Source organism: Georgenia thermotolerans, from assembly GCF_009193185.1.
Classification (GTDB): Bacteria; Actinomycetota; Actinomycetes; order Actinomycetales; family Actinomycetaceae; genus Georgenia; species Georgenia thermotolerans.
In genome coordinates this window covers 55,070-105,549 of the sequence record NZ_VUKF01000012.1, presented here as the reverse complement: position 1 = coordinate 105,549, position 50,480 = coordinate 55,070, and the positions used below count along the sequence as shown (strand labels likewise).

Annotated in this window: 46 protein-coding genes and 1 pseudogene (1 of these 47 cut by a window edge); 12 read left to right on the top strand and 35 right to left on the bottom strand. The window is 74.5% G+C overall.

Annotated features, from left to right (window positions below; genetic code table 11):
* Positions 1 to 112: 112 nt before the first annotated feature.
* The 7 genes and pseudogenes from GD970_RS07730 to GD970_RS07700 form a co-directional block, all read right to left on the bottom strand.
* Positions 113 to 943: pseudogene (locus tag GD970_RS07730) on the bottom strand (IS481 family transposase); the annotation flags it as partial.
* Between the two features lie 64 nt (positions 944 to 1,007).
* A complete protein-coding gene (locus GD970_RS22150; RefSeq protein WP_152202313.1) occupies positions 1,008 to 1,199 on the bottom strand; it encodes a hypothetical protein in 192 nt (63 codons plus the stop codon).
* A 316-nt stretch (positions 1,200 to 1,515) separates the two neighbouring features.
* On the bottom strand, positions 1,516 to 1,989 hold the full coding sequence (rraA, locus tag GD970_RS07720) for a ribonuclease E activity regulator RraA (RefSeq protein ID WP_152202312.1): 474 nt from the start codon (positions 1,987 to 1,989) through the stop codon (positions 1,516 to 1,518).
* The gene (locus GD970_RS07715) at positions 1,986 to 2,387 is read right to left on the bottom strand and encodes a universal stress protein (RefSeq protein WP_152202311.1); all 402 of its coding nucleotides are present in this window, start codon (positions 2,385 to 2,387) and stop codon (positions 1,986 to 1,988) included. The genes rraA and GD970_RS07715 overlap by 4 nt, the downstream gene beginning before the upstream one ends.
* On the bottom strand, positions 2,384 to 3,994 hold the full coding sequence (locus GD970_RS07710) for a tripartite tricarboxylate transporter permease (RefSeq protein WP_152202310.1): 1,611 nt from the start codon (positions 3,992 to 3,994) through the stop codon (positions 2,384 to 2,386). The genes GD970_RS07715 and GD970_RS07710 overlap by 4 nt, the downstream gene beginning before the upstream one ends.
* Positions 3,995 to 4,504 carry a tripartite tricarboxylate transporter TctB family protein gene (locus tag GD970_RS07705; protein WP_152202309.1) on the bottom strand — a complete coding sequence of 170 codons (510 nt, stop codon included), beginning with the start codon at positions 4,502 to 4,504 and terminating at the stop codon, positions 3,995 to 3,997. It lies immediately after the preceding gene.
* Positions 4,501 to 5,523, bottom strand: a complete 1,023-nt coding sequence (locus tag GD970_RS07700) for a Bug family tripartite tricarboxylate transporter substrate binding protein (protein ID WP_152202308.1) — start codon at positions 5,521 to 5,523, stop codon at positions 4,501 to 4,503. The genes GD970_RS07705 and GD970_RS07700 overlap by 4 nt, the downstream gene beginning before the upstream one ends.
* Before the next feature lie 140 nt (positions 5,524 to 5,663).
* On the opposite strand from GD970_RS07700, the gene GD970_RS07695 reads away from it, so the two are divergent.
* Positions 5,664 to 7,295, top strand: a complete 1,632-nt coding sequence (locus GD970_RS07695; protein ID WP_319593453.1) for a sensor histidine kinase — start codon at positions 5,664 to 5,666, stop codon at positions 7,293 to 7,295.
* A complete protein-coding gene (locus GD970_RS07690) occupies positions 7,292 to 7,954 on the top strand; it encodes a response regulator (RefSeq protein ID WP_152202307.1) in 663 nt (220 codons plus the stop codon). The genes GD970_RS07695 and GD970_RS07690 overlap by 4 nt, the downstream gene beginning before the upstream one ends.
* Positions 7,955 to 7,998: 44 nt before the next feature.
* Here GD970_RS07690 and GD970_RS07685 read toward each other — a convergent pair whose 3' ends face one another.
* On the bottom strand, positions 7,999 to 9,024 hold the full coding sequence (locus tag GD970_RS07685; RefSeq protein WP_152202306.1) for an FAD-dependent monooxygenase: 1,026 nt from the start codon (positions 9,022 to 9,024) through the stop codon (positions 7,999 to 8,001).
* 54 nt (positions 9,025 to 9,078) lie between these two features.
* On the opposite strand from GD970_RS07685, the gene GD970_RS07680 reads away from it, so the two are divergent.
* A complete protein-coding gene (locus tag GD970_RS07680; protein ID WP_152202305.1) occupies positions 9,079 to 9,618 on the top strand; it encodes a TetR/AcrR family transcriptional regulator in 540 nt (179 codons plus the stop codon).
* Between the two features lie 65 nt (positions 9,619 to 9,683).
* Here the strand turns inward: GD970_RS07680 and GD970_RS07675 are convergent, their stop codons facing one another.
* The 11 genes from GD970_RS07675 to GD970_RS07625 form a co-directional block, all read right to left on the bottom strand.
* Complete coding sequence (locus GD970_RS07675) at positions 9,684 to 10,964, bottom strand: 4-hydroxybenzoate 3-monooxygenase (protein WP_152202304.1); 1,281 nt, start codon at positions 10,962 to 10,964, stop codon at positions 9,684 to 9,686.
* Between the two features lie 123 nt (positions 10,965 to 11,087).
* Positions 11,088 to 11,783 (bottom strand): HD domain-containing protein, encoded by a 696-nt coding sequence (locus tag GD970_RS07670; protein WP_152202303.1) that lies wholly within the window; start codon positions 11,781 to 11,783, stop codon positions 11,088 to 11,090.
* Positions 11,780 to 13,297: an aldehyde dehydrogenase family protein gene (locus tag GD970_RS07665; RefSeq protein WP_152202302.1), complete on the bottom strand. Its 1,518-nt coding sequence runs from the start codon at positions 13,295 to 13,297 to the stop codon at positions 11,780 to 11,782. The genes GD970_RS07670 and GD970_RS07665 overlap by 4 nt, the downstream gene beginning before the upstream one ends.
* A complete protein-coding gene (locus tag GD970_RS07660) occupies positions 13,294 to 13,959 on the bottom strand; it encodes an HD domain-containing protein (RefSeq protein WP_152202301.1) in 666 nt (221 codons plus the stop codon). Before GD970_RS07660 ends, GD970_RS07665 begins: the two co-directional genes overlap by 4 nt.
* Positions 13,960 to 14,000: 41 nt before the next feature.
* On the bottom strand, positions 14,001 to 15,254 hold the full coding sequence (locus GD970_RS07655; RefSeq protein WP_152202300.1) for an NAD(P)/FAD-dependent oxidoreductase: 1,254 nt from the start codon (positions 15,252 to 15,254) through the stop codon (positions 14,001 to 14,003).
* Between the two features lies 1 nt (position 15,255).
* Positions 15,256 to 15,576 carry a 2Fe-2S iron-sulfur cluster-binding protein gene (locus GD970_RS07650; protein WP_152202299.1) on the bottom strand — a complete coding sequence of 107 codons (321 nt, stop codon included), beginning with the start codon at positions 15,574 to 15,576 and terminating at the stop codon, positions 15,256 to 15,258.
* An 11-nt stretch (positions 15,577 to 15,587) separates the two neighbouring features.
* Entirely contained in the window at positions 15,588 to 16,328 is a 741-nt protein-coding gene (locus GD970_RS07645; RefSeq protein WP_152202298.1) for an SDR family NAD(P)-dependent oxidoreductase, read from the bottom strand.
* Positions 16,325 to 18,223, bottom strand: coding sequence for a PEP-utilizing enzyme (locus GD970_RS07640; protein ID WP_152202297.1), 1,899 nt, complete (start codon positions 18,221 to 18,223; stop codon positions 16,325 to 16,327). Before GD970_RS07640 ends, GD970_RS07645 begins: the two co-directional genes overlap by 4 nt.
* A 220-nt stretch (positions 18,224 to 18,443) precedes the next feature.
* Positions 18,444 to 19,523 (bottom strand): PEP/pyruvate-binding domain-containing protein, encoded by a 1,080-nt coding sequence (locus tag GD970_RS07635; RefSeq protein WP_152202296.1) that lies wholly within the window; start codon positions 19,521 to 19,523, stop codon positions 18,444 to 18,446.
* A gap of 1 nt (position 19,524) precedes the next feature.
* On the bottom strand, positions 19,525 to 20,787 hold the full coding sequence (locus GD970_RS07630; RefSeq protein ID WP_193314902.1) for a cytochrome P450: 1,263 nt from the start codon (positions 20,785 to 20,787) through the stop codon (positions 19,525 to 19,527).
* Positions 20,788 to 20,861: 74 nt separating this feature from the next.
* Positions 20,862 to 21,785: an IclR family transcriptional regulator gene (locus tag GD970_RS07625; protein WP_152202294.1), complete on the bottom strand. Its 924-nt coding sequence runs from the start codon at positions 21,783 to 21,785 to the stop codon at positions 20,862 to 20,864.
* A 309-nt stretch (positions 21,786 to 22,094) separates the two neighbouring features.
* Here GD970_RS07625 and GD970_RS07620 point away from each other — a divergent pair, with 309 nt between their 5' ends.
* On the top strand, positions 22,095 to 23,402 hold the full coding sequence (locus GD970_RS07620; RefSeq protein WP_226925222.1) for a DUF2252 domain-containing protein: 1,308 nt from the start codon (positions 22,095 to 22,097) through the stop codon (positions 23,400 to 23,402).
* An 89-nt stretch (positions 23,403 to 23,491) separates the two neighbouring features.
* Here the strand turns inward: GD970_RS07620 and GD970_RS07615 are convergent, their stop codons facing one another.
* From GD970_RS07615 to GD970_RS07600, 4 genes are read right to left on the bottom strand one after another with little or no spacing between them, the layout of a single operon-like run.
* Positions 23,492 to 24,529 (bottom strand): phosphotriesterase family protein, encoded by a 1,038-nt coding sequence (locus tag GD970_RS07615; protein WP_152202292.1) that lies wholly within the window; start codon positions 24,527 to 24,529, stop codon positions 23,492 to 23,494.
* Positions 24,530 to 24,533: 4 nt separating this feature from the next.
* On the bottom strand, positions 24,534 to 25,583 hold the full coding sequence (locus GD970_RS07610; RefSeq protein WP_152202291.1) for a DMT family transporter: 1,050 nt from the start codon (positions 25,581 to 25,583) through the stop codon (positions 24,534 to 24,536).
* Positions 25,584 to 25,621: 38 nt separating this feature from the next.
* Positions 25,622 to 26,548, bottom strand: a complete 927-nt coding sequence (locus tag GD970_RS07605) for a ribokinase (protein WP_152202290.1) — start codon at positions 26,546 to 26,548, stop codon at positions 25,622 to 25,624.
* Between the two features lies 1 nt (position 26,549).
* Positions 26,550 to 27,320 (bottom strand): glutamine amidotransferase, encoded by a 771-nt coding sequence (locus GD970_RS07600; RefSeq protein WP_226925221.1) that lies wholly within the window; start codon positions 27,318 to 27,320, stop codon positions 26,550 to 26,552.
* A 149-nt stretch (positions 27,321 to 27,469) separates the two neighbouring features.
* On the opposite strand from GD970_RS07600, the gene GD970_RS07595 reads away from it, so the two are divergent.
* Entirely contained in the window at positions 27,470 to 28,474 is a 1,005-nt protein-coding gene (locus tag GD970_RS07595) for a LacI family DNA-binding transcriptional regulator (RefSeq protein WP_152202288.1), read from the top strand.
* On the opposite strand, the gene GD970_RS07590 is transcribed toward GD970_RS07595, so the two are convergent.
* The 4 genes from GD970_RS07590 to GD970_RS07575 all read right to left on the bottom strand — a co-directional run bounded on the left by GD970_RS07590 (position 28,471) and on the right by GD970_RS07575 (position 32,304).
* Entirely contained in the window at positions 28,471 to 29,463 is a 993-nt protein-coding gene (locus tag GD970_RS07590) for an LLM class flavin-dependent oxidoreductase (RefSeq protein WP_152202287.1), read from the bottom strand. The genes GD970_RS07595 and GD970_RS07590 overlap by 4 nt on opposite strands.
* 203 nt (positions 29,464 to 29,666) lie before the next feature.
* The gene (locus GD970_RS07585; RefSeq protein WP_152202286.1) at positions 29,667 to 30,845 is read right to left on the bottom strand and encodes a cytochrome P450; all 1,179 of its coding nucleotides are present in this window, start codon (positions 30,843 to 30,845) and stop codon (positions 29,667 to 29,669) included.
* Positions 30,846 to 30,955: 110 nt separating this feature from the next.
* Positions 30,956 to 32,116, bottom strand: coding sequence for an NAD(P)/FAD-dependent oxidoreductase (locus tag GD970_RS07580; protein WP_152202285.1), 1,161 nt, complete (start codon positions 32,114 to 32,116; stop codon positions 30,956 to 30,958).
* Entirely contained in the window at positions 32,116 to 32,304 is a 189-nt protein-coding gene (locus GD970_RS07575; protein ID WP_152202284.1) for a ferredoxin, read from the bottom strand. The genes GD970_RS07580 and GD970_RS07575 overlap by 1 nt, the downstream gene beginning before the upstream one ends.
* A 335-nt stretch (positions 32,305 to 32,639) precedes the next feature.
* Between GD970_RS07575 and GD970_RS07570 the strand changes: the two genes are divergently transcribed.
* The 4 genes from GD970_RS07570 to GD970_RS07555 all read left to right on the top strand — a co-directional run bounded on the left by GD970_RS07570 (position 32,640) and on the right by GD970_RS07555 (position 35,487).
* Positions 32,640 to 33,188: an HtaA domain-containing protein gene (locus GD970_RS07570; protein WP_152202283.1), complete on the top strand. Its 549-nt coding sequence runs from the start codon at positions 32,640 to 32,642 to the stop codon at positions 33,186 to 33,188.
* Entirely contained in the window at positions 33,181 to 34,104 is a 924-nt protein-coding gene (locus GD970_RS07565; RefSeq protein WP_152202282.1) for a LysR family transcriptional regulator, read from the top strand. The genes GD970_RS07570 and GD970_RS07565 overlap by 8 nt, the downstream gene beginning before the upstream one ends.
* 100 nt (positions 34,105 to 34,204) lie before the next feature.
* On the top strand, positions 34,205 to 34,975 hold the full coding sequence (locus GD970_RS07560) for an Fpg/Nei family DNA glycosylase (RefSeq protein ID WP_152202281.1): 771 nt from the start codon (positions 34,205 to 34,207) through the stop codon (positions 34,973 to 34,975).
* The gene (locus GD970_RS07555) at positions 34,975 to 35,487 is read left to right on the top strand and encodes an MSMEG_6728 family protein (RefSeq protein WP_152202280.1); all 513 of its coding nucleotides are present in this window, start codon (positions 34,975 to 34,977) and stop codon (positions 35,485 to 35,487) included. Before GD970_RS07560 ends, GD970_RS07555 begins: the two co-directional genes overlap by 1 nt.
* 131 nt (positions 35,488 to 35,618) lie before the next feature.
* Here GD970_RS07555 and GD970_RS07550 read toward each other — a convergent pair whose 3' ends face one another.
* The 5 genes from GD970_RS07550 to recC form a co-directional block, all read right to left on the bottom strand.
* A complete protein-coding gene (locus GD970_RS07550; RefSeq protein ID WP_152202279.1) occupies positions 35,619 to 35,885 on the bottom strand; it encodes a hypothetical protein in 267 nt (88 codons plus the stop codon).
* A 187-nt stretch (positions 35,886 to 36,072) separates the two neighbouring features.
* The gene (locus GD970_RS07545; RefSeq protein WP_152202278.1) at positions 36,073 to 37,266 is read right to left on the bottom strand and encodes an NAD(P)/FAD-dependent oxidoreductase; all 1,194 of its coding nucleotides are present in this window, start codon (positions 37,264 to 37,266) and stop codon (positions 36,073 to 36,075) included.
* Between the two features lie 98 nt (positions 37,267 to 37,364).
* Positions 37,365 to 39,320 (bottom strand): exodeoxyribonuclease V subunit alpha, encoded by a 1,956-nt coding sequence (gene recD / locus GD970_RS07540; protein WP_152202277.1) that lies wholly within the window; start codon positions 39,318 to 39,320, stop codon positions 37,365 to 37,367.
* Positions 39,317 to 42,724 (bottom strand): UvrD-helicase domain-containing protein, encoded by a 3,408-nt coding sequence (locus GD970_RS07535; protein WP_152202276.1) that lies wholly within the window; start codon positions 42,722 to 42,724, stop codon positions 39,317 to 39,319. The genes recD and GD970_RS07535 overlap by 4 nt, the downstream gene beginning before the upstream one ends.
* On the bottom strand, positions 42,721 to 46,077 hold the full coding sequence (recC, locus tag GD970_RS07530; RefSeq protein ID WP_152202275.1) for an exodeoxyribonuclease V subunit gamma: 3,357 nt from the start codon (positions 46,075 to 46,077) through the stop codon (positions 42,721 to 42,723). Before recC ends, GD970_RS07535 begins: the two co-directional genes overlap by 4 nt.
* Positions 46,078 to 46,247: 170 nt before the next feature.
* On the opposite strand from recC, the gene GD970_RS21555 reads away from it, so the two are divergent.
* Complete coding sequence (locus tag GD970_RS21555) at positions 46,248 to 46,397, top strand: hypothetical protein (protein ID WP_155524111.1); 150 nt, start codon at positions 46,248 to 46,250, stop codon at positions 46,395 to 46,397.
* Between the two features lie 44 nt (positions 46,398 to 46,441).
* Here GD970_RS21555 and GD970_RS07525 read toward each other — a convergent pair whose 3' ends face one another.
* Positions 46,442 to 47,038, bottom strand: coding sequence for a LysE/ArgO family amino acid transporter (locus tag GD970_RS07525; RefSeq protein WP_152202274.1), 597 nt, complete (start codon positions 47,036 to 47,038; stop codon positions 46,442 to 46,444).
* 70 nt (positions 47,039 to 47,108) lie between these two features.
* On the opposite strand from GD970_RS07525, the gene GD970_RS07520 reads away from it, so the two are divergent.
* Together GD970_RS07520 and GD970_RS07515 are read left to right on the top strand one after the other, a co-directional pair.
* Positions 47,109 to 47,984, top strand: a complete 876-nt coding sequence (locus tag GD970_RS07520; protein ID WP_152202273.1) for a LysR family transcriptional regulator ArgP — start codon at positions 47,109 to 47,111, stop codon at positions 47,982 to 47,984.
* A 117-nt stretch (positions 47,985 to 48,101) separates the two neighbouring features.
* Positions 48,102 to 48,299 carry a hypothetical protein gene (locus tag GD970_RS07515; protein ID WP_152202272.1) on the top strand — a complete coding sequence of 66 codons (198 nt, stop codon included), beginning with the start codon at positions 48,102 to 48,104 and terminating at the stop codon, positions 48,297 to 48,299.
* A 46-nt stretch (positions 48,300 to 48,345) separates the two neighbouring features.
* On the opposite strand, the gene GD970_RS07510 is transcribed toward GD970_RS07515, so the two are convergent.
* Together GD970_RS07510 and GD970_RS07505 are read right to left on the bottom strand one after the other, a co-directional pair.
* Complete coding sequence (locus GD970_RS07510; protein WP_152202318.1) at positions 48,346 to 50,169, bottom strand: CheR family methyltransferase; 1,824 nt, start codon at positions 50,167 to 50,169, stop codon at positions 48,346 to 48,348.
* Positions 50,170 to 50,284: 115 nt separating this feature from the next.
* Positions 50,285 to 50,480: the end of a chemotaxis protein CheB gene (locus GD970_RS07505; protein WP_152202271.1), read on the bottom strand. Its footprint extends 842 nt past the window's final position; the window shows 196 of its 1,038 coding nt (coding positions 843-1,038); the start codon falls outside the window, past its right edge; it ends in the stop codon at positions 50,285 to 50,287.

Genomic DNA, 50,480 nt, shown 5'->3' with positions numbered 1-50,480 from the left:
ACTGGACCTTCAGAGCTTCGTCGCTCATGAGACGTAGGTATCCCAGCCGGATCATCGGTGGTCAAACACTCCGGGAAATCCGGCGTTTCTACCGCTGCTCCTACCGGGATTAGCCGGTTAAGAGAGGCCGGTAGGGCCTCGTGTACTTGTGCTTGACGTCGGCGTCGGTCAGGACGGCGTTGAAGATCTTGGAGCGGTAGCACGAGCCGTTGTCGGTCAGGACCCGCTCGACGCGGATGCCGCGGGCGGCGAAGTGGTCCAGGGCCCGGGTCATGAACGCCGCCGCGGTCTCCTTGGTCTCGTCGGTCAGGATCTCGGAGTAGACCAGGCGGGAGTGGTCGTCCTGGGCGTGGTGGAGGTAGGCGTAGCCCAGGTTCGGCCGGCCGGGGACCTTCCGGGGCCGGCCCTGGTCACGGTGGGCGGAGCTGTTGCGTCCGCCGGCGGCACGGCCGAGCACGCGGTGCCCGCCGCCGTCGGGGATGCGGCCGAGCTTCTTGATGTCGACGTGGATCAGCTCCCCGGGCTTCTCGCGCTCGTAGCGCACGACCTTGCGGCGCCTGGCGCGGATCGGGGCGCCGGTGGCCGGGTCGACCCAGCGCAGCGGTGGGCAGCCGTAGCGGGTCAGGATCCGCTGGACCGTGGAGACGTTCAGGCCCAGGTGGTAGGCGATGTGCTGCGGTCCCCAGCGCCGGGACACCCGCAGGTTCACCACCCGCCGCTCGGTGCGCGCCGGGGTGCGGTGCGGGCAGGACCGGGGCCGGCTGGAGCGGTCGGCCAGGCCCGCCTCGCCCTCCTCGCGGTAGCGCCTGGCCCACCGCTGGGCGCAGGTGACCGAGACGTTGAACCGCTCCGCCGCCCGCCGCAGCGGCCAGCCGTCCTCCACGACGCACCGGGCCAGGCGCAGACGGCCCAGTGGGGTCAGCGGGGCGTTAGCGTGGGACACGAGGACCTCCGTGGTGGTGCAGATGCCTAGACAGCTCCACACCTACCCGGAGGTCCTCACCCGTTCAGGGAAACCGTCCCGGCGTGTCCACAACGTCCCGGGTCAGTACAACTAGGCGGTCGTTGTGCTTGTCGGCGATGACGATCGGCCCCGGCAGCACCGAGGGGTCGGACTTGGGGGCGAGGCTGCCCGGGTCCCCCGGCGCGGCGGCCGGGGGCCACGCGGCGGCCTGGCGGGGATCGGGTGCCGTGGGCATGCCGAAGGTGGTTGTGCCGGCGGCAGGCGTCGGGGCGGGGACGGTGCTCGCCGTCGTCGGCGAGATCTTGTGCCCGTCCGGCCCGTCCGGCCCGCGCGGGCCTGAGGTGCAGGCCGAGACGGCCAGGCTCAGGACCATTGCCAGGCCCAAGGCTGCCGGGCCGAGCGATCCGCGCGTGGGTCGCGGCCGGTGGGACGCGCCCACCACTCCACCGCTGCCGGTGCGAGCCACACGGGCAAGGTACTCGCCCGTGTGGCTCGCCGCGCGGGGCTCAGGTATTCCGGTAATCGCCCGCGGGTTCGCACCGCCCGGGGGCTCAGCCCGGGAGGACCACCACGCCGTCGTCGTCGCTGACCAGCCGCGCGCCAGGGGTGAACGTCGCCCCGCCGAAGGTCACGGCGACGTCCCGCTCCCCCGCGCCGGTCTTGGCGCTCTTGCGCGGGTTGGAGCCCAGCGCCTTGATGCCGAGTTCGAGGGTGCGCAGGGCGGCGACGTCCCGGACGGCGCCGTGAATGACGACGCCGGCCCAGCCGTTGCGCACCGCGGACCCGGCGATGAGGTCGCCCATGAGCGCGGTGTGCAGCGACCCGCCGCCGTCGACGACGAGCACGCGCCCGTCACCCGGCTCCCCGAGCACCGCCTTCACCAGGGCGTTGTCCTCGTGGCACCGGACGGTGGCGATGGTGCCGGCGAAGGCCCGGCTGCCGCCGTACTGGCGCAGCTGGGTGTCGCAGGACTGCAGCGCCTCGCCGTGCTCGTCGTAGAGGTCGGCGGTGGCCGGCGCCGTCATGCGGGCTCCCCGTGCTTGACGGCGAGGACCGGGCAGTCGGCCTCGAGCAGGATGCGCTGGGAGTTGCTGCCCAGCAGCAGCTTGCCCACCGGGGTGCGGCGGCGCAGGCCGATGACGATGAGGTCGGCCCGGTGCTCCTGGGCGGCGCCGAGCACCTCGTCGGCGGCGGAGCGCCCGCGCACGGGCTGCAGGAGCAGGTGCTCGACGCCCGCCTCGCGCAGGTGCTCCTCCGCCGTGGCCAGCTCCTCCTCGCCGACGATCCGAGGGTCGGCCGGCGCCTCCCCGCGCGAGGAGTTGATGACGATGAGCAGCGCCTCCTCCTTGCGCGCGAGGTCGGTGGCGTGCCGCAGGGCGGCCTGTCCCTCGGGGGTGGGGATGTAGCCGACGACGATCTTCATCTGTGCTCCCTGCGGGTGGTCGGGGTGGAGGACTCGACTGCCGTGCCGGACCCGAGGTCGGCGGCGACGTCCGGATCGCCGTCCTCGGGGCGGGCGGCGCTCAGCACAGGGGCGGGGGCCCCGCCCCGGGCGCGGCGGATACCCCACGCGAGCAGCGGCCACAGCAGGACGAGCGCGATGATCACGTAGATGACCACCGCCAGCGGCTCGTTCCACAGGCCGGAGGCGTGCCCGGCGCTGAGCTGGAGGGCCCGGCGCATCTGCGCCTCGGCCAGCGGGCCGATGATCACGCCGATGATCAGCGGCAGGACCGGCAGCCCGTAGCGGCGCATGAGCAGCCCGAGCAGGCCCAGGACGAGCAGCAGCACCAGGTCGAAGGCCTGCATGTTGACCGAGTAGGCCCCCAGCGTGGCGAAGAAGAGGATGCCGGCGTACAGGTAGGGCCGCGGGATCTGCAGCAGCTTCGCCCACGCGGGCGCCAGAGGCAGGTTGATGACGAGCAGCAGGGCGTTGCCGATGAACAGCGAGGCGATGAGCCCCCACACCAGGTCCGGCTCCCGCTGGAGCAGCAGCGGCCCGGGCTGGATGCCGAACTGAATGAGTGCGGCCAGCATGATCGCGGCGGTGGCGTTGGTCGGCAGACCGAGGGAGAGCATCGGCACGAGCGTGCCCGCGGCGGAGGCGTTGTTCGCCGCCTCGGGTCCCGCGACGCCCTCGATCGCCCCGTGCCCGAACTCCTCGGGCTTCTTCGAGAGCCGCTTCTCCGTGATGTAGGACAGGAAGGTGGGGATCTCCGCGCCGCCCGCCGGCAGCGCCCCGAAGGGGAAGCCGAACGCGGTGCCGCGCAACCACGGCTTCCAGGAGCGGCCCCAGTCCTGCCGGCTCATCCACGGCCGCCCCACCGGGATGGTCGCCGACGTCGTCCGGCGCAGGTGCGCGGCGACCCACAGGGCCTCGCCGACGGCGAAAATCGCCACCGCGATGACCACGACGTCGATGCCGTCGACCAGCTGCGGCTCCCCGAAGGTCAGCCGCCGCTGCCCGGTGACCGGGTCCATGCCGATGAGCCCGATGGCCAGGCCCAGCGCGAGCGACGCGAAGCCGCGCACGCGGGAGCTGCCGAGCACCGCCGTCACCGCCACGAGGGCGAGCAGCATGATCGCCAGGTAGCTCGGCGCACCTAGCGCGATCGCGAACCGCACGACCACCGGCGCGCAGAACGCCAGCAGGGCGGTGCCGATGGTGCCCGCGACGAACGAGCCGATCGCCGCCGTCGCCAGGGCCTGCGCGGCGCGCCCGGCCTTGGCCATCTTGTGGCCCTCGATGGCCGTGACGACCGTGGAGGACTCGCCGGGGGTGTTGAGCAGGATCGAGGTGGTCGACCCGCCGTACATGCCGCCGTAGTAGATGCCGGCGAACATGATCAACGCGCTCGTGGGCTCCAGGGCGAAGGCGACCGGCATCAGCAGCGCGATCGTCATGGCCGGCCCGATGCCGGGCAGCACGCCGACGGCGGTGCCCAGCAGCACGCCGACGGTGGCCCACAGCAGGTTCACGGGGGTGGCGGCGGTGAGAAAGCCGTCGGCCAGCGCGGAGAGCACGTCCATCTAGAGCACCCCCTCGAGGAGCCCGGCGGGCAGGTGGATGCCCAGGCCGAGGTAGAAGCCGTAGAACGTCCCCAGGGCGAGGACGAGCGAGACGAGGGCGTCCCGCACGTAGTGGCGGCTGCCCAGGGCCATCACCGAGCCGAAGAAGAGCAGCGCCCCGGAGATGACCCAGCCGAGGGTGTCGATCAGCACGATGTTGGCCGCGAACACCGCGACGAGCGGGACGACGGTGCGCCAGTCGGTGGGCTGGCTGAGGTCGACGTCCTCGCCGCCCTCGACCTCCCCGCGCCCGCCCCGCAGCACGTCGACCGCCAGGACGACCGCGGTGCCGAACAGCAGGGCGGCGACGAGGTAGGGCACCGCCCGCGGGCCGATGGGGTCGGACTGGGAGTACGGGGCGTGCAGACCGAGCGCGTCCCACAGGACGGCGGCGCCGACCACCCCGAGCAGGGCGGCGACGCCCAGCTCGGAGCGGCCGGTCACGCGCCGCGTCGTCGTCGCGGAGGTCATGCCAGCCCGAGCTCCGTGAGGACGTCGGCCACCCGCTTGTCCTGCTCGGTGAGGAAGGTGGCGAACTCGTCGCCGGTGATGAAGGCGTCGGTCCAGCCGTTCTTCTCCAGCGCGGCCTCCCACTCGGGGGTGTCGTGCATGGCCTCGAGGGCGCCGAGCCAGGCGTCGCGGTCGGCGTCGTCGATCTCCGGCGGGGCGACGATGCCGCGCCAGTTGGTGAACACCAGGTCGATGCCGGAGTCCTTGAGCGTGGGGGCGTCGATGCCCTCGACCGGCTTCTCGCTGGAGACGGCCAGCACCCGGATCTCGCCGGTCTCGATCTGGTCCTTGAACTCCCCGGCGCCGGAGGTGGCGAAGCCGAGCTTGTTGCCGAGGATGGCGGGCAGCAGGTCGCCGCCGCCGTCGTAGGAGACGAAGTTGACGGTCTTCGGGTCGATGCCGACCGCCTGGGCCAGCTGCATGGGCAGGAGGTGGTCGGGGCCGCCCGGGTTGGAGCCGCCGCCCACGCTGATCCCGGCCGGGTCGGCCTTCCAGGCGGCGACGAGGTCGTCGATGGTCTGGTACGGCGAGCCGGCCGGCACCATGACCGCGCCCGGCTCCTCGATGAGCTTGGCCAGCGGGGTGGTCTGCGTCAGCGTCGCCTCGGACTCGTTGGTGTAGCTCGCGCCGACGACGCCGAGGCCCATGAGCATCGCGAGGTCGCCGTTGCCGGCCTCCGAGACGGTCCGGGCGAGGCCGACCGTGCCGCCGGCGCCCTCGAGGTTGAAGACCTCCAGGCCCGAGGAGATCTTGGTCGTCTCCATCACCTGTGCCGCCGTGCGGGCGGTCTGGTCGTAGCCGCCGCCGGGCGAGTTCGGGACCATGATCCGCTTGTCGGTGAGCACCTCGGCGGCGCTGGCGGAGTCGCTGGCCGCGCCGGTGGCGGCGCCGTCCTTCGAGCTGGTGACGCCGCAGGCGGTCAGGGCCAGCGCGGCGGCGGCCAGCAGGGCCGGGATGGACAGCTTGGTGGTGCGGTGCATACGAGCCTCGTCTCTGAGGGGGCAGGGCTCCGCCATCGTGGTCGACGGCGGAGCCCGGGTCAGCATTGCGGTCGCAGTGATCGTTGAGTTCTTTGTGGTCACAAAACGGACGGCGAGACCGGGCCGGTGGTGGTGGCACCATGGCCCCGCGGCCGAGCGACCGCGTCAACGCCGATGAGGAGGTCGAGGTGCGCCCGAGCCGGATGACCCTCGCGGGGCAGTTCCTCGTCCTCCAGCTGCTCATCGTGCTGCTGGTCGTGGCCACGGTCGGCGGGCTGTCCTTCGCGCAGACCGGGCGCCAGCTCGAGCGGGCGGAGACCCGGCGGGCCCTCTCCGCGGCCGAGAACCTCGCCGGCAACCCCACCGTCCGGGCGCTGCTGCCCACGGCCCTGCCCGGCGGCAGCTCGCCGCTGGCGGCCGTGGGCGAGACGGTCCGATCGGTGTCCGGATCGACCACCGTGGCCCTGCTGCGTCCGGACCGGACGGTGCTGGCCTCCTCGGTGCCCGACCAGGTCGGGGCGACGCTGCGGCACGACGGCCCGCGGGCCGGGATCGGCTCGTGGACGGGCGCAGTGGCGGCCAACGCGGTGGCCGCCGAGGTGCCGGTGCTCGACGAGAGCGGGCGCCACGTCGGCACCGCCCGGGTGGGCCGGGAGCTGCCGTCCGTCGCGGACCGGCTGGCCGTGGCCGGCCCGGACCTGCTCGCCTACGGCGGGCTGGCGACGACGATCGGGGTGCTCGGCTCGACGATGCTCTCCCGCCGCATCAAGCGGCAGACGCTGGGCCTCGAGCCCACCGAGATCGCCGGGCTCGTCGAGCACCGCGAGGCGCTGCTGCACGGGATCAAGGAGGGGGTGCTCGCCCTGGACACCGCCGGACGGGTCACGCTGCTCAACGACTCGGCCCGGCTGCTGCTCGCCCTGCCGCCCGACGCCGTCGGCCGCCCGCTGGAGGAGCTGACGCAGGACGCCGAGCTGCGCGAGGTGCTCACCGCCGCCGCGACGCCGGACCGGCTCGTCGCCGTCGGCACCCGGCTCCTCGTGCTCAACCGCATGCCGGTGCGCTCGCACGGGGCGGTGATCGGGTCGGTGACGACGATGCGCGACCAGACCGAGCTGCAGGCGATGGAGCGGGCGCTGGACACCTCCCGGCGCACCACCGGCACGCTGCGGGCCCAGACGCACGAGTTCTCCAACCAGCTGCACACCATCTCCGGGTTGCTGCAGCTGGAGCAGTACGACGAGGCGGTGCGGTTCGTCGAGGGGGTGAGCCATCACCGGGAGAACGTCTACGCCCAGGTCACCGAGCGGGTGGCCGACCCGCCGCTCGCCGCGCTGCTCATCGCGAAGGACTCCCTGGCCGCCGAGCGCGGCTCGCGCCTGGTGCTGGCGGTCGAGTCGCAGGTGAGCCGGGTGGACGAGCCGCTCTCGCGCGACCTCATCACCGTGGTGGGCAACCTCGTCGACAACGCGCTCGACGCCGTCGCCGGCACCCCGGAGCCGCGCATCGAGATCGCGCTGAGCGAGGACGCGGAGGCGGTGACGGTGCGGGTGAGCGACTGCGGGGCCGGGGTGGACGTGGCCGACGCCGAGCGGCTGTTCCGCAGCGGCTTCTCGACCAAGGACTCCGACGAGCCCGCCGGGCGCGGCTACGGCCTGGCGCTGGTGCGGCTGGTGTGCCGCCGCCGCGGCGGGGACGTCACGGTCCACAACGACGGCGGCGCCGTGTTCACCGCCCGGCTCCGGAAGACCGCGGCGGAGGTGGCGGCATGATCGACGTCCTCGTCGTCGACGACGACTACATGGTGGCCAAGATCCACGAGGGGTTCGTCAGCCGCTGCGAGGGGTTCCAGGTGGTCGGCGTCGTGCACGACTCGGCGGGCGCCCTCGCCGCCGCCAAGCGGCTGCAGCCCAACCTGGTGCTGCTCGACGTGTACCTGCCGGGGGCGTCCGGCCTGGACATCCTCACCGGCCTGCACGAGGCCGTCCCGGACATGGACGTCATGATCGTCACCGCCGCCCGGGAGGCCGACACGGTCAAGCGGGCCGTGCGCGGCGGGGCGGTGCAGTACCTCATCAAGCCGTTCACGTTCGCGGACCTGCGCCAGCGCCTGGAGCACTACCGGCAGACGCACCGGGCGCTGTCCCCCGGCGCGACGGCGGCGCAGGTGGAGGTCGACCGGCTGTTCGCCACGCCGCGGACGGCGACGCAGCCGCCCAAGGGCCTGAGCGCCGAGACCCTCCAGCTCGTCGCCGAGGTGCTGACGAGCTCCGGCGGGGACCTCTCGGCGGCGGAGGCCGCCGAGCTGGCCGGGATCTCCCGGGTCAGCGCCCGGCGCTATCTCGAGCACCTCGCGGACAGCGGCCGCGCGGAGGTGCGGCTGCGCTACGGCGAGGTGGGCCGGCCGGAGCGGCGGTACGCCGCGCGGTGACGGGCCCCGCCGTCCCGGGACGGCGGTGCGCCGCGCGGTGACGCTCAGGCCCACCGTCCGGCGAGGGCGAGCACCCGGTCGCGGCCGGGCTGCCCCCGCTCCGCCAGGGCGAGGCGCATGAGCGCCCCCGACGCCACCCGCAGCGCCTGGGTGCGCAGGAGCCGGGCCCGGTCGTAGGCCGCCAGCGCGGCCGGCATCGGGCGGGTGTTGACCAGGTCGGCCAGGGTCACCGCGTCGACCAGCGCCTCGCAGGCGCCGCGGCCGAGGTTGGGCGTCATCGCGTGCGCCGCGTCCCCGACGAGGGCCACGCCGTCGCGGGCGTAGCGGCGCAGGGGCGGCGTCGTCCAGATCCGCTGGGCCAGCGAGGTCTCCGGGGCGGCGGCCGCGAGGACGTCCCGCACGCCGGGCGCACGGTCGGCGTAGCGCGCGCGGACGGTGGCGAGCGCGGTCTCGACGTCGACGGTGACGGGCCCGAGGTCGGACCGGAACGAGGCGTACCAGTTGGTCCCGGCCGCCGACGGGGAGATGCCGAACAGGTCCCCCCGGCCCCAGTACTCGCCCCCGCGCTCGCGCCACCCCGGCTCGGCGACGACGCCGCGCACCGCGAGGTACGGCGTGAGGACGGCCGTGGTGCGCCCGCCCCACACCGCGCGGCGCACGGCGCTGTGCACGCCGTCGGCCCCCACGACCAGGTCGGCGCCGGCGCGCGGCTTGGCGTCCACCCGCCCCACGACGCGGCGCACCGAGGGCGGGACGGCGCCGTCGAGCAGGCGCAGGAGGTCCACCCGGGAGACGCCGACCAGGCCGGGCACCCGGGGCGTGACCCAGACGCGGCCGCGGGTGTCCCTGACGGGCAGGGCGGCGATCGGCGGGCTCACCGCCCGCACCGCCTCGAGCAGCCCCAGGGCGCCCAGGGCGCGCTGGGCGGCCGGCCACATGCCCAGCACCGTCCCGACGGCGGGCAGCTCGGCGCGCTGCTCGTGGACCGTGACGTCGAAGCGGCGCGGGTCGAGCCGGGCGGCCAGGGCGAGCCCGGCGATGCCGCCACCGACGATGGCGATCGTCTCCATGACCCGACGCTACTACTTTTGTAGTGGTCAGGGAAGAGCCGCTAGGGTCGCGCCATGTCCGACCGCCGCACCCAGATCGCCGAGGCGGCCCTCACCGTGGTGGCGTCCGCCGGCCTCAAGGGGCTGACCCACCGGGCCGTCGACGCGGCCGCGGCCGTCCCGCCGGGCACCACCTCCAACTACTTCCGCAACCGGGCGGCCCTGGTCGCGGCGGTGGCCGGCCGGATCGAGCAGCTCGACCTGGCGCTGTGGGCGTCGCTCGCCGCCGGCGCGGCGCCGGGCAGCGTCGAGGAGCTCGCCGACCAGCTCGCCGACCTCGTCGGCCTGCTCACCGGCGAGCACGCGACGCTGACCGCCGCGCGCCTGGCCATGTCCCTCGACCAGCCCGAGGCCGCCGTGGCCGGGCACCGCCGGCTCCTCGGCGGCCTCGAGCAGGTCCTGGCTGCCCTCGCCGTGCCCGAGGCGCGGTCGCGCGCCCGGGCCGCCGCCGACTACGCCGACGGCCTGATGCTCCACGCGCTGACCGTGCGGCGCGACGAGCCGCTGGACCGCGCCGCCGTCGCCGCGACGCTGCGCCGCGTGCTGGGTGACTGAGGCTCACCCGCGCCGTCCCGGGCCGGCACCCACGCCCGGGCGGGTGGGGTGCCGGCCGGCGGGGGTCACGGGCGCGACGCCGTCGTCTCCCGGCCGGTGAGCTGGGAGGCGAGGACGTTGCCGAGGGCGGTGTCGGGGTCGAGGAAGCCGGGGCGGGTGGGGATCAGCGGCCAGCCGGTGTAGGCCTCGGCGAGGTAGGTCGACCCGGCGCGGGAGGTGGTGACCAGGTCGAGCTCGCCGAGCTGGCGGCGCCGGTCGAAGGTGGAGGCGCCGGGCTGGGTGTGCAGCATCGAGGTCATCCACCAGGAGAAGTGCTGGGCCTTCCACACCCGCGACAGGGCGGTGGCGGTGTAGGTCTCGAGCAGGTCCGCCTCGCCCTCGCGGTAGTACCGCTCCAGGGACCGCGCCAGCACGGAGACGTCCCCGGCGGCCAGGTTCATGCCCTTGGCCCCGGTCGGGGGGACGGTGTGCCCGGCGTCGCCGGCGAGGAAGAGCCGGCCGTACTGCAGCGGCTCGCACACGTAGGAGCGCATGGGGATGACGGTCTTGTCGAAGATCGGCCCGCGCCTCAGGGTGAAGCCGGGCGCGGCGGTGCACGCGTCGAGCTGGTCCCAGATCCGCTCGTCGTCCCAGTTGTCCGGGCTGTCGGTGGGGTCGCACTGGAAGTACATGCGCTGGGTGGTCGCGGTGCGCTGGGAGATCAGCGCGAAGCCGTGGTCGGAGTTGGCGTAGATCAGCTCCGGGGCGGACGGCTCGGCCTCGACCAGGATGCCGAACCAGCCGAAGGGGTACTCGCGGAAGTGGTCGGTGCGCAGCACCTCGGGGATGGCCCGCTTGGAGATCCCGCGCGAGCCGTCGCAGCCGGCGACGAAGTCGCACACCACCCGGGTGGGGGTGCCGTCGGCGTCGGTGAAGGTGATCGACGGGGACTCGCCGGTCAGGTCGTGCAGGGCGACGTCGGCGACCTCGAAGCGCACGTCCAGGCCCTTCGCGGCGGCGCCGTCGGCCAGGTCGGAAAAGACCTCCTGCTGGGGGTAGAGCTGCACCGCCCGGCCGACCAGGTCGGCGAAGTCGATGCGCCTCGCCTGCCCGGCCACCCGCAGCTCGATGCCGTGGTGGGCGTACCCCTCCGCGCGCATGCGGGCGTCCAGGCCCAGCGCGGTCATGAGGTCGACCGTGCCCTGCTCGAGGATCCCGGCCCGGTGGGTCGCGGCGATCTCCGCCCGCGGCCGCTTCTCCAGCACCACCGAGTCGATCCCCGCCACCGCCAGCAGGTGCGCCAGCCACAGCCCCGCCGGCCCCGCGCCGACGATCCCCACCTGGGTCCGGACGATCCGTTCGCTCATTCCTCGTTCCTCTCCATCGATGCGCGAGCCGCCCGGGCCGCCGGGTCGGGCAGCCGCGGTCGGGAACTCAGGTGTATCGCAGCCGGCGTCGGTCGTGCTCCGCCGTATCGCCGCCGCCCCGGCTCAGCCCAGCGCGAGCCGTTCCGGGCTCAGGTCCGTCGCGGCCACCGCGCCCAGGGCCGCCGCCATCGCCCGGCCCGCCTCGGTGTGCAGGTGCTCGTGGGTGCGGGCGCCGACCAGCCGCAGCGCCTCCTCGGCGTCGAGGCCGAACCAGCGCTGCACGGTGGCCAGCCCGTGCGGGGTGATGCGCCAGAGCTTGTCGGCGTCCTTGACGCAGGCGTCGTTGACCGAGATCGCCTCGCGGCGGCTGTCGTGGCCGTCGATGATCGCGGCGATCTCCTCGACGTCGTCGGCGTCGTGGCCGAGGTCGGTGAGGATCTCCCGGGCGATGCGCGCGCCGGCGATCTCGTGGGCGCGCACCAGCTCGGGCCGGCGCGCCTGGGGGGCGATCGCCTCGAGCACGTCGTCCTCGGGCACGGTGGACCAGCCGGTGTCGTGCAGCAGGATCGCCGGCAGCACCACCTCGGCGCGGGCCTGCGGCGTCCGGGCGAGCAGCGCCGTCGCCAGGCCATAGGAGTACAGGGTGTGCACGTCGTTGTCGCGCACGTGCAGGTAGCCGGCGGCGCGCTCCCACACCGCCCGGTCCCGCCCGGTCAGCTCGACCAGGCCCGGCACCGCGGACCGCGGCGGGACGAGGTGGCTGACGTCGCGGCCCAGCTGGGAGGCGCGCGCCGCCGCCTCGCTCTGCGACGCGCTCATCGGGCCACCCGCCGGTGGACGGACTGCGGGGAGAGGTAGGCGTGCAGCCCCTCCAGGCCGTACTCGACGCCGAGGCCGGAGTCGCCGCGCCCGCCGAAGGGGGCGCTGTGGTTGGAGGCGAAGAAGTTCAGCCCGATGGAGCCGGTGCGGACCCGGCGGGCCACCCGGTAGGCGTGCTCGGCGTCGGCGGAGAAGACGATGCCGCCGAGGCCGAAGGTGGTGTCGTTGGCGAGGGCGACGGCCTCCTCCTCGCTGTCGTAACGCAGCACGGCGAGCACGGGGCCGAAGATCTCCTCGCGGGCGATGCGCATGCCGGGGGTGACGTCGGCGAAGACGGTGGGCTGGACGTAGTAGCCGCGCTCGACGGCGGCGGCGGCCCCGCCGGTGGTGGCGCGGGCGCCCTCGGCGTGGCCGGCGGCGAGGTACTCGAGCACCGTGTCGTACTGGGCGCGGGTGGCGACGGGCCCGAAGACGGTGCGCTCGTCGAGCGGGTCGCCCAGCGGCGCGGCGGCCACGGTGGCGGTGACCGCCTCGACGACCTCGTCGTACCGGGCGGCGGGCACGAGCAGCCGGGTGGAGATGTAGCACGTCTGGCCGGTGTTGCGCAGGCAGGAGCGGAGCAGCGCCCGCGACATCTCCTCGAGGTCGACGTCGGGCAGCACGATGCCGGCCGACTTCCCGCCGAGCTCGAGGGTGACCGGGCGCAGCAGCTCCCCGCAGGCGGCGGCGATGCGCCGCCCGACCGGGGTGGAGCCGGTGAAGGCCACCTTGGCCACGTGCGGGTGGCGCACGAGGGCGTCGCCGACGGCGCCCCCGCCGGTCACGAGGTTGACCACCCCGGCCGGCACCCCGGCGGCGGCGACGGCGTCGAGCACCAGCCGGATCGACAAGGGCGTGGGCGAGGCGGGCTTGATGACCACCGTGCACCCGGCGAGCAGCGCGGGCGCGAGCTTGATGACCACGAGGTTGATGGGGAAGTTCCACGGCGCGATGAGCGCGCACACCCCGACCGGGTCCCACCCGACCACCGTCTCCCCGGCCCCGTTGGGGAACGGGCGCACGTCGGGGGTCTCCAGGTGCTCGGCGAGGGTGGCGAAGTAACGCAGGATGCCGGCGGCGTTGGCCGCCGCGCCGGACGTCTCCGCCAGCGGCGAGCCGTTCTCCCGGGTGTTGGTCCAGGCCAGCGGCTGCGCCCGGCGCTCGACCTCGTCGGCGATGCGCCGCAGGTAGGCCGCCCGCTCCGACGGCGCGGTGGCGGCCCAGCCGGGCAGGGCGCGGCGGGCCGCGGCGACGGCACGCTCGACGTCCTCCCCGGTGGCGTCGGGGACGGCGCCCCACTCCTCCTCGGTGGCCGGGTCGACGACCGTGATCCGGGCGGTGCCGGTCGAGGGCGCCCAGGCGCCGTCGACGAAGTGGTCGTCCCGGTAGGTGTAGGGCAGGTCGAGGGTGGCGCGGTCCAGGGCCGCGCCGGCGGGCGGCGCGCCCGCGCCCGGGGCGTGCTGCGTCGCGCTCATCGCAGCACCGCCGTCTTGAGCAGCGCCCGGGACCGGGCCAGGTCGGCGACCGCGATGGTGTGGGCCGCCTCGGTGAGCAGCTCGGGCAGGATCTCCGCCTCGAGCCGGTCGGCGTAGGCGGCCGGGTCGAGCCCGAACCAGCCGGCCGCCACCGCGATGCCGGCGTGGTCGAAGCGCCACAGCCGGTCGGCGTCGCGCACCAGGGAGTCCTCCAGGGACTTCGAGTCCGGCCGGGTGTCGTGCCCGTCGATGATCGCCACCACCCGCTCGACGAACTCCGGGTCGTAGCCCAGCGGGGGCAGCACCTCCTGGGCGATGAGGCAGCCCTGGCGCTCGTGCTCGAACCGGATCTGCGCCTTGCGCCAGTCCCCGGTGAACCCCTCGGCGAAGATGCGGGCCTCGTCCACCCGGCCCCAGCCGGTGTCGTGCAGCAGGATCGCGACCCGCACCACGAGCGCGTCGGCCTCGGGGTAGACCGCGCACAGCCGCTCGGCGTAGGCCAGCGACATCGGCAGGTGCACGTCGTTGCTGCGCGCCCGGGTCTCGGGGACCACCGCGCGCCAGATGTCGTCGAGGTCGGTCCCGGCCGCGGGGGTGCAGACGATGGGCGTGGTGTCCACCGGCAGCTCGGTGGCCAGGCGGGTGACGGACGGTGCAGGCATGAGCTCTTCCTCGGGGTCGGGCGGGCCGGGCGGCGCGGCGGTCAGGCCGGCCGGGCCAGGCCCTTGAGCGGGACGGCGGCGTCGGCGACGAGATCGGCAGGGATCGTCGCGCCCTGGGCGAGGGCGTTCTTGACGGCCATGAAGTCGAGGGGGTGGTTGACGCAGTCGGCGGCGATGAGCCGGCCGGCGCGGTAGTACAGGACGGAGAACTTCCCGCGGGCGTCGTCGCGGCGCACCACGGTGGCGTCGTGGCCGAGGGACAGCCCGGCGATCTGGAGCTTGAGGTCGCCCTGGTTGGACCAGAACCAGGGGATGCCGGCGTACTCCTCGCGCCGGCCCACCACGGAGTAGGCGGCGACCTTGGCCTGCTCGACGGCGTTGTTGACGCTCTCGAGCCGCAGCCGCTCCCCGGCCGGGGAGCCGGGCACCGGGTTGGGCAGGTTGGCGCAGTCGCCCACCGCCACGGTGGCGCCGTCGGAGGCGCGGGCGTAGCGGTCCACGACGATCCCGTTGTCCACGGCCAGGCCCATCTGCTCGGCGAGCTCGGTGTTGGGCACGACGCCGATGCCCACCAGCGCGATCTGCGCGGGGATCACCTCCCCGTCCGCGAGCTCGACGCCGGTGAGGCGCCCGCCGTCGCCGTCGTCGCCCACGAACCGGGCGACCTGGGCGCCGAGCCGGATGTCCAGCCCGGCGGCGCGGTGGGCGCGCAGGAAGTACTCCGAGGTCTCCTCCCCCACCGCCCGGCCCACCAGCCGCGGCCCGGCCTCGAGCACGGTGACCCGCTTGCCCAGCGCGTGGGCGCTGCGGGCCGCCTCGAGGCCGATGAACCCGCCGCCGATGACGACGACGTCGCGCGCCGCGGGCATCGCGGCCTTGAGGGCCAGCGCGTCGTCGGCGTTGCGCAGGTAGAGCACCCCGGCCAGGCCGGCGCCGTCGACCTCCAGGCGCCGGGCCCGGGCGCCGACCGCGAGCGCGAGCCGGTCGAAGGCGAACGCCCGGCCGGAGGCGGCGTGGGCCGTGCCGGAGCCGTCGGCGCGGCGCTCGATGCGCTCGATCCGCTGGCCCTTGACCAGGTCGACGCGGTGCTCGTCCCAGTACTCCTGGCTGCGGAAGATCAACGACTCCTTGCCGACCTTGTCCTGCAGGAACTCCTTGGACAGGGCCGGGCGCTGGTAGGGCCGGTGGTTCTCCTCGCCCAGGAGGGTGATGGGCTCGTCGAAGCCGAGGGCCCGCAGCGACGCGACGAGCTGGACCCCGGCCTGGCTGGCGCCGACGATGAGCAGTCCGGTCATCTCACACCTGCGTCTCGGGCGTGGTCACGTGCAGGTCGCAGCCGTCCTTGAGGCGCAGCTGGCAGGACAGGCGGGAGTTGTCCTCCCGGTCCACGGCGGTGCCGTAGAGCATCTCGTCCTCCATCTCGCTCATGGGGTCGAGGCGGTCGAGGTCGTCCTCGTCCACGAACACGTGGCAGGTCGCGCACGACAGCGACCCGCCGCACTCGGCGACGATGCCCGGCACGCCGTTGCGCACGGCCGTCTCCATGACGGAGTCGCCGACGTTGCCCTCGACGACGCGGGTGGCGCCGTCGTGCTCGGTGTAGGTGATCTGCGGCATGGTGCTCTCCTTCAGATGAACTGGCGGCCGCCGTCGACCACGAGGGTCTGACCGCTGATGTACGAGCTGTCCGGACCGGCGAGGAAGCGGGCGGCGCCGACGACGTCCTCGGGCTGGGAGGGCCGTTTGAGGGCGGCGCGGTCCACGCCGTAGCTGGCCGCGTCCTCCATCAGCGCGTAGCTGGCCTCGGTGAGGGTGAAGCCCGGCGCGATGGCGTTGACCCGGATCCCGCGCCGGCCCAGCTCCTTGGCCATGACCCGGGTCAGCCCGATGACCCCGCCCTTGGAGGCGACGTAGTGCATCCACTGCTCCGAGCCGCTGAGGACGGTGGCCGAGGAGATGTTGACGACGGCGCCGCCCTCGCGCAGGTGGGGGCTGCACGCCCGGGCGCACAGCCACGGGCCCTTGAGGTTGACCGCCATGACCCGGTCCCACTCGGCCGGGTCGATCTGCTCGAACGGGCTGCGGGTGATCCCGGCGTAGATGGCGGCGTTGTTGACCAGGACGTCGATCCCGCCGCCGCCGAAGGCGGCCACCTCGGCGGCCATGGCCTCGGTGGACTCGAGGGAGGTGACGTCGACCTCGACGGCGAGGGCCTGGGCGCCGCGCTCGCGCACGAGGGCGGCGGTCTCCTCGGCGCCGGCGACGTTGACGTCCACCACCGCCACCCGGGCGCCGGGGTCGGCGAACCCGAGCGCGAACGCGCGCCCGAGCCCGCCGGCCCCGCCGGTGATGAGGACCGTGCGGGTCACTGCACCGCCCCGCTCACGGCCGCGGGGGCCTGCTCGCCGCCCGCCTGCCCGGACGCCGCGGAGGTCTCGTCGGCGTCGTCGAGGATCGTGACGGTGCCGGCGTTGCCGTCCACCCGCAGCCGCTGGCCGGTGCGGATGGTCGTCGAGGCGGAGCCGGTGCCGGTGACGGCGGGCAGGCCGTACTCGCGGCAGACGATGGCGGCGTGGCTCATCATGCCGCCGATGTCGGTGACGGTGGCGCGGATCTTGCCGAAGATCGGGCCCCAGCTCGGGGCGGTCACCGTCGCGACGAGGATCTCGCCCTCCTGGACCTCGGCGAGCTGGTCGGCGTCGTGGACGACCCGGGCGACGCCCTCGACCACCCCGGGGGAGGCGGCCATGCCGCGCAGCCCGGCGAAGTCGTCGTCCTCGCCGGCGCCGAGCCACTGCTGGACCTGCTCGGTGGTGATGCCCCAGAGCATGCGGGTGAACGGCTCGGTGATCGACGCCGGCGGGGTGTTCAGCGCCGGGGCGGGGCGGGCGGTCTTGAGCGCCTCGACGATCTTGCGGCGCCGCTCGATCTCCGCCGGCCAGTAGACCGTGCCGATGGCTCGGTGCGGGGCGCCGACGCCCCAGCCGGTGACGAGGTCGAAGAGGACGTCGCGGACCTCGTTGCGGCTGAGGTAGAGCAGGTCGTCCGGCTCGGTCCAGAGGCCCTCGCCGTGGAGCATGCGGCTGAGCTCGCGGACCTTGCGCCAGAAGACGCCCATGGTCCAGTGCTCGATGTAGAAGTTGTGGTTCTCCACGTAGGGGTACGCGGTGGCGGCGAGCTGACGCTTGGCGTCGAAGGCCGCCTGGGTCTCGCCGTCGAGCAGGTCGCGGTACTCGGCGACGATGCGCTCCTTCTCCGCGACGAGCTCGTCCTTGGGCCGCAGGATCTGCTGGCCCTCGTCGAGGCGGCGGATGTAGTCGGCGATGTAGCCGAGCGGGATCTCCTGGTGCTCGTTCCAGTACTTGTCGTGGCCGTAGAAGCCGTTGCCGACGGTGAAGTTGAACCAGGGGTCCTGGGCCTGCTCGTAGCGGGCGATCCACCGCTCCCCGCCGGGCGCGGCCGCGACGGCGGCCAGGGTGGCGGCGACGTCGTCGGTGTTGCCGAAGGCGCCCTGCAGGCCCAGCTCGACGGCGAGGGTGGCGAGCTCCTTGAGCTCGTCGTCGGGGCGGAAGAGCTCCATGTCCACGCCCTGCACCATGGTGGCGATCGCCTGGTCGGGGATGCCCGGGAAGACCTCCTTGCAGAAGTTGAAGAAGTCCAGGTAGGCGATGTAGCCGAGGTTGAGGAACTCGAAGTGGTACTGCCAGTTCTGGTAGCACAGCTGAATGAGCCGGTCGTAGCTCTCGAGGAGCTTCTCGCTGCCGTCCTGCGCCTTGCCGGAGGTGATGTCCTCCATCGGGACGATGTCGGGCAGCTTGGTGAACTGCAGCGTCTCCATCTCGTCGATGGTGGCCCGCACCTTCTGCTTCCACTGCTCGAGCAGGCGCTCCCAGTTCTGGAAGTAGTAGCCCACGCGCTCCTCGAACAGGGGCACGCGCGCGGCGATCTGGTCCTCCGGCACCGGGATCGGGGACATGTAGAGGTAGCCCAGGTGCACCCGGAACTCGATGCCGTTGGCGTTGGGGATCATGAGGTGGCGGGCGTTGTACTGGCCCAGGCACTTCACGGCGAACTCCCCGCCGATGGTCTCGAACGGCTTGAACACCGTCGGCCAGTGCTGGCTGTCGCAGAACCAGAACTTCTCGTCCTCCTCGGCCTTCAGGGCGTCCTGGAAGACGAGGTAGTAGGGGTAGATCTGCTCCCAGCCCTCCGCGCCCGCGGGCGTGGGGAGGTCGAAGGGGCTGGGGAAAGACTTCCGGGCCATGGCTCACCTTTCGGTCGGCTGCGTCGGTGCAGCGTGGGGGGCTGCGGCGTCGTCGCCGCAGGGGCGAACACTGCGTGCTGCGGGTGCTGCGTGGAGGGACAGGGTCGTGCGGTGTGGGTCTCGTGACGGGTCGGTTTCGTGCTCTCGATCTCGTTGCGTGTCGTCTGGTGCCCGTGCGGTGCGGGGTGCCGGTCGGGCGCACCGGTCTATCGATACGCCGCTATCGACCGGCGGCGGCGAGCAGGCTGCTCGTGATGCCGGCGATGCCCAGCGCGGTGGCGGCGGCGGTCGCCTTGGGCTTCTCCTCGCTCTTGCGGGCCGACCAGACCGTCTCGGGCCGGGACTGCAGGAGCAGGAGGTTCTCGCCGTCGGGCAGGTCGGCGTCGAGGGCCCACTCGATGTCCTGCGGGCAGCCGTAGTGCTTCTCGGCCCGCTTGGCCATGGCGGCCACCGCCCGGACCTCGGCGTCGGTGAGGCTGCGGCGGGCCCGGCGCTCGGCGTCGACCTCGCGCTCCACCAACGACCTGGTGGCGGGGTCGGGCACGAGCTCGGCGTGCTTGTCGCCGAGGGTCTCGGCGACCACCGTGAGCATGACCTTGTCGACGCGGAGGTTGTCCGGGGTGACCTGGCCGGAGACGACCATCTCGCCGAGGCCGTAGGAGGCGTCGATGACGATCTTGGACCGGTCGCCGTTGGCGGGGTCCACGGTCATGGCCACGCCGGAGGCGCGGGCGTTGACCATCTTCTGCACGGCGACGGCGATGGACAGGCCCTCGTCGGGCACCCCGTTGCGCAGCCGGTAGGTGATCGCCCGGCTGGTGTACAGCGACGCCCAGCACTGGCGGATGTGGTCGGCGACCTCGCGCCACCCGGTCAGCCACAGGTAGGTGTCCTGCTGGCCGGCGAAGCTCGCCTCGGGCAGGTCCTCGGCGGTGGCCGAGGAGCGCACCGCGACGGGCACCTCGCCGCCGCAGCGGGTCATCAGCTCGTCGTAGGCGGCCTTGGTCTCGGCGCGCAGCGGTTCGGGGATGGGCCGCGAGCAGATCTCCTCGCGGATGCGGGCGGAGACGGCGTCGACGTGGGCGACGTCGTCGGCGTCGAGGCCGGCGAGCAGCTCGCGGATGTCCTCGGCGATGCCGGCCGCGGCGAGGAAGGCGTCGTACAGGGCGGTGGTGACGGCGAAGCCGGGCGGGACCGGCATGCCGGCCGCGGTCATCGACACCAGCGAGGCGCACTTGCCGCCGAGCAGGTCGTGCTCGGGGGCCAGGCCGGCGTCGAAGAACTGGATGTAGGTGGTCATGTCAGGCCTCCCAGGTGACGGGGACGGCGACGGGCACCCGGAAGGAGAGGTTCTCCCGGAAGTCGATGCCGTCGGGGTCGGCGAGGGTGAGGTGCGGGGCCTTGGCGGCCACCTGCTCGAGGACGATCCGCGCCTGGAGCTTGGCGAGCATGTTGCCCAGGCAGTAGTGGATGCCGAAGCCGAAGGACAGGTGCTCGCGGGCGTTGGGGCGATCGATGTCGAAGACCTCGGCGTCGGCGAAGTGGGCCTCGTCGCGGTTGGCCGAGCCCATGAGCAACAGGACGTTCGCCCCGGCGGGGATGTCGACGCCGCCGATGCGCGCGTCCTTGAGGGCCTTGCGCCGCCAGCCGACGATGGAGGGGCTGTAGCGCAGCACCTCCTCCACCGCCGCCTTGATCTTCTTGGGCTCGTCGACCAGGGCCTGCCACTGGTCCTTGTGGGCCAGCAGCACCCGCAGGGAGTTGGCGATGAGCGTCGTCGTCGTCTCGTGGCCGGCGAAGAGCAGGCTGTAGGCGATGGAGGCGATCTCGTGGTCGGTGATCTCGGCGCCGGCCTGCTGGTCGCGGACGAGGTCGGCGATGAGGTTGTCCCCGCCCTGCTCGTGGGCGCGGGCCACCAGGGCCAGGCACTCCTGCCAGTACTCGACGAGGTTGTGCGCGTGCGGCACCTGCTCCTCGTCGCTGAGGTCGCCCCACGTCATCGCCGCGCGGGAGTCCGACCAGCGCTTGTAGGTGTCGATCTGGGAGACGTCGGCGCCGAGCAGCGTGAGGATCGTGATGGTGGGGATGTCGTAGGCCAGGTCGCGCACCAGGTCGGCGCGGCGCTCGGGCCGGGCGAGCATCTTGTCGAGCAGGTCGTCGACGTTCTGCCGGATGAACGGCTCGAGCACCTTGTACCGGCGCGGGGTGAACTCGCGCTGGACGATCTCCCGGATGCGGGTGTGCTCCGGAGGGATGCGGGCGGACAGGCCCGAGTAGGCGGTGAAGCCGCCCTCGGCCATGATCTGCTTCGCCTGCGGGCCGCGCTCGCGCACCGGCGCCTGGGCGTTCTCGCTGCTGAAGGTCTCCCAGTCGGCGAAGACCGCCTTGATGTCGTCGTAGCGGGTGACCACCCAGTAGCCGATCCGCTCGTCGAACATCACCGGCTCCTCGGCGCGCAGCCGGGCGTAGGCCGGGAAGGGGTCGTGCTGGTCGAACGGGACGTACCCGTGGTGGTCGACGGGGCAGCCGGTGGGCTGCGCCGTCACGTCCTGCGTCGTTGCCATGTCCGCTCCATCGCTGATCTCGAACGTGGGGTCCATACAAGCCGCCCGGCTCGCGCGGGGCCAAGGCGGTTCTTCTACTCAGTGGAAGCCGGGTGGGGGTTTGCCCCGGTCTCGGCGGGCCGGGTGTCGGGCGGCCCGGCGTCGGCGGGCCCGGTGTCGGCGGACCGCCCGGGCTGGGCGTCGGCCGACCGCCTGCCCGCTGAACCGGCGCCCGGGCGGAACGTGGACAGGATGGTCGAGAGCGGGAACGGGGAGGTGACCCGCTCGATCTCCGCGGCCGCGCCGCGCAGGGCGGGCAGGTAGCGGGTCATCGACGGCGCCTGCGCGGCGGCGACGACGAGGCCGAGCCCGGCGCCCACCCGGCCCTCGCGGTGGAACACCGGTACCGCGATCGAGCAGGACCCCGCCCGCGCCTCCTGCTCGGTGACCGCGTAGCCCTGCCGGGCGATCTGCTCGAGCTCGGCGCGCAGCCGCGCGGGGTCCACGCGGGTGGCCGGGGTGAAGGACTCGAGGTCGCGCAGCAGGTAGGTGTCGCGGAACCAGGGCTCCTCGTAGGCGAGCAGCACCTTGCCGACGGCGGAGACGTGCAGCGGCAGCCGGCCGCCGACCCGGGCGGCCCGCGGCACCCGCTTGGAGCTGTAGATCCGGTCGACGTAGAGGACGTCGGGGCCGGAGCGGATCGCCAGGTGCGTGGTCTCCTGGGTCACCCCGAAGAGGTCCTGAAGGATCGGCCGCGCCCGCTCGCGCATCTGCCGGCCGGCGTGCTGGCCCAGCTCCCACAGCCGCATGCCCACCCGGTAGTCGCCGCCCGGGTCGCGGTTGAGGGCGCCCCACTCCTCCAGCTCCCCCACCAGCCGGTGGACCGTGCTCAGCGGCAGGTCGCTGCGGGCGGCGATGTCGGTGAGGGACAGGGCGTGCGGGCCGGTCTCGAAAGCGGCGAGGATGGCGAGGACCTTGGAGGTCACGCTCTGCCCGGGCGTGCGCGCGCCTCCCGCCACCGTGCCCCCTTCACCTCCGCCGGGCGCCGGGCGCGCCCTCGCTCGGTCAGGCTAACCGGTGGCGCCGCGGCGCCGGCTCGAGGGTCCGGAAGAACTCCACGGGCTCGATAAGGGGTCATGGGCTGCGACCGCTCACCCCTCCCGGGGGATGGGGGCAGCGGGGGCGGCGCGCACCATGGAGGCATGGACGCTCCGGCGACCGCGCAGCGACGCGCCACCCCCGAGGATCGCCTCCGCGCGGGCGCGCAGGCCCGCACCCGGGTCCCGCCGGCCTCGCACGCGGAGCTACCCACGGAGGAAAGAGACCCCGTGGGAGTGCTGGCCGACCAGATGCCCTCCCGCCTGCCGGACCTCGTGCCCATCCGGCACGCCCGCATGTCCGCCTCCGCGTTCGCGTTCTACCGCGGCGGCGCCGCGATCATGGCCGCCGACCTCGTGCGCACGCCGGCCTCCGGGTTCACCGCCCAGCTGTGCGGCGACGCGCACCTGGTCAACTTCGGCATGTTCGCCTCACCCGAGCGTCGGCTGCTCTTCGACATCAACGACTTCGACGAGACCTTCCCCGGCCCGTGGGAGTGGGACGTCAAGCGGCTGGCGGCCAGCGTCGTCGTCGCCGGGCGGGAGCGCAGCTTCTCGGACAAGCAGGTCCGCCGGGCCGTGGAGGCGACGGTGCGCAGCTACCGCGACGCGATGGCCTGGTTCGCCGCCATGGGCAACCTCGAGGTCTGGTACGCCCGCGTGGACGTCGCCCAGCTGCGCCAGGACGTCGCCGACAAGCTCGGCAAGCGCGGCGGCCGGCGGGTGGACAAGGCCATGGCCCGGGCGCGCCGACGCGACCACCGGCACATGCTGGCCAAGCTCACCGAGGCAGCCGACGGCGGGCGGCGGATCGTCGACGCCCCGCCGCTGGTCGTCCGGCTCTCGAGCCTCGCACCCGAGGTGCAGGCCGACGAGATCGCCGCGACGATCGAGAGCCTGGTCCGGCACTACGCCCAGTCGCTGCAACCGGGCACCCGCGACCTGGTGAACTCGTACACCTTCGTGGACATGGCCCGGAAGGTCGTCGGCGTCGGCAGCGTGGGCACCCGCTGCTGGATCGTGCTCCTGCAGGGCCGCGACGGCAACGACCCGCTCTTCCTCCAGGTCAAGGAGGCCCAGCAGTCCGTGCTCGCGGCCCACCTCGATCCCATGACCGAACGCCACGAGGGACGGCGGGTCGTCAGCGGCCAACGCATCATGCAGGCCGCCGGCGACGTCTTTCTCGGCTACGACCGGGCGGTCGGGCTCGACGGCCAGACCCGTGACTTCTACGTGCGCCAGCTCAACGACTGGAAGGGGTCGGTGGACGTCGAGAAGATGGTGCCCGAGGGGCTGCGGCTCTACGGGCGGCTGTGCGGATGGACGCTGGCCCGGGCGCACGCCCGCTCCGGCGACCGCATCGGCATCGCCGGGTACCTGGGCGACGACGAGGAGTTCGTTCACGCGGTGGCCGACTTCGCCACGGCCTACGCCGACCTCACCGCGCGGGACTTCGCCGCCTTCGGCGAGGCCGTCGCGCGGGGCGGCTGCCGACCGCCGGTCCCGCCCTCGCGGCGTAGGGCGGCCCCGGGGCCCTGAGCCCGCGACGGGGCGGCGCCCATCGCCGCCATGACGGCACCGGCCCCACCCGCCGGTCGGCGGGCGGGGCCGGTGCCGCGCAGGCGCGGTCAGGTCAGCAGCGCCGCGGGGTTGTCCCGGACCAGACGGTCCAGGGTCTCCTCGGGGACGCCACGCTGGCGCAGCATCGCGAGGAACACCGTCGGCACGAACGCGAACCCGTTGCCGCCGTGCTGCGTCCACATCTGCTTGAGGAACAGGTCGTGGCTGAGCAGCAGCTGCCCGGCGTAGCCGGCCTCGGTGAGTCCCGCGACGGCGTCGGCGGTCTGGGGCGCCGTCGGGGAGACGCCCTCCTTGGGGAAGGTGATGTCCAGGCCGATCATGTCGAACTCGAGCCACACCCCCCGGTCGAGCAGGGCGCGCTGGTAGTCCGGGTCGTCCCCCGACGGGTCGGAGTGCGCCAGGGAGACCTTGGCCGGGTCGACCCCCACCTCGTCCAGGACGATGTCGAGGATCTCGTGGGCGTGGCGCTCCCAGCCGGGCAGGTGGATGTTCAGCGCGACCGAGGGGTGGTTCAGTTGCGCCGTCGCCGCCGCGCGCAGCGAGGCCCTCTCACCGTCGGTGAAGGACGGGGAGATGCCGATCTCTCCGATCATCCCCGGCCGGATGCCGGTCTCCCCGACGCCGTGGGTGAGCTCGTCGGAGATGGCCTGGGCCTGCTCGTCGACGCTGCGGGCGGTGATGGCCGCCCCTTCGAACTTCTCGAGGTAGGCGCCGGTCGACATCACGACGTTGAGCCCGGTGCGCTCGGCGACCGCGCGCAGCCGCTCGGGGTTGCGCCCGATGGCCGGTGTGCCGGTGGCGTCGACCACCGTGCGGCCGCCCACCCGGGCGAACGCCTCGATCTCCGTCACGACGGCGTCGACCGGCTTGTCCGCCATGTTGTCGGCGCAGCAGTAGGGGTCCTGCCGCAGCGCCCACTGGTGGGCGGCGCTGACCGGCCGGCCGACGAGGACGGCGGAGAAGTCGTAGGACGGCTCGTCCACCACCCCGGAGAGGTCGTTGAACAGGTGCTCGTGCGGGAGCACGATGCCGAGGTCCTCGCGGGCCACCGGGCCGGTGACCGTCTGGACGTATCCGGTGCTCATGCGATCACTTCGCCCCCACGGCCGCCTCGGCGCGCCGGGACGGGATCATCGCGATCCCGGCGGCCACCAGGGCGACGAGCGTGCCGAGCAGGGTCACGGCGTGGACGACGTGGCCGGGCGCCGGGATCAGGGTGTCGATGAGGACCGAGCCGACGAGCTGGCCGGCCGTGGAGGCCAGGCCGAGCAGCAGCAGCCCGAGACCGCGGACCAGCAGGGCCATCAGCGCGATGGACATCAGGCCGAGGGGGCCGCCGAGGTACATCCACCAGGTCTCCGGCAGGGCGAAGTCGACGCCCGAGGTCACGGCGCGGATGAGGTAGGCGACGAGCAGCGCGGTGAAGCCGACGAGGAAGTTCCAACCGATGGCGACGAACATCGAGCCGGTGGCCTTGGCGACGTTGGAGTTACCGGCCGGCTGCCAGCCGGCGAGCAGGCCGCCGACGAAGGGCAGGATGGCCAGCGCGATGACGTGCGGGGCCTGGAAGTTCGGGGAGATGACCAGGACCGTCGAGGTCACGGCGAGGAGCGCGCCGAGGATGCGGGGGGCGGACAGCGGCTGCTTGACCGCCACGCCGACGCCCAGCCGGTCGCACACGACGCCGGAGATGACCATGCCGGAGATCAGCGAGATCTGGAACGTGGCCACGCCCAGCCCGCCGACCGAGACGCCCTCGGACAGGACGATGACGGCGCCGCACAGCCCGGCGAGGAAGTTCGGCCACGGGATGCGCCGCTCCTTGATGATCCGCGGGATGGCGAGGGCCTGCTCCCGGGTCGACCTGCGGGAGAAGACGATCACGAACATCAGCACCAGGCCGGTGCCGAAGGAGATGAGCGCGGCGGCGTGGCCGTCGCTGAGCCAGGTACCCAACCGCCCGTTCACGGCGGACTGCATCGGCCCGAGGGTGCCCGCCAGGACCGTGGCCAGGACGAGCAGGGCCGTGGCGGTGGTCTTCCGCGTCGGCGTGCTCCGCGGGGCCGGGGCGTCGGCGACCGCGGCGGCGACGTTCCCGCCGTCGGGAACGTGGGACGACGGCGTACGGGTATGCGTCATTGCTTTCTACCTTTTCCCTAGTGGTGCTGCCGGAAGCGCTACCTGGTGGCGCCTGCGGCTTCCGGAATTTCGTCACGGCGGGGCAGGGAGTCCATCGCCCCGTGACGGGTGGTGGTGACGGCGGCGACCCGGGTGGCCCAGCGGGCCGCCTCCAGGAGCGGAGCGCCGTCGAGGAGGGCGTCGACGAGACCGGCGCAGAAGCTGTCTCCGGCGCCGGTGGTGTCGACCGCGTCGACCGGCAGGGCCGGGACGTGCACGGCGTCGCCGCCGTCGCCGGGGACGACGAGCGAGCCGTCGTCGCCGAGGGTGACGACCCAGTCGGCGCCGGAGCCGATCGACCGGGCGGCCGCCTCGACCTCGGCGAGGGTGCGCGGCTCGTCCGGCGCGCCGGCGAGGTTCCCCAGCTCGAAGCGGTTGGGGACGATGAGGTCGAAGCGGGCGAGCAGGTCGTGGGGCAGCGGGCCCTGGGCCGGGGCGGGGTTGAGGATCGTGAGCCCCGGGGCGGTGGCGACGACGGCGCCCAGCGCCTCGACCGGCGTCTCGAGCTGGCAGAGCACCGCCCGGGCCCGGCGGAGCGTCTCCGCCCGCTCCCGGACCATCTCCGCCGTCACCGCGGCGTTGGCCCCGGCGTGGACGACGATCGTCGACTCCGGCCGCTCCCACAGGACGATGGCGGTGCCGGTGCTGCCCGGCTCGCGCGCGACGGTGGCGGTGTCCACGCCCTCGGCCGCGAGGCGGCGCAGCACGAGGGCCGCGGCGTCGTCGTCGCCGACGGCGCCGACCATGGCCACCCGCCGTCCCAGCCGGGCGGCGGCGGCCGCCTGGTTGGCGCCCTTGCCGCCGGCCGCCCGTTGCATGCCGCGGGCGAGGATCGTCTCGCCGCTGCGGGGGATCGCCGCGACGTCGAGCCGCAGGTCGACGTTGATGCTGCCGACGACGACGACGTCGAGGGCCTGCCCGCTCATGTCAGGCAGCGCTTTCGTCCGCGGCGGGCAGGTCTCCGGCGAGCCAGCGGACCGCCCGGTCGAACAGGACCGCGTAGCCCTCCCAGTCCATGAACTCCCGCGGGGCCCAGTGCGGGGAGATGTCCGAGGCGAAGGCGAGGGTGCGCCCCTCCCCGACCTGGCGCACCGCGAGCAGCGGGGAGTCCTCGATCGTGGCGAGCACGGTGGCGTCCTCGCGGGCCTCGAGCCGCTGGTAGCCGAGCAGGATCGGCCACTCCGCGTCGAGCCCGTCGGTGATCGGGTGGGCGACGCCGGCCAGCCGGCCGCCGATGCCCTCGGGGGTCTCGACGCGGTCGTCGTAAGGGGAGATCCGCACGGGCAGGACGTCCTCGACCGCGGTGCGGTGGTAGTTCGCCCGGCCCTGGAAGCCCTGGAAGCTGAGGTAGCCGCCGGCCATCGCCAGCGCGCCGCCGCCGCGCACCCACTCGGCGAGGAGCTTGAGCCGGTTGGGCGCCGGGCGCCCCTGGGCGAAGACCACCGGGGGCAGCAGCAGGGAGTTGGACCCGATGTCGGAGAGCAGGACGACGTCGTACGCGCCGAGCTCCTCGAGCGTCGAGGGGAAGTGCTCGGCGACGTCGTGGGACTGCAGGTGGGTCACCTCGTGCCCGGCGCCGCGCAGCGCCTCGAGCAGGACGGCGCACCCGATCTCGACCTGGGCGTGCGGGAAGGCGTCGTAGCCCTTGTAGTCGGTGGCCGCGTTGACCCAGGACTCGCCCGCGAGAAGAGCCTTCATTACCACTCCTTGCACCGTTGCGTTGGTGCGCATCTTTTGCGCAACGTGTTGTGTGCGACACTATGAGACGTGCTCGCCCGACGTCAAAACCGGAGGGTCTGGGCAGATTCACCGCGCGGTAAGGGTGCGGCGCACCGATGGGAGTGGCGATGACGCTGACGCAGGTGGCGCGAGAAGCGGGAGTGTCCGTCTCGACGGTGTCCCGGTATCTCCGGGGCCAGCTGAAGGTTCAGGACAAGACGGCGCAACGGATTGACAACGCCGTGCGAACCACCGGCTACCGCGTGGACCGGGGCGCCCGACGCGACGGGTTCATCGCCATGGTGGTGGCCGAGCTGACCAACCCCTTCTACGCGTCCCTGGCCGAGGAGTGCTCCACGCTGGCGGCCGAGGCGGGCTACTCGCTCCTCATCGCCGCCTCGGGGCGGCAGCACGCGCGCGAGAACGCCCTCAGCGCGCAGCTGTCGAGCACGGACAGCATCGCCGGGCTCATCTTCGCCGGCATGCACCGCACCAACCCCGAGCTCGAGCGCGCCATCGCGGGCGGGCTGCCCGTCGTCGTCATCGACGAGGAGGTCGACCTGTCCCCGAGCACGGCGGTGTCCACGGTCACCGTGGACAACTACGGCGGCGCCTACCAGGCCACGAGCTACCTGGCCACGCTCGGGCACCGCCGCATCGCCCACGTCGGCGGCCCGCCCGGGCTGCTCACCTCCGAGGACCGGCTGCGCGGGTACCGCGACGCGCTGGCCGCGCACGGGCTGGCGGCGGACGAGACCCTGGTGCTCCGCGGGCCCTACACCGAGGAGTACGGCGCGAGCGTCGTCCCCTACCTCACCCGGGTCGAGGCCCCCACGGCGGTGTTCGTCGGCAGCGACATCGTCGCGGTCGGCCTGCTCAGCGGGGCCGAGCTCCAGGGGCTGCGCATCCCGGAGGACCTGTCCGTGGTCGGCTGCGACGGGATCCAGCTCGGCCAGTGGCTCCGGCCGCGGCTGACCACCCTGGCCCAGCCCGTGCGGGCGCTGGCCCACGCGGCGCTGGAGGCGCTGGGCCGGGTCATCGACAGCCCCGGGGAGACCACCCGGCAGGTGCTGCCGCTCCAGCTGGTGGTCCGGGGCTCGGCGGTCGCGCCCCGGACCACGCCCGAGGCCTAGACCCCCACCCGCGCCTCGAGGGCCGTCGCGAGGCCGTCCAGCGCGGCCACCCGGTCGGGCCCGGTGGGGGTGAGGACGACGCTGGTGGCGCCGGCGCGGTGGCGCGCGGCGATGCCGGCGCGCACGCGCTCGCTCGTCCCGGCCAAGGACAGCTCGGCGACCCACTCGTCGGGGAGGCGGGCGGCGAACTCCTGCGCGCTGCCGGACGCGGCGCGCAGGGCGGCGAGGTCGTCGGCGAAGGGCAGCCCGGCCACGTGGGGGCGCCAGTCCGGCTCGCCGATCGGGGCGAGCGCGGGGCGCACCGTCGCCCAGGCGGCCTGGTCGGTCTCGGCGACGGCGGCGACGTCGTAGGTCACCACCTGCGGGGCAGGTCCGTCCGCGGGGGCGCCGGCGGCGAGGTGGCGCAGGGCGGCGGTGATGTAGGTGGGGTGAGCGGGCTCGGCCAGGATGACGCCGTCGGCGACGGCCCCGGTCAGCTCGAGGGAGCGCGGCCCGCGCACGCCGAGCAGCAGCGGCGGGACCTCGTCGGGGATCTCCTCGAGCGTGAGGTCGGCGGTGCGCACGTACGTGCCCGCGGCGGCGGTGTGCCCGCGGAGCAGGGCGCGCAGCGCCTCGGTGTACTCCCGCAGGAGGGTCAGCGGGCTGGCGGGCCACACGTCGACCTGCTTCATCCAGCCCGGCATGCCGTGCCCGAGCCCGACGGTGATCCGGCCGGGGTGGAGCTGTTCGAGGGTCGCGACCTCCATGGCGGCGAAGGCGACGTTGCGCACGGCGGCGGGCAGGATGCCGATGCCGACGTGGATGCGTGAGGTCACGCCCAGCACGGCGGCCGTCTGCGCGATGCCGCCCCGGTAGCCGAGGTCCTCCACGGTCCACAGCTCGTCGAAGCCGAGCTCCTCGGCCCGGACGGCGAAGTCAAGGATCTGGCCGACGGGCAGGTCGCGGGGCAGCATCACTCCGACGCGTCCAAGGCGGCTGGTATCAGTCATGGGGCGCTCCTTCGGGCATGGCGGGGGCCGCGGATCGCGCACGTGGCGACCCGCGGCGGGGAACAGGGCTTGGCCGCAGTCTGGCAGGCCGGCGGCGAGAACCGAGAGGACCACCGTCCCGGCGCGGCGGGCCGGGACGCCGGACCCGGGCGCGCTGACGCCCCCGCCGGCGGGCGGGGGCGTCAGCGGTGTGCGGGGCCAGGTCAGACGGGCTCGACCTCGAGCACGGGCAGCTGCTCGAGGCTCCGCGTCATGTTGCTGAGGTGGCGCACCGGCTGCCCGATGGTGAACCGGCGGACCCGCCGGGTCAGCGCCTCGAGGACCGCGTGCGCCTGGAGCTTGGCCAGACCCTGTCCCGCGCACCCGTGCACGCCGTACCCGAAGGAGAGGTGGTCGATGGGGTTGCGGCGGACGTCGAAGGCGTCCGGGTTCTCGTAGTGGCGCGGGTCGCGGTTGCCGGAGCCGAAGAGGATCGCGGCCTGCTCGCCGGCGGGGATGCGGGTGCCGTCGACCTCGACGTCCTCCGTGACGCGCCGGCCGAACGCGTGGACGGGCGCCTCGAGGCGCAGGACCTCGTTGAAGGTCGAGGGGATGAGCGACGGGTCCTGGCGGAGGAGCTCGTACTGGTCGGGATGCGCGCCGAGCAGCGCCAGGGCGTTGCCGATCGACGCGATCGTGGTGTCCGTCCCCGCCCCGACGTACTGGTGGACGATGTGGCCGCAGCTCTCGCGCGGGATGTCACCGCGCTCGCCGGCGTCGAAGATGGCCCGCCCCATGGAGCCCGGCATCAGATCCTCGGCCTGCACCTGCAACGACCACTGGAAGAGCTCGCCGGCGATCGGGAAGTTCTCGATGGTCCGCTGGTTCATCGGCCCGAGCACGTTGAAGGCGGCGTCGGCCCAGCGGAACATGTTGGCCCGGGCCTCGCCCTGCACGCCGATCAGGTCCGAGACCACCTCCAGGGGCAGCGCGCGGGCGAGGTCCTCGATCGCGTCGAAGGACCCGCGCTCGACGAGCCGCGCCACGAGGGCGTCCGCCTTGGCGTCGATGTCGCCCTTGAGCTTGCGCAGCGCCCGCGGGGAGAGGTTCTCGGTGAGGGCGGCGCGCAGCGCCGTGTGGTCCGGCGGGTCGGTGGCCAGGCTGGTGCCGGCGAGCGCCTGGTTCATGTCGTCGTTGAAGGCGACGGCGTTGGAGGAGAAGGTTTCCCAGTTGGCCAGCGCCTCGCGGATGTGCTCGTAGCGCGTCAGCGCCCAGACGCCGTTCGTGGGCAGCCGGACCACGGCGGCCTGCTCCCGGAGCTGGGCGAAGTACGGGTAGGGGTCGAGCAGGACCTCGTCGGCGAAGAGGTCGAGGTCGGACGTAGCCAGCGTTTCCACGGTCATGAGGCACCTCGGAGGGTTGGGACCCGCGTCGTCGTGGGTCGTCGGGGTGGACGGCGGGCGAGGCCGCCGCGGGATCGGCCGGCGGACGAAGCCGCCGGGGTGGGCAGGGGTCAGGCGGCGGAGGTGGCCGCGGGGGCGGCGGCGCTCAGGCGGCGCAGCCGGGGCACCGGGATGCGGTAGTTGAGGGCGACGGCGGTGCCCGAGCCGTCGTCGTGGGCCCAGCGCAGCAGCGCCGCGCCGGCGGGGTCGCCGTCGACGATCTCCGGCGCCCCGGTCAGCGGCAGGAAGCCGCTGGCCTTGAGGGTCAGGCCGAACTGCTCGGTCCAGAAGTACGGCTGGAGGTCGAGCTCGGGGCCGTCGTCCCCGGCGAGCAGGCCCAGCGCCGCGATCTTGCTCTGCTCGATGGCGCTGGTCCACAGCGGCACGCGGCCGGCGCCGCGCCGGGTCAGGATGGTCGCCACGTCCCCCGCGGCGACGACGTCGGGCCGCACCCGCCCGCGGGTGTCGACGGCGAGGCGGCCGTCGGTCAGCAGCCCGCTGGTGCCCAGCCACTCGAGGTTGGGGTCGTCGCCGACGGCGCTGACCACGAGCTCGGCGTCGATCGCCGAGTCGTCGGCCAGCACCACCTGCGGGTGGCCGCCGGCCTCGCGCACGCCGGTGGCGTGGGTGGGCGCGAGGCGCAGCCCCTGGCGCTCGGCGGCGGCGACGAGGAGGTCGGACAGGTACGGGCCGAGCTGCTGGGCCAGGGGGCGGCCGTAGGAGACGAGGGTGACGTCGCAGCCGACGGCGAGGCAGCCGGAGGCGATCTCCATCCCGAGCGGGCCGCCGCCGACGACGGCGACGGTCGGCCGGCTCGCCAGGTGGCCGCGCAGCGCCAGGGCGTCGTCCAGGCCGCGCAGGGTCAGCTCGCCGGCCAGGCCCTCTCGTCCCAGGCGCCGGGCGCGGGCGCCGGTGGCGATGACGAGGCCGTCGTAGGGGACCTCGGTGCCGTCGTCGAGCGCCACCACCTTGCGGTCGACGTCCAGTCCCGCCGCGGACACACCGAGGAGCTCGGTCGCCTCGTGGGTGGGGGCGGGCAGCTCGTGGGAGGTCATCTCCTCGGCGTCGAGGAGCGCCGCCTTGGACAGCGCGGGGCGGCTGTAGGGGGCGTGGGTCTCGGCGCCGACGACGGTCAGCTCGCCGTCGAACCCGGCGGCCCGCAGGGAGTCGCTCGCGGTGAGGGCGGCGATGCCGTTGCCGGCGACGACGACGCGGCGCAGCGGGCGGGTCATCAGGCCAGCTTCAGCGCGGCGACCGGGCACACCCGGGCGGCGGCCTTGGCGGCGTCGGCGTCGGCGCCCTCGACGGTCTCGACGTCGATGACGAGCTCGCCGTCGTCGTCGAGGTGCATGAGGTGCGGCGCCGCCTCCTCGCACAGGCCGTGGCCCTCGCAGCGCGGTCGGTCGAGGATGATCTTCATTGGTGCCTCCCGGAACACTGAGCGAGCCGATCGCTCGACTCGCTTTACGCAGCAGTGTGTGGGCTGACACGGTGTCAATCAAATAAATTGAACGCATTGCGGCATGCACGGAGTGAATGTCGCGCGCCTCAGGAAACCCGCAGCAGGCCGCGCCGTTCCTCCAGTGCCCGTGTTCGGCATCCGGCGACGGGCCATGCACGCGCAGAATGCAGTCACCCCGGCGAGATTCACTTGACGCACCCTCCGCGCGGCGGCACAGTGACTGCCACGCGCGGGTCGCGCAGACGGCACAAGGGTGTCGGCGTCGGGCGCCCCGGAAGACGATGAGGTGAGCGGTGACCACGACGGCCGGACTGACCTGGGCGGTCAAGGACAGCCTGGTGGCCTACGTCGAGGGGCTCGCGGACGGCGCGGTCGAGGCCCTCGCCCCGGCCTCCCGCGCCGCGCAGGGCTTCTGGTTCCCCCACGCGGAGGAGCCGCCGGGCACCGCGGCCGGCGACGCCGTCCGCGCCTGGCAGTTTCTCGGCGCCGTCCGGCTCACCGGGCACTGGGGCGCCCTGGACGTCGAGCTGCGCGACCCGCGCGTGGAGCTGGACGGCGGGCACGGCACCCTGCTGATCCGCGAGCGCGGAGGCCGCGACCCCGACGCCCGCCTCCCGTTCGCCGACCTCGTGCTGGTCGGGCCGGCCTCGGCCGGGGACGGCCCGGCGGGGGACGACGTGGCCGCGCTGGAGCTCGCCGCCTCGCTGACCGGCCACGGGCGGCTCCTCCTCGGCGGGCAGTACGGCGTCGGCGAGCCGCTGAGCCCGCTCCGCGTCGCGGTCCCGGGCCACGGCGTGCCGGCCCCGCTCCGCGATGCCCCCACCACGCGCGGCGATGGCTAGCGACCTGGCCGCGCCGGCGGACACCGAGCTCGCCCGGCTGGCCTCGGTCGACCTCAACCTCCTGGTGCCGCTCCTGGCGCTGCTGGAGGAGCGGTCGGTGACGCGGGCGGCCGCCCGGGTGGGCCTGTCGCAGCCCGCGATGAGCCACGCGCTGCGGCGCATGCGCCGGCTGCTCGGCGACGACCTCATCGTGCGCCAGGGCAGCGGGATGTCGCTGACCCCGCGCGGGGTGGAGCTGATCGTCCCGCTGCGGCGGGCGCTGCATCAGACGGCCCGGGTGGTCGGCTCCGCGCCGTTCGACCCCGCCGTCGACCGCCGCGTCATCACCGTGGCGATGACGAGCAGCACGGCCCTGGTCATCGGGAGCACGTTCGCCCGGCTGCTGGCGGAGCGGGCGCCGCACGCGGTGCTGCGGATGCGCATCGCGCCGATGCCGTCGAGCGCGATGTTCACCGAGGACGGCGTGGACGTGATGCTCATGTCCGAGGCGTTCTCGCTCCCGATCCCCCGCGAGCGCCTGTACGACGACCGGTGGGTGGTCATCACCAACTCCCGCGCGCCCAAGGCGAGCGCCGCCGAGCTGCTGGCGACGCTGCCGCACGTCACGTTCGACTCCTCGCCGCACCGGTACCGGCCCTACGAGGTCCTGGACGCGGAGGGGCTGGAGTACACGGTGCGCCAGTACGTCTCCGACAGCCTGCTGATCCCGCAGCTCATCGCCGGCGCCGGCGGGGTGGCGGTGCACCGGTACCGGGTGACCACGGCGATGAGCGCCTACCTCGACCTGCGCATCGAGGAGTTCCCGTTCCCGATCCAGCGGCTCGGCACGGACATGGTGTGGAACCCGTGGCTGGCCGACGACGACTTCAAGAGCTGGCTGCGCGGGATCTTCGTCGAGGCGGCGCGCGCGCTGTGACCGGCGGGGCGCGCCCGTCAGCGGGTGCCGTGTCCGCCCGCACCTTCTACCGTCGAGGCTCTGCCGAGAGGCGGCGTCGGACGCCGGGAAGGAGCCGCTCATGCCGGAGGGGCACACCATCCACCGGCTCGCCCGGGACATGGCCGAGCTCGTCGGCACGCGGGTGACCGCGACGTCCCCGCAGGGCCGGGTCGCCGCCGAGACCGTAAACGGGGCTACCGTTCTCGACGTGGACGCCGTGGGCAAGCACCTGCTCGTCGACACCTCGGGCAAGCGCACCGTGCACGTCCATCTCGGCATGCGCGGCAAGTGGCTGCGGTTCTCCCCGGTCACCGGGGAGCCGATGCGCCAGGTCCGCCTGCGCCTGGCGGCGGACGGCGTCGCCTGGGACCTCATCGCCCCGAGCACCTGCGAGCTTCTTGGTCCCCGCGAGCGGGACGCCCTCGTGGGCCGGCTGGGCCCCGACCCCCTGCGCGCGGACGCCGACCCGGCGGAGGCGCGACGGCGCATCGTCGCGTTCCGGGGCCCGATCGGCGCCGCGCTGCTCGATCAAGGCGTCGTCGCCGGGGTGGGGAACGTCTTCCGCGCCGAGGCGCTGCACGCCTGCCGCATCGCGCCGACCCGGCGCGCGGGTGACCTGTCCGAGGCGGAGCTCGAGGCGCTCTGGTCCACCCTGGCCCGGATGATGGCGCTGGCCGTGGAAGAGGGGCGGATCATCACCGTCGACGACGAGGATCGCCTGGCCGTCCCGGAGGACCGGGCCCGACGGGTCTACAAGCAGCGGTCCTGCTACGACTGCGGCACGCCGATCCAGACGGCGGAGATCGGCGGGCGCACCTCGTACTCCTGCCCCCGCTGCCAGGCGCGCTGATGCAGACCTTCCTGCCGTACAGCGACTTCGCCGCCACCGCCCGGGTGCTCGACGACAAGCGGCTGGGCAAGCAGCGCGTGGAGGTCATCCAGATCGTCCGGGCGCTGACGTGGCCCGACTACGCCTGGAAGTCGCACCCGGCCGTCCTCATGTGGAAGGAGCGCGAGGAGGCGCTCGGCCGCTACGGGCTGACGATGTGCGCGGCCTGGACGGCCCGGGGCTTCGGCGACACGTGCGCGGAGACGATCACCACCGACCTCGCCGCCGCCGGGGTGCCGGCCATCAGGAGCTATGAGGAGCTGGCCGCCGACGGCGCCCTGCCGGGATGGCTCTTCGACCCGGCGCTGCTGCGGAGCCACCGGTCCAACCTGATCCGCAAGGACCCCGAGTACTACCGGCCGCGCTTTCCCGACGTGCCCGACGACCTGCCCTACGTCTGGCCGGTGCGATCACCGGCGGTCCTGGAACGCGAGCGGCGCAAGCAGGAGAACGCTGCCCGGCGCCGCCGGTGACCGGAAGCGCCGGTGAGCAGGCGCCGGGAGGCGCAGAGTCTCCCGGAGATCGACTCGCATCTGACGCAAAGAATTACGGCCCCGCACACTTCGACGAGCCCTTCTCGGGCGGCTCACATGAAGAGAGGGACTTAGTTGCCCCTTCCGAGGATCAACTTTGTCGTGCTGTAGGCGGCGATCAGCGGCGCGGCAAAGATCAGGAACAGGATGATGACGGCACCGGGGCTCGCTTCAAGGGGGCTCTCGGAACCCACCGGCCCGTCGTGCGGGCCCGAGTCACCGACGACGAACGCGATGAGCAGGATCGTGATGGTGACGGCAGCCCCGGCAAACCAGGTGCCTGCGATAGCGATGCCGGCGCCGGTACTGACGCCAGCCTGCTGCCGAGTCTCCACCATGAAGTCTCCTTGGAGAGGAACAAATGGATCCGCTTAGATCGCTTTTAAATATGATCATACAACAGCAGTAAATCCAGATTCATGAACCCGGAGGCGGGCTCTACGTGTTGGCGTGGCGGGTGGTCATGCCGTGCCCTTCGCCGGCCGTTCTCGGTGTGATCTCCGCTCGCGGGGCAGCGGCGACGCGCTACCGCACGTTGCCCTTGAGCAGGCGGTGCCAGTAGATCCGGGGCTCGAGATAGCGGTCGAAGACAAAGGTGCTGCGTCGCGGCCGTGCGAGGTCGGGGGTACTCACGGACGGCTCAGGGTGCCCGTCGCGGTCGAACTCGGCCAGCAGCAGCTCGCGGCGGTTGGTCGTGACCGGGGCGACGGAATAGCCGTCGTAGCGGCGCAGGCCACGCCCCGCGCGCTGCGCGGCGATGTTGTGGGCGACCACCGGAACCTGCCTGCGCAGGGCCCCACCGGACGGGAGCGTGTCCACGGTGGCGACGTCGCCCAGGCCCCACACCCGCGGGTGCCGCACGTGCTGGAGCGTGTGCGGGTCCACGGCGGCGAACCCGGCCGCCTCCGCGGTGCTGAGGCCGCTCGCGGCGACCCACTGCGGGGCGCGGTGCGGCGGGGCGAGGTAGAGCGCGTCGTAGGTCAGGTCGTCGGTGCCCTCGGGGCTGCGCACCCGGAGCGAGCGCGCGGAGGCGCGCACGGCCTCGGCCGTGGTGCGGGTCCGCACGCGCACGCCGAAGCTGTCGGCCGCCGTGCGGAGCTCGCGGTCGGCGTCGTCGTGATTGACGAGCCGGCTGCCCTCGACGAGCAGCTCGATGACGATGTCACCGAGGACGCCGGAGCGGCGCCAGTGGTCCGCGGCCATGAAGAGCGGCTTGAGGCCGACCGGGGCGCACGGCACGTGGCGGTCGGAGATGACGAACACGGCCCGTCCCGCCGTCAGGGAGGAGAGCATGGTCCAGGTCTTCACCGCCTGCTCAGGCAGGTAGCTGGTCGCCGCCGCGGCGGTGCCCACCGCCTCCTCGGACCCGGGGATCGCGGCCCAGTCGACCCGCGAGCCCGGGCACACCGCCACGTCGGTGTAGTGCAGGTCGGGCCCGGTGGCGAGGTGCACGACCGACCGGTCGGGGTCGATGCCGACCACCTCGTTGGCGTACCAGGTGCACCCGGAGGGGATGCACTTCGCCTGGGGGCGGGTCAGTTCCTCCAGCGTCGCCATCCCGCCCCCGACGTAGCTGAGCAGGGGCCGGTAGTGGTGGACCCGCTTGGGCTCGACGACGGCCACGTCCTGGCAGCCCATGCGCCGCAGCTTCGCCGCCAGGGAGATGCCGGCGTTGCCGCCGCCGACGATCACGACGTCGTGGTGCCGTGGAGAACCCATGACCGCATCACCGCCGCGTGCTGGAGGACCAGGACCTGTCACGGTAGGGGCCCGGGCGAGGCGGCGCGCGTCGGCAGCCCTCCGCACACCGGGCCGGGCTACAGGGGCTCGCGGAGCCCGCTCGCCCGCCGTACCGGTCGCTCGACCGCCGCCCGCACCGCGTCGGCGGCGCCGACGATGCGCACGAGCTCCTGCGCCCGGGTGACCGCGGTGTAGAGCAGCTCCCGGGTGAGCAGCGGCGAGGTGGCCGGCGGCAGCACGAGGGAGACGTGGGCGAACTGGCTGCCCTGGCCGCGGTGCACCGTCATGGCGTGGACCGTCTCCACCGGCGGGAGGCGGTGCGGGCGCACACGCAGCGGCTGGTCGGGGTCGCCGAAGACGGCGACCACGCCCTCGGCGCCGTCGCCGACGACCACGCCGGTGTCGCCGTTGTACAGACCCGTGTCCCGGTCGTTGCTGGTGACCAGCAGCGGGCGGCCGGGGTACCACGGGGACTGCGTGGCGTCGGGGCCCGCGGCCTCGCGCACCCAGCCCTCGACGAGCCCCGCCCAGTGGGCCACGCCCGCCGGGCCGCGGCGGTGGGCGAGCAGCAGGCGGTGGGACTCCAGGGCGTTCAGCGCCTCGGCGGCGTCGCCCGCCCGCGCGGCGGCGACCAGCGCGGCCCCGGCCGCCGTGGCGTCGTGCCGCACGCCGGCGACCTCGGCGTCGGTCAGGCGCTCCCCGGCGGCCTCGACGAACTCCACCTCTCGCGCGTCCGAGCGCAGCACGGCGAGGACGCGGTCGGCGTCGCCGGCGCGGATGGCCGACGCGAGCTCGGCGATCGCGCCGCTGAACCGGTGGACCCGCTCGAGGCGGACCACCCCGTTGCGCAGGGCGGCCAGGGCGGCGGCGTCGGTCGGGACGTCGTCGGGCACGATCGCCGCGAGCGCGGCGGGGAGGGCGTCGGCGACCGGCGGGCGGGCCACGAGGTCACCGAGCACGGCGCCGGCCTCGACCGAGGCGAGCTGGTCGGGGTCGCCCACGAGCAGCAGCCGGGCCTCGGGGCGCAGCGCCTCGAGCAGGCGCGCCATGAGCGGCAGGGAGACCATCGAGGTCTCGTCGACGACGACCACGTCGTGGGGCAGGTGGTGGTCGGCGTCGTGGCGGAACCTGGTGGAGCTGCCCGGCCGCCAGCCCAGCAGCCGGTGCACGGTGGTGGCCTCCGGCTCCCCCACCGCGGCCCGGTCGGGCTCGGCCAGGCGCGCGACCTCCGCGCGCACGGCCTCCTGCAGCCGGGCGGCGGCCTTGCCGGTCGGGGCCGCGAGCGCGACCCGCAGGCCGGGCCCGGCCACCTCCTGCAGGACGGCGAGCACGCGGGCGACGGTGGTCGTCTTGCCCGTGCCGGGGCCGCCGGTGAGCACGGTGAGCCGGCTGCGGACCGCCGTCGCGGCGGCGAGGCGCTGGCGATCGTCCTGTGGACTGGGGAAGAGCCGTTGCGCGGCGGCGGCCACGGCCTCGGCGGGCGCCGGGGCCGGGGCGAGCGCCCCCAGGCGGGCGTCGACCGCGCGGCGCACGACCATCTCGTGGCGCCAGTACCGGTCCAGGTAGAGGCGGCCGTCCAGCCAGCGCACCGGCCGGTCGGCGGGACCGTGGACGCCGACGGCGACGAGGGGGCTGGCCTCGATGGCGGCGCGCCACTCCCCCGGCTCGGGCCAGGGCAGCTCACCGACCTCGACGACGTCCTCCCCCTCGGGCACGGCGAGGGCGGCGAGGTCGTCGAGGAAGACGCACACCGAGCCCGAGCGCACCGCCCGCACGGCCAGCGCGCCGGCGAGCAGGACCCGCTCGTCGGCCTCGCGGGCCAGCCGGCCGAGCCGCCGGGCGACGTGCACGTCCGCCGCGGCGAGGATGCCCGCCGCGTTGAACTGGGCCAGCAGCGGGCCGGCGTGCAGGGCGATGCGCGGGTCCGCGGCGACGTCCGCCGTTTCCGCGGGAACGTCTCGGCCACGCGTTTCCGCGGAAACGCCTCGGCCACGCGTCTCCGCGGAGACGCCGATCCCGAGGTGCGCGCTCATGCGTGCCTCCCCTCGAGCAGCGCCGACAGCTCCACGACCAGCGCGGCCGGCGGGCGCCAGGCCATCACCCCGTGCGGGGTGCCGCCGGTGACGGGCGTGGCGGGCCCGCACATGCCGCGCACGAACAGGTACAGCCCGCCGCCGAGGTGGCGCTCGGGGTCGTAGCCGCGCTGGCGCCAGCGCAGGAAGCGGTGCAGCGCGGCGAGGTAGAGCAGCAGCTGGAGCGGGTAGTGCGCCTGCATCATCGCCTCGGCCATGGCCGCGGGCCGGTAGTGCCAGGCGGTGAGCGGCTCGTCGGCCGGGCCGAGGCGGTTGGTCTTGTAGTCGGCGACGAGGTAGCGCGGCTGCCCGGCCGCGTCGCGCAGCCGGAGGACGGCGTCGAGGCTGCCGGTGAGGTAGCCGCGCAGCTGGGCCCCGCCGAGCTCGGTGAGCCGGTCGGCGTAGGGGGCGAAGACGTCGTCGGCCGGCAGGTGCCGGCGCAGCAGGACGGCGAGGTCGGCCAGGGTGGCGGCGACGCCGGCGGGGCGGTCCCCGCCGCCGAGGGGCAGCTCGAACTCCAGCTCGGCCAGCCGGTCGGCGGGGGCGACGTCGGCCAGCGTCGCCCCGCCGGCGAGCGGGCCCAGCGGCGTGGCGAGGACCGGGGCGAGCGCGGAGGCGAGATCGGCGGGCTCGACGCCGGGCACCCGGGCGGTCCCGGCCTCCCGGCAGGCGCGCAGCAGCTCGGCGGCGAGGTCGGCGGCGCCGGTGTCGAGGTGCTCGAAGACGGTATGGACGAGGGTGCCGAAGGCCGCCCCCGCGGGCATGTCGGCCAACGGGGAGGCGACCGCGCGGGCCGGGTCGGCCAGACCGGCGGCCGGGCTCGCCGCGCCGGGCCCGACGGGCAGGTCGGCCTCGTCCTGGACGCCGGTGGTCTCCGGCTCGCTGGCGACGCCGGCGTGCTCGTGGGCGGCCGCCGTCAGCCCGGTGTAGGAGGTGCGCCGCCAGGTCAGGTCCAGGCGCCGGTCGAAGGCCGCGACCTCCAGCGCGGGCCGCGCGGTGGGCGGGGGGTCCCAGCGGGCCGGGGCCGGTCGTTCGGTCACCGCCTCGACGGCCACCGCGCCGTCGGCTCGTGCGGCCAGGGCCGCGAGGGCGGCGGTGATCTTGTCGTCGGCGCCGGGGGCGACTCGGTCCGGCGGCTGCTGGCCGGGGGCGTGGCCGCCGAAGAGGAGGCGGCTGAGCGGCCCGGCGGCGGAGTTCGACGAGGGCGCCCAGTGGACGACCACCTGCGCGGCGGCGCGTGTCAGCGCGACGTAGAGCAGGCGCAGGTCCTCCCCGCGCTCCTCGGCCAGGTGGCGCTCCCGGGCGGCGTCGTAGCCGGCGTCCTGGTCGGCGCCGACGTGCAGGAGCCGGGTGCCGGCGTCGTCGTGGAAGTGCAGGATCGGCGGGGTCTTGCTCTCGTAGCGGTCCCAGCCGAAGGGCACGTAGACCACCGGGAACTCCAGGCCCTTGCTGGCGTGGATGGTGACCACCTGGACGGCCGCGGCGTCGGTCTCGAGGCGGCGGCTGCGCTCCTCGGCGTAGTCCTCGGCGGCCTCGACGATGCGGCGGCGCAGCCAGTCGGTCAGCGCGGCCGTGCCCAGGTGGTCCTGGACCGCGGCCAGGTGCAGCGTCTGGCCCACGTGGCGCAGGTCGGTCAGCGTGCGCTCGCCGGTGGTGGTGCGCATGAGCCGCTCGGCGACGCCGTCCTCACTGACCGCCTCGAGCAGGGCGGCCACGCCGCGGTCGGCCAGGGCGCGGGCCCAGGCGCGCACCCGGTCGGAGAGCTCGTCCCGGGCGACGTCGTCGGCGGCGGCGAGCCGGGCGGCGTCCCAGCCGACGAAGGGGGTCAGGGCCAGGGCGGCGGTGCGCCCGGCGTGGCCGGGCTGCTCGAGGGCGGTGAGCAGGGTGAGCCAGTACCCGGCGGCGGGGGTGCCGAAGACGCTGGAGAGGCCGGAGACCACGGCGGGGACCCCGGCGGCGGCCAGGGCGTCGCGCACGGCCAGGGCGTCGGCGTTGCGGCGGGTGAGCACGGCGACGTCGCGGGGCTGGAGCGGGCGCCAGGCGCCGCCGTCGCGCAGGCGGGTGGCGCCGAGCTGGCGGACGACGTCGGCGGCGACGTCGGCGGCGAGGAGGTCGCGGACCTCCCCGACGCGGGGGTTGCTGGTGCCGCGCTTGCCGAAGGGGGCGCGGGTGACGTGCCGCAGCCGCACCGGCGCGCCGCCGTCGAGGCGGCGGCCGGTGTGCTCGGCGTCGACCGGGCGCACCACGATGGCGTCGTCGCCCAGCGCGGCGCCGCCGAGGAGCGCGTCGAGGCCGCGCAGCAGGGGCGCGTCGCTGCGCCAGTTGCGGCCCAGGGTGGCGGTGGCGGTGGCGTCGCGGCGGGCGGCGAGGTAGGTGACGACGTCGCCGCCGCGGAAGGCGTAGATGGCCTGCTTGGGGTCTCCGATGAGGACGAGGGTGCGGTGGCCATGGAAGGCGGTGCGCAAGATCTCCCACTGCACCGGGTCGGTGTCCTGGAACTCGTCGACGAGGACGACCCGGTAGCGGGCGCGGACCCGCTCGGCGGCGGCCGGGCCGTGCGCGGGATCGGTGAGGGCGTCGCGCAGCAGCACGAGCAGGTCGTCATAGTCGAGCAGGCGGCGCTCGCGCTTGCGGCGGCGCACCTCCGCGGCGACGTCGCGGGCGAAGGCGTAGCGGTGCCCAGGAACGGAGTCGGGCGGGGCGGCCGCGGGCTCGAGGCGGGCCTGGTGGTCACTGACGGCGGCCTTGGCCACCTCGCGGGCCTCGGCGGGGGTGAGCACCGGCTGCGGCTCGCTGGCGTAGCGGCGCAGGTAGAGGTCGTCGACGACCTCCTCGACGAGGTCGGCGATGTCCGGGACGAAGGTGGCGTCGGCGTCGACGTCCCCGGCCACGCCGAGGGAGGCGAGCATCTGCTGGCAGAAGCCGTGGGTGGTGGTGATGGTGGCGGCGTCGAACTGGGCGAGGGCGCGGGTCAGGCGGCGGCGCCGCCGGTCGAGCTCGGCGTCGTCGACGGCGGCGAGGTGGCGCACGACGGCGTCGGCGCTGTCGCGGGCGTCCGGGGCGCGCAGCGCCCGCTCGGCGGAGACGAGGCGCTCGCGCACCCGGTCGCGCAGCTCGGAGGTGGCGGCGCGGCCGAAGGTGACGAGCATGAGGTCGGCGAGCTCGGCGACGCCCTCGGCCACGTAGCGGGTGGCCAGGGCGGCGATGGTGAACGTCTTGCCGGTGCCGGCGCTGGCCTCGAGGACGGTGGTGCCGGTGGGCAGGTCGCCGCAGATGTCGAACACGGCCGCCCCAGTTGACGTCTCGCGCCTGACTTGACGTCTCGCGCCCGAGTGGGGGTCGTGGAGGGTGAGCGGGTGGGTCATGGGTGCTCCGTCTCCTCGTGCGCGAGCAGCGGGTCCCACACGCGGCGGGCCAGCACGCCGAGCCGGGTGCGCTCCTCGGGCCACCAGGCCTGCTCGTCGGGGGCGGGGGTGCCGGCCAGATCGGCCAGGTCGGCCTCGCCCCACACCAAGACGTGGTGCTCGTCGGTGCGCTCGAACCCGCCGCGCCAGTCGCGGTCGGCCTCCTCCAGGGCTTGGGCCTCGGTGTTGTGGGCGGCCCGGCTGCTCGCGTAGGCGCAGGCGGCGGACACCGGCAGCGGCAGCGGCTCGCGGCGGGCGCGCTCGCGCAGCGCGAGGAGCTCGTCGAGCCAGGCCCCGGCACGGGCCGGGTCGGGGGCGCCCAGGGTGGCGACGAGGGCGCCGGGTCGCCTGCCGGGGGCGCGGCCGACGGTGACGGCGCGCCAGGGGCGGGTCGGGTCGGAGACGGTCAGGGCGAGCAGCTGCACCCAGGCGCGCAGCCGGTGCTTGGGTGCCAGGCGCGAGTAGGTCGCGCGCAGCACCGTGTCGCCGCGGACGCCGGGCACGGTGCCGGCGAGGACCGCCCCGGAGGGCAGGGTGGCGCGGACGTCGACCGCGCGGGCCTCGGCGCCGGCGAGGCGGCGGGCCGCCTCGGCGATGGGGGCGACCCGGTCGGCGATGTCGACCAGGGCGGCGCGGCCGAGCTCCTTGGGCGGGACCTCGCCGCGGCGCCACTCGGCGTTGACGGCCTGGCGGGGGTCGGCCCCGGCCAGTCGCGCGGTGAGCAGCCGGTCGCCGACCTGCCAGGACTCCAGCGGGTCGAGGTCCAGCGGCAGGCGGTCCTCGACGTCCGCGGTCTCCCCGGCCAGGGCGACCTGGAGGCGCTGGCGCAGGAACCACTTGGCCGGGTGCTCGAGGGCGGCGACGAGGTCGTCGAGGTCGACCACCGCCGGGGCCGGCTCGGGCGGCAGCGGGGCCGGGAGGAACGGGGCGCCGGCGGAGCGGGGCCCGCGCCCGGCCAGGGCGGCGCGGTGGGCGGTGGCGTCGAAGCTGAACGGGCCCGGCCGGCCCAGCGCGCCGGGGGTGTAGTTGCGCTCGTCGACCACCTGCAGCGGGTGGCGCACGAGGAGGCGCTCGCGCACCGGGCGCCCGTCGGGGGCGGTGGCGGCGGCGTCGAGGGCGTCGAGCAGCTCGCCGACGGGCACCGCCGGCGGGCGGGCGGCGCCGGTGCGCTCGTCGGCGCCGCTGTAGAGCAGGACGAGCCGCTCCCCCGCGGCGGCGACGGCGTCGAGGAAGAGCTGGCGGTCCTCGCTGCGCCGGTCCCGCTCGCCCAGGCACGGCTCGCGCAGCAGCACGTCGTCGCCGTCGCTGCCGCCCCCGCGGGGGAAGGCGCCGTCGTCGAGGCCGAGCAGGCACACCACCCGGTGCGGGACGGCGCGCATCGGCTCCAGCGAGCAGATGGTCAGCGCCCCGGTGCGGAAGCCAGCACGAGTGGGTCGGCCCTGGAGGCGGTCGGCGAGCAGGGCGCGCACGTCGGGCAGGCGCAGCTCGGCGTCCTCGCGGCCCTCGGCGGCGGCGCGGACGTCGCCGAGCACCCAGCGGGCCTGGACGGCCTGCCAGTCCTCGCCCGGGGCGGGCTCGGCGAGCAGGGTGAGGGCGCGGTCGAGGCGGTCGAGCCAGGTGCCCAGCGGGTGGGCGCCGTCGAGGGTGGCGAGGACGTCGGCGAGGCGGTCGAGCAGCTCGGCCACCCGCCCGGCGAGGTCGATGTCGGTGCTGTCGACGTCGTCGAGCGGCAGGGCCGGGCCGAGGTAGCGGTAGTCCTCCTCGGCCATGGCGGCGCCGAGCAGGAGCCGGTCGAGGGCGACGTCCCAGGTGCCCTGGCCGAGGGCGGGCAGGCCGAACCGCTCGCGGCGGGCGAGGTTCTCGCCCCAGTGCACGCCGGTCTGGACCGACCAGTCGCGGACGCGGGCGAGGTCGTCGTCGTCGAGGCGGAACTTGCGGCGCACCGGGTCGGTGGCGGCGAGGTCGAGCACCTCCGAGGCGGTCACGCGCCCGTCGGCGAGGTCGAGCAGGGCGGCGAGCAGGCCGAGGAGGGGGTTGACCTGGCGGGCCGAGCGGTCGGCCAGGCGCACCCGCAGGGTCTGGCCGGGGTGGACGGCGTGGCCCGGCTCGCCGCCCTCGGCGGCCAGGCCGAACGTGGCGGCGACGAGCGGGGCGACCGCCTCGACGTCGGGGCACATGACGATGACGTCGCGCGGCTCGAGCGTGGGGTCCTCGGCGAACAGGCCGGCGAGCACCTCGCGCAGCACCTGGATCTGCCGGGTGGGCCCGAAGCAGGCGTGCACCTCGACGCTGCGGTCGTCCGCGGCGAGGACGTGGGGGGCACCGGCGGGTTCGTCGGCGCGCAGGCGCCGCTGCAGCGCGCCAAGCAGGGTGGGCGGCGGCTCGGGCGCGGGATGGTGGACGTCGGCCGCCTCGCCCAGCGCGGCGAGGCGCTGCTGGAGCTCGGTGGCGTCGCGGGCCATCGAGGCGAGCAGCGGGTGCCCGGCGAGGGTCGGCTGCTCGTGCCGGCGCGGGGAGGCGGGGGCCGGGGCGGCGGCGACCTTCTCCCACAGCGCCGGAGAGGGGTGGGGCAGCCACAGGTGGACGTCGCGGTGGCCGCCGAGGGCGTGCAGGACGCGCAGCTGGTCCTCGGGCAGCCGGGTGGGCCCGAACACCGACAGCCGGGCGGGCAGGTCGGCGCTCTCGGGCCGGTCGGTCAGCAGGCGCAGGGCGTCGCCGAGCCGCTCGGCGGGGCTGGGCGTGCCCAGCCGCTCGCGCAGCAGGCGCCACAGCCGCGGCTGCCAGGCCAGGTCGGCGGGCACGGCCCCGCCCGCGCCGTCGTCGTCGCGCCCGGCGGCCCAGGCGCGGACCATCGCGGGCCTCTGCGCGGCGTAAGAGGCGAAGAGGCGCGCGAGGTGCCGGGCGACCACGAGGCGGCGCCCGCGGCGGACCTCGTCGTCGGTGCCGACGCCGAGGTGGCGGCCCAGGGCGGCGCACCACGGCTCGCCGGCGACCTCGTCGAGGACCTCGAGCAGGGGCCACGTCAGGTGCTCGGCCCGCCAGGGGTCGGCGTCGCGGTCGAGGCCGAGACTCGCGGCGAGCACCTCGCCGACCAGGCGGGCGGGCGACCCGAACGTGACGTTAGCGCACACCCCCGCCTCGCCCGGGGCCGCGCCGAGATGGTGGGACAGGCGCTGGGCGAGCCAACGCTCCACGCCACGGGTGGGGACGGCGACGACGTCGGGGGCGAAGGGGTCCTCCGGCGGCTGGGCGAGCAGCTCGGCCAGCGGGCCGACGAGCGCGTCGGCGCGCTCGGAGCGGTGCAGGTGGAGCACGCGGCCTCGCCTCCCTCTGGTCTCTCGTGTCCTCCACCCTATTTCGGCCCACTGACATCCCCGCGACGCCACGTCCGTGAGACGCGATGCGCGGCGCTGCTGGCAGGGCCTTGCGGGCGGGCACCGGCGCGCGGAGACTCGACGGCACACCCGCGAGGGAGGGGGTTCCCATGAGCACGCCCAGCCCTGACGAGGCCATCGGGATGGCCAACGACCCGTACATCGACGAGCGGGAGCACGCGAAGGCGGGGAACGAGGCCGCGGAGCCGACCGAGGACGCCACCGGGGGCGAGGAGACCGGCTCCGCGAGCGGCCGGTAGCCCCGAGCGCCAGCCCGCACCGGCGTCCGCCGCTCACGTAGCCGTCAGCCGGTGGCCAGCCGAACGGCGAGGACGATCATCACGGCGCCGATGACGACGTCGAGCGCCCGCCACGTGGCGGGCCGGCGCAGCACCGGCGCGGCGGCGCGGGCGCCGAAGCCCAGGGCGGTGAACCACAGCAGGCTGCCCGCCACGGCCCCGGCCGCGAACCACCACCGGTCCGGGCCGTACTGGTTGGCGACGGAGCCGAGCATGAGCACGGTGTCCAGGTAGACGTGGGGGTTGAGGTAGGTCAGCGCCAGCGTGGTCGCGACCACCCGGCGGCGCCCCACCGCCCGACCGGCCAGGGGGTCCAGCCCCTGCGGCCGGCGCGCGCTCCACAGCGAGCGCAGCCCGTACGCCAGCAGGTAGGCCGCGCCGACCCAACGCAGCACGGCCAGCGCCGTCGGGTGCTCGCGCACGACGGCACCGACGCCGCTGACGCCGAGGGTGATGAGCAGCGCGTCCGAGACGGCGCAGATGGCGACCACGACGGCGATGTGGTTGCGAGTCAGCCCCTGGCGCAGCACGAAGGCGTTCTGGGCGCCGATGGCGACGATGAGCGAGAGCCCGGTGAGCAGGCCGGGGAGAACCGAGGACACCCGATGGACCCTAGGCAGAGCGCCGCGTGAAGGGAAGCGAAGGTTTCTTCACGATCATTAGCATTGCTTCATGTCCTTCCGCACGGACCAGCTCGCCGCCCTGGTCGCCATCGTCGACCACGGCACCTTCGACGCCGCCGCCCGGCACCTGTCCGTGACGCCGTCGGCGATCAGCCAGCGCATCCGCGCCCTGGAGTCCCAGCTCGGGCAGGTCGTCCTCGTGCGCACGACGCCGGTGCGCACCACCGCCGCCGGTGCCGTGCTGCTGCGCCTGGCCCGCCAGCAGCAGCTGCTCGAGCGCGAGGCCGTCGCCGAGCTCGCCGCCGGCGACGCCCCCACCCTGGACCTGCCTGTCGCGGTCAACGCCGACTCGCTGGCCACCTGGTTCGTCGGCGTCCTCGCCGAGTGCGCGGCGTGGGACGACGTCGCGCTGCGGCTGGAGGTGGAGGACCAGGACCACTCCGCGACCCTGCTGCGCACCGGCGCCGTCCTGGGGGCGGTGACCTCCGACCCCGTCGCGGTGCAGGGCTGCGCGGTCGAGCGGCTGGGCACCATGCGCTACCTGCCGGTGGCCACCCCGGCCCTCGCCCGGCGCCACGCCACCGGTGGCGGCCCGGACTGGGCGGAGATGCCGGTCGTCCGCTTCAACGCCAAGGACGAGCTGCAGGACCGGCTGCTCGCCGCACACGGGGTGCCGGCGGCCGCCCGAGCCCACGTGGTCCCCTCCTCCGAGGGCTTCCTCTCCGCCGTGCGGGCCGGGCTGGGCTGGGGCGCGGTGCCGGAGGCCCAGCTCGGCGACGACCTGCGGACCGGGCGCCTGGTGCGGCTCGACGCCCGGGACCGGGTCGACGTGCCGCTGTACTGGCAGTGCTGGCGGCTGCGGTCGGCGCACCTCGACCGCATCACCGCCGCCGTCAGGGCGGCGGCCGGGACGCTGCGCCGCTGAGCCGTCGCGCGGCTCCCCCCCGCCACGTGGTCCTCCTCGGCGCGTCGGTCCCCGCCGATGTCAGTGGTCGGGTTCATCGTGGAACCGACCGAACGTTGCGGACGAAGGGGGAAGCACATGACCGCCATCGCGCTCGAGGTCGACCTCGAGATGGAGCAGGCCTGGGGCCTGGCCGACGTCGCGGAGGGCATGGCCGACGACGTCGACCCCGCCGCCGACCCGGACCGGGTGTGGTGCGACTTCTCCCGGGGGCCGGCGATCGTCGTCGCCGGCTTCTGCGAGCACTGCGGCGCCGTGGGCCACGACGACCTCTGAGGGGGGCACGCCGCGCGTGCGGTGACGCGCCGGGCGGGGGCGGCCCTCAGCCGGCCGGGTCCATGACGACGATCGCGCCGCTCGGCTCCTCGGAGTCGGCCGAGAGTCGCGAGACGGTGACCTTGACCTGCAGCGGGCGACCGCGCCGGTTGACGGCGGGCAGCACCAGCCGCTCCGGCTCGGCGCCGTCGCCGGTCAGCTGGTTCCACAGGGGCTGACGTAGCTCGTCCACCGGCAGCCCGATGTCGAGGTTGAGCAGGTGCTGGCCGAGGGCCTCGTCGGTGCGCACCCCCCACAGCTCCTCGGCGGTGGCGTTCCACGCCATGATCCGCAGGTCGTCGCCCACCACGGCGATGCCGCTGGTGAGGCTGCCCAGCACCGCGGTCATGAAGGCGTTCAGCCGCCCGATCTCCTCCTGCCCCTCCTCCAGGGCCTCGTTCGTCACGTGGAGCTCGTCGTTCATCGACTGCAGCTCCTCGTTCATCGTCTCGAGCTCCTCGTTGGTGGACTGGAGCTCCTCGTTGGTCGTCTCGAGCTCCTCCACGGTGGACTGGAGCTCCTCGTTCGTCGTCTCGAGCTCCTCGTTCGTGGACTGGAGCTCTTCGTACGCCGTCTCGAGCTGGAGGTTGGCGATCTCGAGGTCTTTGTGCAGCTGGCGGAAGGGTGTCACGTCGTCGAACGTGATCATCACGCCGAGCCGGCCCGACTGGTCGGCGAGCGGGGTGATGTGGACGTCGTAGGTGGCCTCGGTGCGCCCGCCCCGGGACCACCGCACGTCCCGCAGGAAGACCGGCCGGCGGGTGGTGACCGCCTCCTCGACGTGCGTGCGCAGCTCGACGGGCCGGTACGAGAGCTCCAGGTCCTGGAACGGGCGGCCGACGTCCCGAGTGGTGATGCGGAAGACCTCGGTGGCCCGGTGGTTGACGAGGGCCACGTTGTTGCGCCCGTCGAGGACGACCTGCGCGGACAGGGCCGCCATGAGGGCCGCCTGCCGCAGCCGCGCCAGCTCGGCGCCCGCCCCCGGATCCATGCCCTGGGGCAGGAGGAACCGCCGGTCGCGAACCTCGACGGGCACCTTGCGGAAGAACCTGCTGCGCAGCTCCACGGGGCGGAACTGCGCGGCGTGGGTGAGCAGCATCTCGGCCTTGCCGAGGAAGAGCACGCCGTCGGGTCGCAGCGCGAAGTGGAACCGGCTGAGGATCTGCGACTGGGTCTCGGCGTTGAAGTACATCAGCGTGTTGCGGCACGCCAGGATGTCGACGTGAGAGATCGGGGCGTCCTGGACCAGATCGTTGCGCCCGAAGATGACGGCCCGGCGCAGCTCCTTGCGGAAGACGAACCGCTGGCCCACCTGCTCGAGGTACTTCTCCCGCAGCGCCGGCGGCACGGCATCCACCTCGACCTCCGTGTAGGAACCCTGGCGGGCGTAGTTCAGGGCCTCCTCGTCGACGTCGGTGGCGTAGATCTTCACCCGCTCGCGCAGCTCGTCGAGGCCGAGGGCCTCGGCGAGGACCATGGAGAGGCTGTACGCCTCCTCCCCCGAGGCGCAGCCAGCGCTCCACACCCGGATGGGCTGGCCCACCCGGACGGCGATGAGGTCGGGAACGATCTTGTCGGCGAGGTACCGCCAGGCGGCGACGTCGCGGAAGAAGCTGGTGACGTTAATGAGGATCGTGTTGAACAGCGCGGTGAACTCGAGGGGGTGGACGAGGAGATAGTCGTGGTACTCCTCGAAGGAGGACGCTCCCACCGCCGCCATCCGTCGCATCACCCGGCGCGTGAGGCTCGCCCGCTTGTATCCGGTGAAGTCGAACCCGCGCTCGTCCTTGAGGTAGCGCAGCAGCGCCTCGAGGGTGGCGTTCTCCGGCACGGTGGCGTTCTCCGGCGACGCCGGCCGCTCGCCCGCGCCGTTACTCGCTCCGGGCTGCGCCCGGGCCGGCTCCTCCGCGCCCGCGCCCGCGGCGGTCGGATCGGGCGCGGTCGCCTCAGGCTTCTCGCTCACCGGCCACCTCGGTCTCGACCGCCCCGTACGGGTCGCGCTCAGTGAGGGCGTCGATGAGGTCGCGCAGCGTGGTGGCGGCCGCGAGCACCTCCGTGGCCTCCCGGTCGAACGCCTCCCCGGCTAGCTGGTGCCCCTTCTCGGCGGCGCGCCGCCCCAGCCGCCTGGTCAGGGCGGCCTTC

Bases quoted from the DNA above. Each gene is read 5' to 3' on its own strand.
- GD970_RS22150 (WP_152202313.1), bottom strand. From the start codon at position 1,199: ATGCCCACGGCACCCGATCCCCGCCAGGCCGCCGCGTGGCCCCCGGCC.
- rraA (WP_152202312.1), bottom strand. From the start codon at position 1,989: ATGACGGCGCCGGCCACCGCCGACCTCTACGACGAGCACGGCGAGGCG.
- GD970_RS07715 (WP_152202311.1), bottom strand. From the start codon at position 2,387: ATGAAGATCGTCGTCGGCTACATCCCCACCCCCGAGGGACAGGCCGCC.
- GD970_RS07710 (WP_152202310.1), bottom strand. From the start codon at position 3,994: ATGGACGTGCTCTCCGCGCTGGCCGACGGCTTTCTCACCGCCGCCACC.
- GD970_RS07705 (WP_152202309.1), bottom strand. From the start codon at position 4,504: ATGACCTCCGCGACGACGACGCGGCGCGTGACCGGCCGCTCCGAGCTG.
- GD970_RS07700 (WP_152202308.1), bottom strand. From the start codon at position 5,523: ATGCACCGCACCACCAAGCTGTCCATCCCGGCCCTGCTGGCCGCCGCC.
- GD970_RS07695 (WP_319593453.1), top strand. From the start codon at position 5,664: ATGGCCCCGCGGCCGAGCGACCGCGTCAACGCCGATGAGGAGGTCGAG.
- GD970_RS07690 (WP_152202307.1), top strand. From the start codon at position 7,292: ATGATCGACGTCCTCGTCGTCGACGACGACTACATGGTGGCCAAGATC.
- GD970_RS07685 (WP_152202306.1), bottom strand. From the start codon at position 9,024: ATGGAGACGATCGCCATCGTCGGTGGCGGCATCGCCGGGCTCGCCCTG.
- GD970_RS07680 (WP_152202305.1), top strand. From the start codon at position 9,079: ATGTCCGACCGCCGCACCCAGATCGCCGAGGCGGCCCTCACCGTGGTG.
- GD970_RS07675 (WP_152202304.1), bottom strand. From the start codon at position 10,964: ATGAGCGAACGGATCGTCCGGACCCAGGTGGGGATCGTCGGCGCGGGG.
- GD970_RS07670 (WP_152202303.1), bottom strand. From the start codon at position 11,783: ATGAGCGCGTCGCAGAGCGAGGCGGCGGCGCGCGCCTCCCAGCTGGGC.
- GD970_RS07665 (WP_152202302.1), bottom strand. From the start codon at position 13,297: ATGAGCGCGACGCAGCACGCCCCGGGCGCGGGCGCGCCGCCCGCCGGC.
- GD970_RS07660 (WP_152202301.1), bottom strand. From the start codon at position 13,959: ATGCCTGCACCGTCCGTCACCCGCCTGGCCACCGAGCTGCCGGTGGAC.
- GD970_RS07655 (WP_152202300.1), bottom strand. From the start codon at position 15,254: ATGACCGGACTGCTCATCGTCGGCGCCAGCCAGGCCGGGGTCCAGCTC.
- GD970_RS07650 (WP_152202299.1), bottom strand. From the start codon at position 15,576: ATGCCGCAGATCACCTACACCGAGCACGACGGCGCCACCCGCGTCGTC.
- GD970_RS07640 (WP_152202297.1), bottom strand. From the start codon at position 18,223: ATGGCCCGGAAGTCTTTCCCCAGCCCCTTCGACCTCCCCACGCCCGCG.
- GD970_RS07635 (WP_152202296.1), bottom strand. From the start codon at position 19,523: ATGACCACCTACATCCAGTTCTTCGACGCCGGCCTGGCCCCCGAGCAC.
- GD970_RS07630 (WP_193314902.1), bottom strand. From the start codon at position 20,787: ATGGCAACGACGCAGGACGTGACGGCGCAGCCCACCGGCTGCCCCGTC.
- GD970_RS07615 (WP_152202292.1), bottom strand. From the start codon at position 24,529: ATGAGCACCGGATACGTCCAGACGGTCACCGGCCCGGTGGCCCGCGAG.
- GD970_RS07610 (WP_152202291.1), bottom strand. From the start codon at position 25,583: ATGACGCATACCCGTACGCCGTCGTCCCACGTTCCCGACGGCGGGAAC.
- GD970_RS07605 (WP_152202290.1), bottom strand. From the start codon at position 26,548: ATGAGCGGGCAGGCCCTCGACGTCGTCGTCGTCGGCAGCATCAACGTC.
- GD970_RS07600 (WP_226925221.1), bottom strand. From the start codon at position 27,320: ATGAAGGCTCTTCTCGCGGGCGAGTCCTGGGTCAACGCGGCCACCGAC.
- GD970_RS07595 (WP_152202288.1), top strand. From the start codon at position 27,470: ATGACGCTGACGCAGGTGGCGCGAGAAGCGGGAGTGTCCGTCTCGACG.
- GD970_RS07590 (WP_152202287.1), bottom strand. From the start codon at position 29,463: ATGACTGATACCAGCCGCCTTGGACGCGTCGGAGTGATGCTGCCCCGC.
- GD970_RS07585 (WP_152202286.1), bottom strand. From the start codon at position 30,845: ATGACCGTGGAAACGCTGGCTACGTCCGACCTCGACCTCTTCGCCGAC.
- GD970_RS07580 (WP_152202285.1), bottom strand. From the start codon at position 32,116: ATGACCCGCCCGCTGCGCCGCGTCGTCGTCGCCGGCAACGGCATCGCC.
- GD970_RS07575 (WP_152202284.1), bottom strand. From the start codon at position 32,304: ATGAAGATCATCCTCGACCGACCGCGCTGCGAGGGCCACGGCCTGTGC.
- GD970_RS07565 (WP_152202282.1), top strand. From the start codon at position 33,181: ATGGCTAGCGACCTGGCCGCGCCGGCGGACACCGAGCTCGCCCGGCTG.
- GD970_RS07560 (WP_152202281.1), top strand. From the start codon at position 34,205: ATGCCGGAGGGGCACACCATCCACCGGCTCGCCCGGGACATGGCCGAG.
- GD970_RS07555 (WP_152202280.1), top strand. From the start codon at position 34,975: ATGCAGACCTTCCTGCCGTACAGCGACTTCGCCGCCACCGCCCGGGTG.
- GD970_RS07550 (WP_152202279.1), bottom strand. From the start codon at position 35,885: ATGGTGGAGACTCGGCAGCAGGCTGGCGTCAGTACCGGCGCCGGCATC.
- GD970_RS07545 (WP_152202278.1), bottom strand. From the start codon at position 37,266: ATGGGTTCTCCACGGCACCACGACGTCGTGATCGTCGGCGGCGGCAAC.
- recD (WP_152202277.1), bottom strand. From the start codon at position 39,320: ATGAGCGCGCACCTCGGGATCGGCGTCTCCGCGGAGACGCGTGGCCGA.
- GD970_RS07535 (WP_152202276.1), bottom strand. From the start codon at position 42,724: ATGACCCACCCGCTCACCCTCCACGACCCCCACTCGGGCGCGAGACGT.
- GD970_RS21555 (WP_155524111.1), top strand. From the start codon at position 46,248: ATGAGCACGCCCAGCCCTGACGAGGCCATCGGGATGGCCAACGACCCG.
- GD970_RS07520 (WP_152202273.1), top strand. From the start codon at position 47,109: ATGTCCTTCCGCACGGACCAGCTCGCCGCCCTGGTCGCCATCGTCGAC.
- GD970_RS07515 (WP_152202272.1), top strand. From the start codon at position 48,102: ATGACCGCCATCGCGCTCGAGGTCGACCTCGAGATGGAGCAGGCCTGG.